The organism is Methylosinus sp. PW1 (assembly GCF_000745215.1).
Classification (GTDB): domain Bacteria; phylum Pseudomonadota; class Alphaproteobacteria; order Rhizobiales; family Beijerinckiaceae; genus Methylosinus.
This window is the reverse complement of record NZ_JQNK01000009.1, coordinates 2,481,241-2,536,598: the sequence shown is the minus strand read 5'-3', so window position 1 is coordinate 2,536,598 and position 55,358 is coordinate 2,481,241. Positions and strand designations below refer to the sequence as shown.

The 55,358-nt window shown below is 66.1% G+C and carries 56 protein-coding genes, 1 other RNA gene and 1 pseudogene (2 of these 58 only partly in view); 37 read left to right on the top strand and 21 right to left on the bottom strand.

Annotated elements, in window-relative coordinates:
• A protein-coding gene (gene mazF, locus K369_RS21625) for an endoribonuclease MazF (protein WP_036294107.1) crosses the window boundary here: on the bottom strand, positions 1-183 show its 5' portion. The gene continues 150 nt to the left of window position 1, outside the view; the window shows 183 of its 333 coding nt (coding positions 1-183); its start codon is at positions 181-183; the stop codon falls past the left edge of the window.
• Positions 183-425, bottom strand: coding sequence for an AbrB/MazE/SpoVT family DNA-binding domain-containing protein (locus K369_RS21620; RefSeq protein WP_036296163.1), 243 nt, complete (start codon positions 423-425; stop codon positions 183-185). The genes mazF and K369_RS21620 overlap by 1 nt, the downstream gene beginning before the upstream one ends.
• Positions 426-626: 201 nt before the next feature.
• Between K369_RS21620 and K369_RS21615 the strand changes: the two genes are divergently transcribed.
• The 4 genes from K369_RS21615 (at position 627) to K369_RS21600 (ending at position 5,412) form a co-directional block, all read left to right on the top strand.
• Positions 627-995, top strand: coding sequence for a hypothetical protein (locus tag K369_RS21615; RefSeq protein ID WP_036294105.1), 369 nt, complete (start codon positions 627-629; stop codon positions 993-995).
• Between the two features lie 85 nt (positions 996-1,080).
• Positions 1,081-3,357, top strand: a complete 2,277-nt coding sequence (locus K369_RS21610) for a TonB-dependent siderophore receptor (RefSeq protein ID WP_245278264.1) — start codon at positions 1,081-1,083, stop codon at positions 3,355-3,357.
• Positions 3,358-3,367: 10 nt separating this feature from the next.
• Positions 3,368-4,915 (top strand): PepSY domain-containing protein, encoded by a 1,548-nt coding sequence (locus K369_RS21605; RefSeq protein WP_036294101.1) that lies wholly within the window; start codon positions 3,368-3,370, stop codon positions 4,913-4,915.
• Positions 4,916-5,058: 143 nt separating this feature from the next.
• On the top strand, positions 5,059-5,412 hold the full coding sequence (locus tag K369_RS21600; protein WP_036294099.1) for a hypothetical protein: 354 nt from the start codon (positions 5,059-5,061) through the stop codon (positions 5,410-5,412).
• Here the strand turns inward: K369_RS21600 and K369_RS21595 are convergent.
• Complete coding sequence (locus K369_RS21595; RefSeq protein WP_036296159.1) at positions 5,390-6,076, bottom strand: pentapeptide repeat-containing protein; 687 nt, start codon at positions 6,074-6,076, stop codon at positions 5,390-5,392. The two genes, K369_RS21600 and K369_RS21595, sit on opposite strands and share 23 nt — an antisense overlap.
• Before the next feature lie 25 nt (positions 6,077-6,101).
• Between K369_RS21595 and K369_RS26715 the strand changes: the two genes are divergently transcribed.
• The 3 genes from K369_RS26715 to K369_RS21585 all read left to right on the top strand — a co-directional run bounded on the left by K369_RS26715 (position 6,102) and on the right by K369_RS21585 (position 7,675).
• Positions 6,102-6,254, top strand: coding sequence for a hypothetical protein (locus K369_RS26715; RefSeq protein ID WP_156968005.1), 153 nt, complete (start codon positions 6,102-6,104; stop codon positions 6,252-6,254).
• Between the two features lie 81 nt (positions 6,255-6,335).
• Entirely contained in the window at positions 6,336-7,193 is an 858-nt protein-coding gene (gene dapD, locus K369_RS21590; protein ID WP_036294097.1) for a 2,3,4,5-tetrahydropyridine-2,6-dicarboxylate N-succinyltransferase, read from the top strand.
• Positions 7,193-7,675 carry a hypothetical protein gene (locus tag K369_RS21585; protein WP_036294095.1) on the top strand — a complete coding sequence of 161 codons (483 nt, stop codon included), beginning with the start codon at positions 7,193-7,195 and terminating at the stop codon, positions 7,673-7,675. Before dapD ends, K369_RS21585 begins: the two co-directional genes overlap by 1 nt.
• Positions 7,676-7,699: 24 nt before the next feature.
• Here K369_RS21585 and K369_RS21580 read toward each other — a convergent pair whose 3' ends face one another.
• Positions 7,700-9,457 carry a glucan ABC transporter ATP-binding protein/ permease gene (locus K369_RS21580; RefSeq protein ID WP_036294093.1) on the bottom strand — a complete coding sequence of 586 codons (1,758 nt, stop codon included), beginning with the start codon at positions 9,455-9,457 and terminating at the stop codon, positions 7,700-7,702.
• Positions 9,458-9,737: 280 nt separating this feature from the next.
• On the opposite strand from K369_RS21580, the gene K369_RS21575 reads away from it, so the two are divergent.
• The 4 genes from K369_RS21575 to lipB all read left to right on the top strand — a co-directional run bounded on the left by K369_RS21575 (position 9,738) and on the right by lipB (position 11,518).
• Complete coding sequence (locus tag K369_RS21575; protein ID WP_018266999.1) at positions 9,738-9,947, top strand: cold-shock protein; 210 nt, start codon at positions 9,738-9,740, stop codon at positions 9,945-9,947.
• A 133-nt stretch (positions 9,948-10,080) separates the two neighbouring features.
• A complete protein-coding gene (locus K369_RS21570; RefSeq protein WP_024878436.1) occupies positions 10,081-10,320 on the top strand; it encodes a hypothetical protein in 240 nt (79 codons plus the stop codon).
• 114 nt (positions 10,321-10,434) lie between these two features.
• Positions 10,435-10,707: a hypothetical protein gene (locus K369_RS21565; protein ID WP_036294091.1), complete on the top strand. Its 273-nt coding sequence runs from the start codon at positions 10,435-10,437 to the stop codon at positions 10,705-10,707.
• 67 nt (positions 10,708-10,774) lie between these two features.
• Entirely contained in the window at positions 10,775-11,518 is a 744-nt protein-coding gene (gene lipB, locus K369_RS21560) for a lipoyl(octanoyl) transferase LipB (protein WP_036294089.1), read from the top strand.
• Here the strand turns inward: lipB and K369_RS21555 are convergent.
• The 4 genes from K369_RS21555 to cutA all read right to left on the bottom strand — a co-directional run bounded on the left by K369_RS21555 (position 11,500) and on the right by cutA (position 19,326).
• Positions 11,500-11,997 carry an RNA pyrophosphohydrolase gene (locus tag K369_RS21555; protein ID WP_051949563.1) on the bottom strand — a complete coding sequence of 166 codons (498 nt, stop codon included), beginning with the start codon at positions 11,995-11,997 and terminating at the stop codon, positions 11,500-11,502. The two genes, lipB and K369_RS21555, sit on opposite strands and share 19 nt — an antisense overlap.
• Complete coding sequence (locus K369_RS21550) at positions 11,994-13,202, bottom strand: divergent polysaccharide deacetylase family protein (protein WP_036294085.1); 1,209 nt, start codon at positions 13,200-13,202, stop codon at positions 11,994-11,996. The genes K369_RS21555 and K369_RS21550 overlap by 4 nt, the downstream gene beginning before the upstream one ends.
• A 62-nt stretch (positions 13,203-13,264) precedes the next feature.
• Complete coding sequence (locus K369_RS21545) at positions 13,265-18,877, bottom strand: hypothetical protein (RefSeq protein WP_036294083.1); 5,613 nt, start codon at positions 18,875-18,877, stop codon at positions 13,265-13,267.
• Between the two features lie 104 nt (positions 18,878-18,981).
• On the bottom strand, positions 18,982-19,326 hold the full coding sequence (cutA, locus tag K369_RS21540) for a divalent-cation tolerance protein CutA (RefSeq protein WP_036294081.1): 345 nt from the start codon (positions 19,324-19,326) through the stop codon (positions 18,982-18,984).
• A gap of 124 nt (positions 19,327-19,450) precedes the next feature.
• Here cutA and K369_RS21535 point away from each other — a divergent pair, with 124 nt between their 5' ends.
• From K369_RS21535 to K369_RS21465, 15 genes and pseudogenes are all read left to right on the top strand, one after another.
• Positions 19,451-19,783, top strand: a complete 333-nt coding sequence (locus tag K369_RS21535; RefSeq protein WP_036296158.1) for a Rieske 2Fe-2S domain-containing protein — start codon at positions 19,451-19,453, stop codon at positions 19,781-19,783.
• A gap of 234 nt (positions 19,784-20,017) precedes the next feature.
• Positions 20,018-20,689: a hypothetical protein gene (locus K369_RS21530; RefSeq protein WP_036294079.1), complete on the top strand. Its 672-nt coding sequence runs from the start codon at positions 20,018-20,020 to the stop codon at positions 20,687-20,689.
• 160 nt (positions 20,690-20,849) lie between these two features.
• The gene (lepA, locus tag K369_RS21525; protein WP_036294077.1) at positions 20,850-22,655 is read left to right on the top strand and encodes a translation elongation factor 4; all 1,806 of its coding nucleotides are present in this window, start codon (positions 20,850-20,852) and stop codon (positions 22,653-22,655) included.
• Between the two features lie 65 nt (positions 22,656-22,720).
• Positions 22,721-22,975 (top strand): type II toxin-antitoxin system HicB family antitoxin, encoded by a 255-nt coding sequence (locus K369_RS21520; RefSeq protein WP_036294075.1) that lies wholly within the window; start codon positions 22,721-22,723, stop codon positions 22,973-22,975.
• 6 nt (positions 22,976-22,981) lie between these two features.
• A complete protein-coding gene (locus tag K369_RS21515; protein ID WP_036294073.1) occupies positions 22,982-23,209 on the top strand; it encodes a type II toxin-antitoxin system HicA family toxin in 228 nt (75 codons plus the stop codon).
• Positions 23,210-23,267: 58 nt separating this feature from the next.
• Positions 23,268-23,507, top strand: a pseudogene (locus K369_RS21510) (type II toxin-antitoxin system Phd/YefM family antitoxin); the annotation flags it as partial.
• Positions 23,504-23,746 (top strand): Txe/YoeB family addiction module toxin, encoded by a 243-nt coding sequence (locus K369_RS21505; RefSeq protein WP_036294069.1) that lies wholly within the window; start codon positions 23,504-23,506, stop codon positions 23,744-23,746. The pseudogene K369_RS21510 and the gene K369_RS21505, both read left to right, overlap by 4 nt.
• 232 nt (positions 23,747-23,978) lie before the next feature.
• Entirely contained in the window at positions 23,979-25,235 is a 1,257-nt protein-coding gene (gene ccrA / locus K369_RS21500) for a crotonyl-CoA carboxylase/reductase (RefSeq protein ID WP_018266983.1), read from the top strand.
• Positions 25,236-25,375: 140 nt separating this feature from the next.
• On the top strand, positions 25,376-26,809 hold the full coding sequence (locus tag K369_RS21495) for a DUF234 domain-containing protein (RefSeq protein WP_198033174.1): 1,434 nt from the start codon (positions 25,376-25,378) through the stop codon (positions 26,807-26,809).
• Between the two features lie 233 nt (positions 26,810-27,042).
• The gene (locus tag K369_RS21490; protein WP_036294064.1) at positions 27,043-27,765 is read left to right on the top strand and encodes an ABC transporter ATP-binding protein; all 723 of its coding nucleotides are present in this window, start codon (positions 27,043-27,045) and stop codon (positions 27,763-27,765) included.
• Positions 27,762-29,243, top strand: coding sequence for a DUF3526 domain-containing protein (locus K369_RS21485; protein WP_036294062.1), 1,482 nt, complete (start codon positions 27,762-27,764; stop codon positions 29,241-29,243). The genes K369_RS21490 and K369_RS21485 overlap by 4 nt, the downstream gene beginning before the upstream one ends.
• 8 nt (positions 29,244-29,251) lie before the next feature.
• Positions 29,252-30,703: a DUF3526 domain-containing protein gene (locus K369_RS21480; RefSeq protein ID WP_036294060.1), complete on the top strand. Its 1,452-nt coding sequence runs from the start codon at positions 29,252-29,254 to the stop codon at positions 30,701-30,703.
• Between the two features lie 91 nt (positions 30,704-30,794).
• Positions 30,795-31,778 (top strand): ABC transporter substrate-binding protein, encoded by a 984-nt coding sequence (locus tag K369_RS21475; protein WP_371033321.1) that lies wholly within the window; start codon positions 30,795-30,797, stop codon positions 31,776-31,778.
• On the top strand, positions 31,775-32,530 hold the full coding sequence (locus K369_RS21470; RefSeq protein WP_036294058.1) for an ABC transporter permease: 756 nt from the start codon (positions 31,775-31,777) through the stop codon (positions 32,528-32,530). The genes K369_RS21475 and K369_RS21470 overlap by 4 nt, the downstream gene beginning before the upstream one ends.
• Complete coding sequence (locus K369_RS21465) at positions 32,481-33,218, top strand: ABC transporter ATP-binding protein (protein WP_036294055.1); 738 nt, start codon at positions 32,481-32,483, stop codon at positions 33,216-33,218. The genes K369_RS21470 and K369_RS21465 overlap by 50 nt, the downstream gene beginning before the upstream one ends.
• A gap of 128 nt (positions 33,219-33,346) precedes the next feature.
• Here K369_RS21465 and K369_RS21460 read toward each other — a convergent pair whose 3' ends face one another.
• A complete protein-coding gene (locus K369_RS21460; RefSeq protein WP_036294054.1) occupies positions 33,347-33,895 on the bottom strand; it encodes an alpha/beta hydrolase in 549 nt (182 codons plus the stop codon).
• 133 nt (positions 33,896-34,028) lie between these two features.
• Positions 34,029-35,723 (bottom strand): lysine--tRNA ligase, encoded by a 1,695-nt coding sequence (locus K369_RS21455; protein ID WP_036294051.1) that lies wholly within the window; start codon positions 35,721-35,723, stop codon positions 34,029-34,031.
• A 190-nt stretch (positions 35,724-35,913) separates the two neighbouring features.
• Between K369_RS21455 and smc the strand changes: the two genes are divergently transcribed.
• Positions 35,914-39,372, top strand: coding sequence for a chromosome segregation protein SMC (gene smc, locus K369_RS21450; protein WP_036294049.1), 3,459 nt, complete (start codon positions 35,914-35,916; stop codon positions 39,370-39,372).
• Positions 39,373-39,394: 22 nt separating this feature from the next.
• Here the strand turns inward: smc and K369_RS21445 are convergent, their stop codons facing one another.
• The 8 genes from K369_RS21445 to K369_RS21410 all read right to left on the bottom strand — a co-directional run bounded on the left by K369_RS21445 (position 39,395) and on the right by K369_RS21410 (position 44,503).
• Positions 39,395-39,940 carry an SRPBCC family protein gene (locus K369_RS21445; protein WP_036294047.1) on the bottom strand — a complete coding sequence of 182 codons (546 nt, stop codon included), beginning with the start codon at positions 39,938-39,940 and terminating at the stop codon, positions 39,395-39,397.
• Between the two features lie 57 nt (positions 39,941-39,997).
• The gene (locus K369_RS21440) at positions 39,998-40,411 is read right to left on the bottom strand and encodes a VOC family protein (protein WP_036294045.1); all 414 of its coding nucleotides are present in this window, start codon (positions 40,409-40,411) and stop codon (positions 39,998-40,000) included.
• 95 nt (positions 40,412-40,506) lie between these two features.
• Positions 40,507-40,920: a VOC family protein gene (locus K369_RS21435; RefSeq protein WP_036294043.1), complete on the bottom strand. Its 414-nt coding sequence runs from the start codon at positions 40,918-40,920 to the stop codon at positions 40,507-40,509.
• Positions 40,921-40,957: 37 nt separating this feature from the next.
• Positions 40,958-41,926 (bottom strand): SRPBCC family protein, encoded by a 969-nt coding sequence (locus K369_RS24960; protein ID WP_198033173.1) that lies wholly within the window; start codon positions 41,924-41,926, stop codon positions 40,958-40,960.
• A gap of 90 nt (positions 41,927-42,016) precedes the next feature.
• The gene (locus K369_RS21425) at positions 42,017-42,679 is read right to left on the bottom strand and encodes a glutathione S-transferase family protein (RefSeq protein ID WP_036294041.1); all 663 of its coding nucleotides are present in this window, start codon (positions 42,677-42,679) and stop codon (positions 42,017-42,019) included.
• A gap of 92 nt (positions 42,680-42,771) precedes the next feature.
• Positions 42,772-43,674: an SRPBCC domain-containing protein gene (locus tag K369_RS21420; RefSeq protein WP_036294039.1), complete on the bottom strand. Its 903-nt coding sequence runs from the start codon at positions 43,672-43,674 to the stop codon at positions 42,772-42,774.
• Positions 43,658-44,002, bottom strand: a complete 345-nt coding sequence (locus K369_RS21415; RefSeq protein WP_036294037.1) for a helix-turn-helix transcriptional regulator — start codon at positions 44,000-44,002, stop codon at positions 43,658-43,660. Before K369_RS21415 ends, K369_RS21420 begins: the two co-directional genes overlap by 17 nt.
• Positions 44,003-44,149: 147 nt before the next feature.
• Complete coding sequence (locus K369_RS21410) at positions 44,150-44,503, bottom strand: DUF2200 domain-containing protein (protein ID WP_036294035.1); 354 nt, start codon at positions 44,501-44,503, stop codon at positions 44,150-44,152.
• A 169-nt stretch (positions 44,504-44,672) separates the two neighbouring features.
• Here K369_RS21410 and K369_RS21405 point away from each other — a divergent pair, with 169 nt between their 5' ends.
• From K369_RS21405 to K369_RS21380, 7 genes are all read left to right on the top strand, one after another.
• Positions 44,673-45,362 carry a 50S ribosomal protein L25/general stress protein Ctc gene (locus K369_RS21405; protein ID WP_036294032.1) on the top strand — a complete coding sequence of 230 codons (690 nt, stop codon included), beginning with the start codon at positions 44,673-44,675 and terminating at the stop codon, positions 45,360-45,362.
• Between the two features lie 60 nt (positions 45,363-45,422).
• Complete coding sequence (pth, locus tag K369_RS21400) at positions 45,423-46,028, top strand: aminoacyl-tRNA hydrolase (RefSeq protein ID WP_036294030.1); 606 nt, start codon at positions 45,423-45,425, stop codon at positions 46,026-46,028.
• Entirely contained in the window at positions 46,025-46,246 is a 222-nt protein-coding gene (locus tag K369_RS21395) for a hypothetical protein (protein WP_051949457.1), read from the top strand. The genes pth and K369_RS21395 overlap by 4 nt, the downstream gene beginning before the upstream one ends.
• A gap of 119 nt (positions 46,247-46,365) precedes the next feature.
• Positions 46,366-46,725: a helix-hairpin-helix domain-containing protein gene (locus K369_RS21390; RefSeq protein ID WP_036294028.1), complete on the top strand. Its 360-nt coding sequence runs from the start codon at positions 46,366-46,368 to the stop codon at positions 46,723-46,725.
• A gap of 204 nt (positions 46,726-46,929) precedes the next feature.
• Positions 46,930-47,307: a transfer-messenger RNA gene (ssrA, locus tag K369_RS25760) on the top strand.
• 45 nt (positions 47,308-47,352) lie between these two features.
• Positions 47,353-47,916: an SspB family protein gene (locus K369_RS21385; RefSeq protein ID WP_036294026.1), complete on the top strand. Its 564-nt coding sequence runs from the start codon at positions 47,353-47,355 to the stop codon at positions 47,914-47,916.
• A gap of 6 nt (positions 47,917-47,922) precedes the next feature.
• Positions 47,923-48,117 (top strand): DUF4169 family protein, encoded by a 195-nt coding sequence (locus K369_RS21380; protein WP_036294024.1) that lies wholly within the window; start codon positions 47,923-47,925, stop codon positions 48,115-48,117.
• A 67-nt stretch (positions 48,118-48,184) separates the two neighbouring features.
• Here the strand turns inward: K369_RS21380 and K369_RS21375 are convergent, their stop codons facing one another.
• Together K369_RS21375 and K369_RS21370 are read right to left on the bottom strand one after the other, a co-directional pair.
• Complete coding sequence (locus K369_RS21375; RefSeq protein WP_051949456.1) at positions 48,185-49,288, bottom strand: DGQHR domain-containing protein; 1,104 nt, start codon at positions 49,286-49,288, stop codon at positions 48,185-48,187.
• Positions 49,289-49,473: 185 nt separating this feature from the next.
• Complete coding sequence (locus K369_RS21370; protein WP_036294022.1) at positions 49,474-51,186, bottom strand: OmpW family outer membrane protein; 1,713 nt, start codon at positions 51,184-51,186, stop codon at positions 49,474-49,476.
• A gap of 363 nt (positions 51,187-51,549) precedes the next feature.
• On the opposite strand from K369_RS21370, the gene purL reads away from it, so the two are divergent.
• From purL to grxD, 3 genes are all read left to right on the top strand, one after another.
• The gene (purL, locus tag K369_RS21365; RefSeq protein ID WP_036294020.1) at positions 51,550-53,754 is read left to right on the top strand and encodes a phosphoribosylformylglycinamidine synthase subunit PurL; all 2,205 of its coding nucleotides are present in this window, start codon (positions 51,550-51,552) and stop codon (positions 53,752-53,754) included.
• A gap of 14 nt (positions 53,755-53,768) precedes the next feature.
• Positions 53,769-53,999: a BolA/IbaG family iron-sulfur metabolism protein gene (locus K369_RS21360; RefSeq protein WP_018267018.1), complete on the top strand. Its 231-nt coding sequence runs from the start codon at positions 53,769-53,771 to the stop codon at positions 53,997-53,999.
• Between the two features lie 78 nt (positions 54,000-54,077).
• Positions 54,078-54,422 carry a Grx4 family monothiol glutaredoxin gene (gene grxD / locus K369_RS21355; RefSeq protein WP_036294017.1) on the top strand — a complete coding sequence of 115 codons (345 nt, stop codon included), beginning with the start codon at positions 54,078-54,080 and terminating at the stop codon, positions 54,420-54,422.
• Between the two features lie 195 nt (positions 54,423-54,617).
• On the opposite strand, the gene K369_RS21350 is transcribed toward grxD, so the two are convergent.
• Positions 54,618-55,358: the 3' portion of an IS4 family transposase gene (locus K369_RS21350; protein ID WP_036289774.1), read on the bottom strand. It continues 435 nt past the right edge of the window; only the last 741 of its 1,176 coding nucleotides appear in the window; the start codon falls outside the window, past its right edge; the stop codon is at positions 54,618-54,620.

Below are 55,358 nucleotides of genomic sequence, written 5' to 3'. Positions count from 1 at the left end.
GACCTCGAAGGGATAGCCCTTGATCTTCGTCGTCATCGGACAGCAGATCATCAGCCCGGTTTTGGCGTTATAGGCTTTCGGGCTCAGCACGAGCGCGGGACGATGCCCCGCTTGCTCATGGCCGGCCTGTGGATCGAAGCTCAGCCATACTATGTCGCCACGCTCGGGCGTATAGGCCGCCATTAGAACGCCTCGCGGCCGACAGGCGGTCCGAAACTTACCTCCTCATGCAGGTTTTCAGGCGTCACACCTGCGAGAAGATCATCGAGAGAGTATTCGGGGGCAGCAAGCGGTTCGATCACCACGCTGCCGCCTTCGACGCGCACCTCGACAGTCTGGTCGATCTCGAGGCGCGCCTGCTCCATGACGGCCGAGGGTATGCGCACCGCCGCGGAGTTGCCCCATTTCTTGACGATCGCTCGCATCATGACCCCCAAAGTATCTACAATGTAGAAACATAAGATTGGAACGCCGCGCCGTCAAGCCATTTCCCATCCCATTCAGAAACTGTCACATTTCCGCAACGGAGCAGCATTCTTTGCAGCGCCGACTTGACTGTATAGCGCACGCTATCTTCAAATGCGGCAATGATGCGAGCGGGGGCACATCGGCGTTTGAGAACGTGCGTGATCGCGCGCGCGCTCGCCTGTCTGCTCATGCTGCAAGGCTTCATTGTCGCGGCGGGGCCGAGTCTCGCCGAGCGAGCGGCCGACGCCGCCGGCTGGAGCGAAGCGCATGCGACCGAGCTCTGCGCTGGCCAGAACAGCGCCGAAAATCCGCTGAGCGACCATTCCTCCTGTGAGCGCTGCATATTCTGCACACTCGGCGCACGCGGCGTCGCGCTGACCCTCGCGGCGCTCTGGCGCTCTACGGCGATCTCGCCGCCGGAACCCGATTCGCGCCTCGCGCCACGCAGCGCCGACGCGGCCGAGCCCATGACGCCGCCCGGCTGGGCCAGCACCTGGTCGTCGCGCGCGCCGCCCTCCTTCTCCTGATCCGAAACGAATCGCGGCTCTCTCGCCGCATCTTTCCATCGGAATCGCGCGCGCCCGCATGGCGTCGCGCCAGGAGCAATTTCGCATGTCTCGCAATTCTCTCATGCGCGGCGCATCCGCCGGCGCGCTGACTTTCGTCGTCTTCTCTCCCGCCCTCGCGCAGGAAGCCCTGCCCGCCATCGACATCTCTGGCGAGCATCGCCCCGTCGCCGGCCCCTCACGCGGAAAGCTGCAGCCGCCGAATGGCAAGCTGCAGCTCGACGTCGCCTCGCAGACCGGCAGCCGCCTCGGCCTGACGCCGCGCGAGACGCCCTCCTCCGTCTCCATTGTCGATCGCGCGACGATCGAGGCGCGCGGCGCGCAGACGACGCAGGAGGTCATTCAGCGCATGCCAGGCGTCATCGCCTCTGATCCGCCGGGCTCGGCAGGGTCGATCAGCCTGCGCGGCTTCGGCACGTCGTCGGTGACGCAAATGTTCAACGGCATCACCGTGCAATATGACGCCATCGCCGGCCGTCCGGTCGACAGCTGGCTCTACGACCGCATCGAGCTTCTCGGCGGCGCCTCCTCCTATCTCTACGGCCAGGGCGCCGTCGGCGGCGCGGTGAATTACGTCAGCAAGGTCGCCACGCGCGGCGAGGAGCGCAATGAGGCGCTGCTGATGGGCGGCATGTGGTTCAATCGCCGCGCGTCCTATGGCTTCAACAAGCAGCTCGACGAGAATAATTGGCTGCAATTCGATCTGAGCTACAAAGGCTCGCAAGGCTGGGTCGAGGATTCCAACCATAATTCCGGCGCCGGCTCCATCTCCTGGCTCACCGATATCGCGCCCGGCCTCTCCAACACTGTCGCGGTGGAGTTTCAGAGCGAGCAGCGCGACTCCTATTGGGGCGCGCCGGTTCCGCGTCCGCTCGGCGGAACGGGCACGATCGCCTGGGGAACTTTCGGCCTGCCGGTGCTCGATCTCAAATTCGATCCCGGCGTGCGCTTCAAAAACTACAACAGCCTGAAGCCGGTCTTCGATCAGCAGGTGCTGTGGGTGCGCGACATAGCGGAATATAAGCTCGACGAGGAGACGAGCTTTAAAAACACCTTCTATCTCTATCGCGCCGACCGGCAATATCAAAACGTCGAATCCTATCGCTACAATGCGACGAACACGCTGCTCGATCGCAGCGGATCTTTCGCCACCCGGCACGTCCAGAGCCTCATCGGCGACAGGCTGGAGGCGACGAATGCGACGACCCTATTCGGCCTCGAGTCGAAAACGGTCGCGGGCATAGATTTTTCGCTCAATCAGCAAACGCGCAACGGAAGCCTCGAATCGGGCTTGGCGGTCGACACGGTCGAGCCCTATGGCTATGCGGCCTATAAGCTCTATCAGGACAATCCGTTGGCGACGAGCTATGTGGGCGACGCGCGCAGCAAGCTCTACACGCTGGCGCTCTTCGCCGAGAACCGGCTGTCGCTGACGCCGCAGCTTCATCTCGTGACCGGCCTGCGCTGGGAGAAGATCAGCCTCGAGCGTTTCAATTACCGCATCCCGACCCTGCCCAGCGCCTCGAACCCCTATGGCAATCCCGCCTATTTCGGCAAAGGATATGAGCCGATCACCTGGCGCGCGGCGCTGATGTACGACGTGACCAAGGAGGCCAATGTCTATGTCTCCTACAGCACGGCAGCCGATCCGCCCTCAGGCATTCTGCTCACCAACAACGCCGGCGGCGTGCGCAATTTCGAGCTCACCACCGGCTGGCAGATCGAGGCGGGAACGAAGCTCGATTTCTGGGAGGGCAGAGGCTCGGCGACTCTCGCCGGCTATTTCATCGAGCGCAACAATCTCACCACTTCCGATCCCGCCAATCCCAACAGCGTCATCAATGTCGGCAAGCAATCGTCGAATGGCATAGAGGCCAATGTCGGCTTGCAGGTGCTGGATAATCTCAGCGTGCAGGGCAACGCGGCCTGGATCAATCCGAAATTCGAGAGCTTCGAGGAGGCGGCGACGATCGCCGGAACCACGCTACGCGTATCGCGCGCCGGCAATCGGCCGACCAATATGGCGCGCTGGATCGCCAATGGCTGGATCACATGGGATTTCCTGCCCGATTGGCAGGCGACCTTCGCGACGCGCTTCGTCGGCGATCGCTTCGCCGACAACGCCAATACGATGCGCATACCGGCCTATACGACTTTCGACGCCGGCCTCTCCTGGCGCATAACGCCCAATGCGAAGCTGACCGCCATGCTGAAGAACATGACCGACGCCGCTTATGTCGAATGGGCGACGGGGGGCTCGGGACCGCTGCTGCGGCTCGGCCAGCCGCGCACTTTCGAATTGTCGCTGAAGATGACCTTCTGAGGAGGCGGAATTGAAGCGATATCTCTATCTCGCTCATCGCTGGCTCGGGATCGCGGCCTGTCTCTTCATGGCCATGTGGTTCTTCTCCGGCGTCGTCATGATGTATGTCGGCTATCCGAAGCTGCTGCCGTCCGAGCGGCTGGCGGCGCTGCCGCCGCTCGATCCGGCGCGCTGCTGCGTCACCCTCTCCCGCGCTTTCGCCGCCGCGGGAGAGAGCGGCGCGCCGCAATCCGTCCGCCTCACCAGCATCGCCGGCGCGCCGACTTTCATCTTCGAGCGCCGCACGAAGGACAGCGGCCCGCAATTCACGGCGGCGCGCGCCAGCGACGGCGCGCGCGTGACCAGCATTTCAGAGCAGGACGCCATCGCCGCCGCGCGCGCCTTCCTCGGCGGCGAGGCGAGCTATGATGGAATCGTCGACGAAGACCAATGGACGCATTCCAAAGGTCTCGACGGTCTGCGCCCGCTGCATCGCGTCTATATGTCCGATGCGGATTCGACGCTGCTCTATGTCTCTTCCGTCACCGGGGAAGTGGTTCGCGACGCGACGCAGACCGAGCGCCTGTGGAACTGGGCCGGCGCCTGGATCCATTGGCTCTATCCGTTCCGCGGCGGCTGGTTCGAGGCCTATTGGCACGATATCATCGTCTATTCCTCGCTCATCGGAACCGTGCTCGCCGTCACCGGCCTCGTCGTCGGCGTCATGCGCTGGCGCTTTCGCGCGCCCTATAGGACCGGCGCGCGCACGCCCTATCGCGACGGCATGATGAAATGGCACCATATCATCGGCCTCATCGGCGGCGCGACGGCGATCACTTTCGTCTTCAGCGGCCTGATGTCGATGAACCCGTGGAAAATCTTCGAGACCAGATCGGCCTTCGACGCCAAGCTCTATTACGGCGGCGCGCTCGCGCCCGAGCGCTTCCATCTGTCGGTCGCCGATGCGCTGACGAAATTCGCCGATGACGGATTCGCGGCGCGCGAGCTCGAGCTGCGCGTCATCGACGGCGCCGGCTATTATGTCGGCTTCGGCGCCGGCGGCGCGACGCGAATCTTGCGCGCCGAGGCCGACGCCGCGCCCGCCTTCACGCTGCCGCTCGAGGAATTGAAGCGTCTCGGCGCGCGGCTCGTCCCCGGCGCGAAAGTCACGGCGGCGACGGTGATGGAGACCTACGATTTCTATTATTTCGCGCGCGCGCCGCACACCATGCATGGCGACGTCGACAAGCGGCTTCCCGTGCTGCGCTTGGAATTCGACGACCCCGCCGGTACCTGGGCGCATATCGACCCGCATACGGGCGCCGTGCTCGGCAAGCTGGACTCTGGACGTCGCATGAGCCGCTGGCTGTTCGCTTTTCTGCACAGCTGGGACGCGCCGGCGCTGCTCACCGCGCGGCCTTTGTGGGATGTCTTCATGCTGGCGCTCAATGGCGCGGGCTTCGCGCTCAGCGTCACCGGAATCGCCATCGGCTGGCGACGGCTGAAGCGCAAATTCGGCGAGCGCAGAGCGCCGGCGCGATCGGCGTCGCCGAGCTTGGCGCGATCGAGCCGCGCATGACCACCGCGCTGGCGGCGCCTGACGCCCGGCCCACCGACCAAGCCCACCGACATGGAACGTCATTTGCGTAATCGGCCAGCGAGGTCGCGCTTCGACGAATTGAAGCCGCCTCGAAGCCTTTTCGATGGTTTGGGGAGCGAGCCATGGTCGATTCGATTGGCGCCGTCGTGGTGGGAACGTTCGGCCTCGCGGCGGAGGCGGCAGCCAAAGGCGCGGCGGGCGCGGCCGTCATCGACGGCTATGACGCCCTGAAGTCTGGCCTTTCCGCTTTCGCCAAGAGGGAGATCGCCGAGCTGGAGCCGCGGCCGCGTTCGATCGGAATGCAAATCGCGGTCGCTGAAATCATCGACGCCCAATCGGAGGAGACGAAAACGGCGCTTTGCGTCCTCGCCGCGACGCTCGTCGCCCGGCTGAGGGACGGCGCTCCGGCCGCCGGACTCGACATCGACCGCCTCGCCGCGCTCGAAGCGCAGCTCAGCGCCCTCGCTCCAAAATAGGGGCCGCCGCCGGCAGCCGCGCGCTGTCGAGATCGGCGCCGTGGAAGCTCGCGCCGGTGACATCCGCGCCGGAGAGATCGGCGTCGCCGAGCTTGGCGTGATCGAGCCGCGCATTGCGCAGGCTCGCGCCGGCGAAGCGCGCCGAGGCCAGCACCGCATGGGTGAGATTGGCGCCGGTCAGATCGGCGCCGTCGAAGATCGCGCCGGTGAGATCGGCGCGCACAGGAACCATGCCCTGATTGGCGGGATCGGCGCCGAGATCGGCCTCGATCAGCTTCGCCTTCACGAAACGCGCGCCGCGCCCGCCGCCGATGATACGGGCGCGCGTCAGATCGGCGCCGGAAAAATCCGCCTCGTCGAGAATGGCGGCATAGAGGATCGCGCCGGAAAGATCGGCGCCCGAGAGATCGGCCTCGCGCAGATCGGCGCGGGTGAGATTGGCCTCGGCGAGCCTGGCTCCCACGAGCTTGGCCCCGGCGAGCCGCGCAGCGAAGAGATCGGCGCGCCGAAGGTCCAGCCCCGAGAGATCGAGGCCGGAGAGATCGAGATCGGTGAGCGCCACGGGCTTTCCGGCGGAGGCGACGATCAGCCTCTCTATATCGGCGCGGCTTCGGTCCGCCGCCGCGGCCGCCAGCGGCGCGAGAATCAGGAGGACGGCGGCCAAAAGGCGTCTCGCTCGGGCCGAGGACATGGTGAAGGCTCCCTCGCTCTGCGTCGCTTCTGTGGCGACGGCGGGCGAGCCTACCCCCGTGACGCCGCCCCGGCTGCGGGAAAGAATGCGCGACGCGCGGGAAAGACGTCCCGCCGCCGGCGCGGCGATCGGCCCCTATTTCCGCGATTGACAGGGCCGCGGCCTTGCCGCCTATAGCCCTGACCCTTTCTGCGGGCCGCCTGCCCGCGACCTCTCGGAGCTGGACGATTTCATGCCGCACACTGGTCTCGAGAATCTCATCACCACCGCCTTCGAAGACAGGGCCAATATCGACGCCTCCACGCAGGGCGACATTCGCCACGCGGTCGAGAGCGCGCTGCGTCTGCTCGACGCCGGCAAGCTGCGCGTCGCCGAGAAGATCGAGGGCGCGACCGGCCCCGGCTCCTGGAAGGTCAATCAATGGCTGAAGAAGGCGGTTCTCCTCTCCTTCCGCCTCAATGATATGAGCGTGATCGAGGGCGGGCCGGGCGGCGCGAGCTGGTGGGACAAGGTTCCCTCCAAATTCGCCGGCTGGGGCGCGGCCGAGCATAGAGCCGCGGGCTTCCGCTCCGTGCCGGGCGCGATCGTGCGTCACTCGGCCTTCGTGGCGCCGGGCGTCATTCTCATGCCCTCCTTCGTCAATCTCGGCGCCCATGTGGACGCCGGCACGATGGTCGACACTTGGGCTACGGTCGGCTCCTGCGCGCAGATCGGCAAGAATGTGCATCTTTCCGGCGGCGTCGGCATTGGCGGCGTGCTGGAGCCGCTGCAGGCCGGCCCCACCATCATAGAGGATGATTGCTTCATCGGCGCGCGCTCGGAGATTGTCGAGGGCGTCGTCGTCGGCCAGGGCTCGGTGATTTCCATGGGCGTCTTCATCGGCGCCTCGACCAAGGTGATCGACCGCGCCACCGGCCAGATTCACATTGGCTATGTGCCGCCCTATTCGGTCGTGGTGTCTGGCAATCTGCCGGGCAAGCCGCTGCCGGACGGCTCGGCCGGGCCGTCGCTCTATTGCGCCGTCATTGTGAAGACCGTCGACGCGCAGACGCGCGGCAAGACGGCGATCAACGAGCTGCTGAGGGACTGATGGCCCTGCCCTCGCGCGAGCGCCTGAGCTTCCTCTATCGCACGGAAGAGGGAACCCTCGACCGCGCCGGCTGGCGCTGCGGCGTCGCGGGCCTTCTGGCGGTCCTCGTCCCGCTGACGCTGATCTGGCTGGCGCTCTTTCCCTATACGGATCACGATCTGTCGAAGGACCCGTTCTTCGTCTGGCAGACGGTGGTCGCCTACGCCTATCTCGCGCTCTATTCGCTCGCGATCTTGTTGATCGCCGTGAGCTTCGTCAATCTCTCGACCAAGCGCTTTCGCGCGCTCGGCTGGCCGGCGCCGCTCGTCTTCGCCGGCCTGCTTCCCTTCGCCCTTCTGGTGGCGGGCGCCATGCACTGGCTGCAGCCGCGCGTCGCCGAGGTGATGCCCTATTGGCCCGTGGCGCTCGTCGATGTCGCGCTCGCCGCGATCGCGCTGTGGACGGGCTATGAGCTGGGGGTGAAAGAAGGCGGAGAGGGATAAAGCGCGGCGAGACAGGGGGACCCCTCACGCCCCCGCCGTGATGAACTGCGCCTTGGCGAGATCGGCGAACAGCCCGCCTTTGGCCACCAGTCCGTCGAAGGTCCCACTCTCGACGATCTCGCCGCGATCCAGCACCAATATGCGATCCGCATGGCGCACTGTCGCCAGACGATGGGCGATGATGAAAGTGGTGCGGCCCGCCGTCGCCGCCTCCAGCGCTTTTTGCAGCTGACGCTCGGTGGTCGCGTCCAGCGCGCTGGTCGCCTCGTCGAAAATCATGATCGGCGGGTCCTTCAGCAGCGCGCGGGCGATGGAGAGACGCTGCCGCTCGCCGCCCGACAATGTGCGGCCGCGCTCGCCGACCAGCGTCGACAGCCCCTCGCTCTGCCGCGCCACGAGATCGCGCGCCTGCGCCAGCTCGACGGCGCGGGCGATCTCCTCCTCGCTGGCGTCCGGCTTGCCGACGCGCAAATTCTCCTCGATCGAGCGGGCGAACAGCATGGGCTCCTGAAACACGACGCCGATGTTGCGGCGGAGCGACGTCAGCGTCATGTCGCGAATGTCGACCCCGTCGATCGTCACCCTTCCCTGCGTGGGATCGAAGACGCGATGCAAGAGGCCGAGCGTCGTCGATTTTCCCGAGCCGGTCGCGCCCACCAGCGCTATGGTCTCGCCCCGCCGCGCCGAGAAGGAGACGTCGCGCAGCGCGAGGCGCTCGCCGCCATAAGAAAAGCTCACCTTCTCGAAGGCGACGGCGCCTTCGAGCCGTCCCATGTCGCGTGCATCCTCGCGATCGGCGACCGTCGGGCGCGTGTCGAGAATGGAGAAGAATTCGGCGATTTTTGGCGCGAGCAGAAACAGCACGTTCAAGAAGCCGACCATCTGCTCGAGCCGGCCGATCAGCATGGTCGCGAAGCTCATGAAGGCGACGATCTCGCCGATGGAGGCGAGGCCCTGCAAATGCAGCCAGGCGCCGAGCAGAAAAATGACGAGCAGGGTGAGCGTCGCCGAGGCGCGGCTCGCCACCGCCGCCAGCGCCCACCAGGAGAGCACGGGAATTTGCGCGGCGAGCAATTCGTCGATGATCCGCCGCAGCGCATTGGTCTCGCTCTCTATGCGCGTGAAGCTCTGCACCACGGCGACATTGCCCAGCGCGTCGGAGGCGTGCTCGGCGAGCGAGGAGTGGTGACGCTCCACCTTGCTCTGCAATTGCTCGGTGCGGCGCAGGACGAAAGAGGTGAGCGCGCCGAAAACGATGACGAGCACGATGAGCGGCAGAGCCAACCGCCAATTGACGAAGAGCGTCGCCGGCAGCAGCACGAAGAGCGCGACGAAGGAGGCGCAATTCTCGCGGAAGAAGGAGAGCCACAGCCCCGCCATGCCGGAGGCGCCCTCGAGCATCACCTTCAGCAGCCGGCCGGAATGCGCGCCGGCGTGAAAGCTCGACGGCAGATCGAGCACATGCTCGAAATAAGCGGCCATGACCGCGAGCCGGCTTCTATGCGCGAGACGGTCGGCGTGCAGCGCGACCAGCACGGAGGCGGCGATGGAGAAAAGGCCGAAGCCGGCCCAGGCCGCCAGCAGCGGCACGAGATCGCCCCAGGCGAGCTTGACGCCCGCCGCCTGCGCGCGCGTGAGCACGTCTATGACGCGGCCGAACAGCATGGGCTCGGCGAATTGCGCGATGGCCACGGCGAGATTGGCGACGACGAGGATCGTCGCGAGACGTTTCTGCGGCTTCAGCTGCGCGAGGACGCGGAGATAGACGGCGAGCACGGACATGAGACAACTAAATGGGAGGGGCGATGGCGCGGTCTATAGCGGGCGGGCCGAGGAGCGCAAGGTCGCGCGAGGCGAGAGCTTCGCGAATTCTCGCCGGCCACGCTTGTATTGTCCGCCCATATGCCCCACATAGGCTCTATCGAGTTTTCGGCCGGTCGACTCCTGCTTCGCGCCTGACGGCGCCCCGGGCATTATGACTTCCTCTCCAGAACATCGATCAAGCGAGGCGTCGCATGTCGCGAACGCCCCAATCCCCCCCTGTTCTTCGAAAGGACAAGTCATGCAGACCGGAATCGTGAAATGGTTCAATGCGCAAAAGGGTTTCGGCTTCATTCAGCCGGAGTCCGGCGGAGCCGACGTCTTCGTTCATATCAGCGCTGTCGAGCGCGCGGGCCTTCATGGCCTCGCGGAGGGCCAGAAGCTCTCCTATGAGATCGTCGTCGACCGGCGCAGCGGCAAATCATCGGCGGATCAGCTGAAGGTCGACTGACCTTTTGAGCGATCAGGCCCTGCGCGCCGACCGCGGATGTACCGGCGGCGAGCGCGGGGCCTTCTCCCCCGGTGGAGGCGCGTCGTTCCTTCGCGGATCGGCGCGTCGCACTCCATCCGAAAGGGCCGACATTGTGAGCGCGCATTCGAATGAGCTCTCCCGCTATCAGCGGCTTCGCAAAGAAGCGCCGACGCATAAGTTTCGTCTCGGCGCGCAAATCTATCATCGCCTCGGCGCGCGAACGGAAAAAGAGACATTCCGGATCATGCGCCTGCTGCCCGACAGCGGCGCCGGATTCCAATATGTCATCAAAGGAGACCGGGACGGTCTCGAACGTGTCGTGACGGAAGCGGGAATGGAATTCGCCTGGTAATTTCTCGCTTCGGAGAGTTGCGCGTCGCTCGCGTTCGTCTCTTCCACGCAGACCGCGCGGCGGCGGCGTGATCGATTTTCGCGCCGAAAAGCGCGGACGACAGGGAGAAGAGCGATGAGCGCATTCGATTACGGCATGGAAGCCGGCCTTTTCTCATCCAAGACGCTCGCCAAGCGGTCGCGATCCTATCAGAGCTCCGTCGAATTCCGGCGTTTCGCCCAGGCCGCGGAGGCGATTCGCTACGCCGTCGAGGATATGCCCGCCGCTTTGCTCGGAACCTGCTCGCTCGAGGTGGCCGAGGCGACCTATACGGGCGCGGCGATCCGCAGCCTGTATGAAAGCGCGGAGTTTCCTCTGCCGCGGCGGATCGACGCGACGAAAAAATAGAATTGTTCAGATAGCGTGACGCGCGCGCCGCTGGAGCGCCGCGGCGCGACGCGATACATTCCCTCGCATGACCGCTCCATTGCTGCGCGACGACTGCGCCCTTTCGCTGCTCCCCCGGCCCGGCTCGCCGCCGGTGGAATGGGTCGCGGCCCCCGGCCTCACGCCCTATGAGGCCGCCGTCGCCGAGATGGAGGCGCTGGTCGAGCGCATCGCCGATGGCGCGGCTACCGAGCGCGTGTGGCTGGTCGAGCATCCGCCCGTCTACACCGCGGGAACCTCGGCCAAGGAGGCCGATCTGCTCGATGCGCGCTTTCCCGTGCATCGCACCGGGCGGGGCGGGCAGTTCACCTATCACGGGCCAGGGCAGCGGGTCGCCTATGTGATGCTGGACCTCACGCGGCGAAGGCGCGATCTGCGCGCCTATGTGGCCGGGCTCGAGGCCTGGCTCATCGCGACGCTCGCTTCGCTCGGCGTCGCCGGCGAGCGGCGGGAGGATCGCGTCGGCGTATGGACGCGCCGGCCGGACAAGCCCGCGGGCCTTTTCGGCGAGCCGGCCGAGGACAAGATCGCGGCGATCGGCGTGCGCGTGCGGCGCTGGACGACGTTCCATGGATTGGCGCTGAATGTCGCGCCTGACCTCACGCATTTTTCCGGCATAGCGCCTTGCGGCGTGCGGCAAGCGCATCTCGGCGTGACGAGCCTCGCCGATCTCGGCAAGGTCTCCGACATGGCCGCGGTGGACGCGGCGTTGCGCCGCGCCTTCGAGCCCATATTCGGCCCGACGACGGCGCCTCAGTCTCCCGAGAGATGAGCGAAATCGCGCACCACGCGCTCATAGACGTCGCGCTTGAAGGGCACGATCAGCTGCGGCAATAGAGCCGCGCGCTCCCAGCGCCAAGCGTCGAATTCTGGCTCGTGCTGGCCGTCGCAGGGACGCTCTATGTCGATCTCCGCCTCCTCGCCCTCGAAGCGGAAAGCGAACCATTTCTGCGTCTGGCCGCGATATTTGCCTTTCCAGCGCTTCGATGCCTCCGGCGGCAGGTCGTAGCTGTACCAATCCTGCGCCTCGGCGAGCACGGAGACGCTGGTCACATTGGTCTCCTCGTGCAATTCGCGCAGCGCGGCGGCGAGCGGCTCCTCGCCCTCGTCTATGCCGCCTTGCGGCATTTGCCATTCATGCTCGATCACCTGCGGATCGGCGCGCTTGGAGAGGCGCCGGCCGAGAAAGACGAGGCCTTTGGCGTTGATCAGCATCACGCCGACGCAGGGTCGATAGGGCAGCTCGCTCATTTCCACTTTCCGGCTCTCGCCTCTTTGTCCTCTATCCGCGACACGAGCGCGCTCAGCGGGACGAGCGCTATTCCCTTGCGCTCGAGCTCGCGCGCGAAACGCGTGAGGCGCGTCATCGTCTGCGGCAGCGCGCCGGCGGCGACGATCGCCTGACCATTGCGGCGCGCGAGCGCCTCGATCTGCGTCAGCGCCTTCTCCAGCGCTTCGCCGGAGGCGCCGGCGTCGATCGCCACATCCGCCCGCGCCGCCGTCAAGGCGAGACGCGGCGCGAGAGAAGAGACGAGCGAGCGCGGCGAGGTGCCGTCGTCGAGATAGAGCAGGCCGCGCCCGGCTATGTCGGTGAGCGTCGGCGTCAGCGCGGTCTCGTCGGCGGTGAATTGCGCGCCGAGATAATTCACCACGCCGATATAGCCGGAAAAGCGGCTCATCAGCCAGTGCAGATCCTCGAGGCCGGCGCCGCGCGTCGTCAGCAGCGTATGCGGCCCGGGATTTTCGCGCGGATAATCATAAGGCTCCATCGGAGCCTGCAGCAAAATCTCATGGCCGCGGTCGCGCGCCTTGGCGGCGACGCTCTCGGGATCGGCGCCATAGGGCGCGAGCGCCAGCGTGACGGCGCCGGGCAATTCGTCGATGGCGCTGGCCGTGAGCTGCGCATTGAGCCCGACGCCGCCGACGACGAGCGCAATGCGCGGCGCGCCGGCGGGCAGGCGCGCGCTGATCGTCGCAGGGCGGGCGTAGACTTCCATCGGCTTCGCGCCATCGGCGCCGATCTTGGGCAGCGGGCCGCTGCGGCCTTTCTCCACCAGGCGCTTGTCCGGCGCCGGCGCGAGCGCCGTATGCTGCTCGTCGAGCCTTATGATGAGCGCGCCGGGCGCCTCTGCGCCGCCGATGCGCGTGACCTTGACGCCAGAGCGCTTCTCTATGTCGGCGATCTCATCGGCGCGCTTGTCCGCTTCCGCGACCGATGTGCGCTCCATTGGAGCGCTCGCCGGCGCGGGCGGCGGCGGCTCGACCATTTCGATGCGCGCGACGGCGACGGGCTGGCCCGCCTGCGGATCGCGCAGGGAAAGGAGAAGCGCGGCGCCGCCCGCTCCGCAGAGCAGCAATGCGGCGACGACGCCTTTCGTCCGCACGCTGCGCGGGCGCGCCGGGCGTGGCTCCAGCGGCTCGTTCAAGCCCAATGGCTCGTTCAATTCGTCGGTCATGCCCGCGGCGGGCTCCCTTTTGCGTCAGGCGCGAATCGGGGCGCCTCCCGGTCATTTTGAAATCACGAGACCGCCAGCGCCAGCGCCGCCTGCTGCTGCGTGGTCATGCCGGCGATCTGCGTCGTGGTGAAGGCGGCGATCTGATTGCCGTTGAGCGCCAGCAGCTCCGTCGTCGTCAAGGCCGCTATGGCGGATGTGGTCAGCGCGGCCACCTGCGTCGTGGTGAGGCCGGTGAGCTGGAGCGCGTTGAAGGAGGCGATGACCGGGCTGTCGAGATTGCCGAGCTGCTGCGTGGTGAGCGCGCCGATCTGCGTCGAGGTCAGCGCGTTGAATTGCGTGGACGAGAGCGCGCCGATCTCGGTGGTGGTGAGATTGACGACCTGCGTCGTCGCCAGCGCCGAAATCTGCGATGTGGTGAGCGCGCCGACCTGCGTCGTCGTCAGCGCGCGCAATTGCGGGCGCAGCAGGCCGCCGAGCTGGGCGTTGGTCAGCGCCGCGATCTCCGTCGTCGTCACCGCCTGCATCTGCGCCGTCGTCAGCGCCGCGAATTGCGTGGATTGGAAGCCGGAGAATTGCGTCGTCGTCAGATCGGCGATCTGCGTCGCCGAGAGGCCGGAGATTCCGTCCGAGGAGACGGCGCCGATCTGCGTCGCGCTCAATGCGGAGAGCTGCGTCGTGGTGAGCGAGGCCGCCTGTGTCGCGGTGAGGCCGCCGAGCTCGGTGGCGGAGAGCAGGGCGATCAGCGTCGAGGTGAGGCTCGAAAATTGCGTCGAGGTCAGCGCTCCGATCGCCGAGGCCGAGAGGCTGGCGAATTGCGTGGAGGTGAGCGAGGCGATTTCGGTCGTGCTGAGGCCAGCGACTGCGCTGGGCGAAAGAGCGGCGATCTGATCCGCCGAGAGCGCGGCCGATTGCGTGTCGGCGAGGGCGGCGATCTGCGTCTGGCTGAGGCCGGCGACGCCGGTCGTCGAGAGATAGGAGATTTGCGCCGCGCTCAGCGCCGTCAGCCGATCCGTCCCCAGCGCGGCGACCTGCGCCGAGGTCAATCCATAGATTTCCTGCGCGGTGAGAGTCTTCAGCTGCGATGTGGTGAGCGTGGCGAGCTGCGTGGTCGAGAGCGCGCCGATCTCGGTGGAGGTGAACCCCTGCAATTGCGTGGTGGTGAGCGCGCCGAGCTCCGTCGTCGTCAGCCCGCCGACGGCGCTGGTCGACAGAGCGGCGATCTGCGCCGCGGACAGCGCGGAGAATTGCGTCGTCGTCAGCGCGCCGACCTGCGTCTGCGTCAGCCCGGCGACGCCCGTCGTCGCCAGCGCGGCGATCTGCGAGGCGACCAGCAGGCCGAGCTGCGTGGCGGTGAGCGCCGCCACTTGCGTCGCCGCTAGGCCGCCGATCTGCGTGCTGGTCAAAAGGCCGATTTGCGCCGTGGTGAGCGCCTGAACCTGCGTCGTCGTCAGCGCGGCGACGCCCGTGGAGGAGAAGCTGCGGAACTGCGTCGTCGTCAACGCGCCGATCTCGTCGCTGCTGAGCCCGGCGATGGCGGTGCTGGACAGCGCGGCGATCTGCGTCGAGCCGACGCTGGCGAGCTGCGTCGTCGTCAGCAGGCCGATCTGCGTGGCTGTGAGGCCGCCGATCGCCGTGCTGGTGAGATATTTGATCGCCGTGGTCGAGAGCGCGCCGATCCGGGTGGCGTCGAGCTGCGAGACTTCGGTGGAGGTCAGCCCGCGCGCCTGCGTCGCGGTGAGCGCGCCCACTTGCGTCGTCGTCAGCGCGGCGAGCTGCGCGCTGCTCAGCGCGGAGATTTGCGTCGCCGCCAGCGCGCCGAATTGCGTCGCGCTCAGTGCCTGCACCTGCGTCGTCGTCAGCCCGCTGATCGCCGAGGTGGAGAGCGCCGCGATCTGCGTGGCGGCGAATGCGTCGAATTGCGTCGCGGCGAGCGCCGCGCCTTGCGTCTCCAGCAGGCCTTGCAGCTCTTGCGTCGTCAGCGCGGCGATCTGCGTCGTCGCCAGCGCGGCGATCTCGCTGGTCGTCAGCGCGCCGATCAGCGCCGCAGTGAGGCCGCGCAGCTGCGTCGTCGTCAACGCCTGCAGCTCGGTGAGCGTGAGGCCGGCGATCGTCGCGGTCGACAGGCCGGACAGCTGCGTCGAGGTCAGCCGCGCCAGCTGATCGAGTCCGAAGGCGGCGATCTGCGTCGCGGAGAGCGCGCCGGCCTGCGTCGATGTGAGGGCGCCGATCTGCGTCGTGCTGAGCGCGGCGACCTCGGTGGTCGTCAGCGCGGCGACGGCGGTGGTGGTGAGCGCGGCGATCTGCGTGCCGGCGAGCGCGCCGAGCTGCGTCGTCGTCAGCGCCGCCGCTTGAATGTCGGTGAGGCCGGCGAGCTCGGTCGTCGTCATGGCGCCGAGCTGCGTCGTGGTGAGCGCGCCCAATTGGCCGAGCGTCAGCGCGCCGAGCTGACGCGCGGTGAAGCCGCGCAGCTGCGTGGTGGCGAGCGCGGCGACGACGCTGGTGGAAAGGCTCGCGACAGCATCCGCTGAAAGGCCCGCGATCTGCGTCGCGGCCAGCGCCGCGATTTGCGTCGCGGTGAGGGCGGCGAGCTGCGTGTCGACGAGCACGCTCATCTGCGCTGTGGTCAGCGCGCCGAGCTGCGTGGTGGTGAGAGCGGAAATGTCGCTGGTCGACAATCCGCCGACGCCGGTCGTCGACAGCGCGGCGAGCTGCGCCTTCTGCAAGGCGGCGAGCTGCGCGATGGAGAAGGCGGCGATCTGCGCATCCGACATGGCGCGCATCTGCGTCGAGGTGAGCGCTGCGACCTGCGTCGTCGTCAGCATGGCGACATCGGCCGTCGACAGCGAGGCCACGGCGCTCGTCGCCAGCGCGGCGATCTGCGTGGTGACGAGCGTCGCGAGCTGCGTCGTCGACATGGCGGCGATCTGCGCCGCGCCGAGGCCGGACATGGCCGCGGCCGAGAGAGCGCCGATCTGCGTCGCGCTCAGCGCCGCGATCTGCGCATCCGACAGCGCGCCCGTCAGCAGCGCGCCGATCGCTCCGATCTGCGTCGTGGTGAGAGCGGCGACAGCCGTGGAAGTGAGGGCGCCGAAGCCGCTGGTCGAGAGCGCAGCGACTTGCGTCGAGGTGAGCGCGCCGAGCTGCGCGGCGGAAAGCGCGCCGACCTGCGTGTCGGCGAGCGCCTTGAACTGCGTGGAGGTGAGCGCCGAGACCTGCGTCGTCGACAGCTCGGCGATCTGGCTCTGCCAGAATCCGCCGATCGACACGGCCGAGAGCGCCGTCACCTGCGTCGTGGTCAGCGTATCGATCTGTGTCAGAGACAGCGCGGCGAGCTGCGTCGAGGTGAGCGCGGCGGCCTCTGTCGTGGTCAAGGCGCCGAGCTGCGTCGCGCTCAGCGTGGCGATCTGCCAATCGGCGAGAGCGCGCGTCTGCGCCGCCGTCAGAGCGGAAATTTGCGTCGTGGCGAGAGAAGCGATCTGCGCGCTGGTCAGCCCCGTGACGGCGCTGGAGGTGAGCGCGCCGATCTGCGTCGTGGCGAAGGCGGCGAGCTGCGTCGTCGTCAGCGCGGCGACTTGCGTGTCGGCGAGGCCGGCGAAGGCGCGCGTCGGCATTGCGGCGATCTGCGTCGCGCTCAGCGCGGCGATCTGCGTCGTCTCGAGCGAATTGACCTCGGTCGCGGTGAGGCCGGCGAGCTGAGTGGTGGTGAAGCCGGCGATCTGCGTGGAGCTGAAAGCGTCGAATTGCGTCGTCGTCAGCGCGGCGATCTGCGCCGAGGTGAGGTTGGAGAGCTGGCTCGTGGAGAGATTGCCGAAGGCGGCGGAGCCGAGACCGGCGATCTGCGCCGCGGACAGCTGCGATATGGTCAGCGACTGAATTTGCGCCGTCGTCATATCGCCGAGCTGCGTCGTCGTCAGCCCGCGCGCCTGCGTCGAGGTGAGCGCGGCGAGCTGCGCGGTCGTCAGCCGGTCGATCGCGTCGGCCGAAAGTCCGCCGATCTGCGCCGAGGTGATCGCCGCGGCCTGCGTGGTGGTGAGGCTCTGCAGCTCCGTCGTGGTCAGCAGATTGAGGAAAGTGGTGGAGAGCGCCGACATTTGCGTCGAGGCGAGCGCGCCGACCTGCGTGACGCTCAATCCGCCGTCGCTGCTGGAGACGAGCGCGGCGATCTGCGCCGCGGTGAGATTGCCGATGACGAGCGACTGGATCGCCATCGTCGTCATGGCGCCGAGCTGCGTCGTCGTCAGGCCGCGCGCCTGCGTCGTGGCGAGCGCGGAAATCTGCGTCGTCGTCAGATTGCCGAGCTGCGTCGTGGTGAGGCCGGCGATCTGCGCGGCGCTCAGCCAATCGACCTGCGTCGTCGTCAGGCTCGCGATCATCGTCGCCGACAGCGCGTTCAGCAGCGTCGTCGTCAGCGCGCGAATCTGCGTCGAGGACAGCGCCGCCGATTGCGTGGCGGAGAGATCGGAGAATGTGGTGGCGTCGATGGCGGTGAATTGCGCCGCCGATAGCTCGGCGACGTCGAGCGATTGCAGTCCCGTCGTCGAGAGATGCGCGAGCTGCGTCGCCGTCAGGCCGCGCGTCTGCGTCGTCGTGAGGTCGGCGAGGCGCGTCGTCGTCAGCTCGGCGAGCGTCGTATCAGATAGGCCGGCGATCTGCGCAGCGGAGAGGCCGGCGAATTGCGTCGCGGTGAGCGCGCCGAGACGCGTCGTCGAGAGACCGTTGAGCGTCGTCGTGGAGAGAGCGGCGATCTGCGTCGGAACCAGCGCCGCCACCTGCGCGTCGGAGAGATTGCCGACGCCGGTCGCATTCAGCCCGGCGATCTGCGCATTGGAGAGATTGGCCACCGAGAGCGCTTGGATCTCGGTCGAGGTCATCGCCGCGAGCTGCGTCGTGGTGAGCGCGCGCGTCTGCGTGAGCGTCAGCGCCGAAAGCTGCGTCGTGGCGAACTCGCCGAGATCGGTCATCGTCAGCGCCGCGATTTGCGTCGCGGCGACGCCGGCGAGCTGCGTCGCCGTCAAATTCTGCACCGCCGTCTGCGAGAGGCTGTCGAAAGCCGTGGTCGTCAGCGAGCCGATCTGCGTCGACGACAGCGAGGCGAGCTGCGTCGTGGTGAGCGCGCCGAGCTCGGTTCCGCTCAGCGTGCGCGCTTGCGCCGCGCTGAGATTGCTCACCTGCAGCGCGATGATCTGATCGAGGCTGAGCGCGTCGAGCTGCGTGGCGGTGAGGCTGCGCACCTGCGTCGAGGAGAGGCTGGCGATCTGCGTCGTGGTGAGGCGCGAGATCTCGGTCGTCGAGAGCGCGGCGATCTGCGCGGCGGTGAGCGCCTGCAGCCGCGTCGTCGTCAGGCTGCCGAGCTCGCTGGCGTCGAGCGCGTTGAGCTCCGTGCTGGTGAGCGCGGAAAGCTGCGTCGTGGTGAAGGAATCGAAATCGCTGGAGGCGAGCGCCGAAAATTGCGACAGATCGAGCCCGATCAGCGCCGCCTTGGACAGAGAGGCGACCTGCGTCGTCACCAGCGCCTGAAGATTGGTGGTCGAGAGATTATTGAGCTGCGTCGCCGTCAGCACGGCGATCTGCGTCGTGTCGAGCGCCTCTATGTCCGAGGTGTCGAGCTGGCGCATGATGGTCGTCGGCAGGCGGGCGATCTGCGCTGTCGACAGCGACGAGTAGACCGACGTCATGACTGGCTCCGCTCCGCGCGCATGCTCTCTCCTGCCGGCGGAGGCGCCGCGGCCGACGATCTTTGCCGAGCGAGGCTTGCGTGGGGCTGGGCGTTTCCCGCCGCTCAGGAGGCTGGGTCGTCCCGCGCCGTGGCGCGCGCCGCCCAGTCGAGATAGGCGGGATCGCCGGCGGCGATGTCGAGGCGGATGATCTCCGGGACCTCGTAAGGATGCGCGGCGCGAATGGCGTCGGCGAGCGCGTCATAATCCTGCGCGCGGGCTTTGGACTGCACCAGAAATTCCGCGTCGGCGCGCGTCTCGCCCTCCCACACGTAGAAGCTGAGGATAGGAAAAATCTGAACGCAGGCGGCGAGCTTGGCGGCGAGCAGCGCGCGGGCGAGCCGCTCGGCCCCCGCCTCGCTGTCGATCGTCGTCTGGACGACGCAGAATTTCGGCTCTTTCGCGCTCACGGGCGGGACTATGGGCGGGCCTTCGGGCGAAATCAACGCGCCGCGGGCGGGGGCGGCGCTTTTCTTGCTGGGCCTCGCGCAGGCGGCCGCGGCGCTGCGGCGGGCATTCGGAGAGGCTAAGGACATGTTCACCAGAGTCTGCAAGGAGGACACTGTTTTCGAAGGGGAAATGCGTCTCGTCATCGCAGATTCCCATTTCATCATCCTGGCCTTCGCCTTCGGCGGGGAGATCAAGGCCTTCCAAGGCGTGTGCCCGCACACCAACGCGCCGCTGGACACGGCCGATTTCGACGGCGAGGTGCTGACCTGCCCGCTCCATAATTGGACGTGGGATCTGCGCACCGGCGATCCGATCCATCCCCAGGAAAGCCGGCTCGCCGAATATCCGGTCAAGATCGAGGACGGCGTCGTCTATATAGATACGGAGGGCGTCAGCCCCCTCTTCGCCGAGCGCTGAGCGCAAGGCGGCGGGATCTCGATCGGCCTCGTATCCGGGAGCGAGCGAGGTGAGTTTCACAAGCGGTTGATCTCATTGCGCCGAACCCTAGGTGCGGTTCGGCGCGGACAGATCGACGAGATCGGCCGTGAGCGGGCGCGGGCGCACGGAGGGAAGATTCGGCTTTTGCCGAATCGACAAAATTCTCTATGTTTCGCGCCGGATGCGTCTCTAGGCCACGAAGAGAGGTAGGAGATGAACCTGTCCGAACAGCCCCCCGTCGCCGAGGAGGCGTCGAACGGCGTCGAAGCCGCGAGCCTGGACGCGCAGCTCGAGGCGGTGACAGCCGAGCGTGATCGCCACGCCAAGGACAAAATCGAGCTCATCACCAAGGCGAGCGCCTTGTCGAAAGAGCTGGAGACCGCCCGCGCCGAGCTGTCCGCCGCTGCGGACGAGAAGGCGAAGGCCGTCGCCGCCGCCATCGCCCGGCATGAGGGAGTCGTCGCGCATCGCGATCGGCTGAGCGCCGAGCTGGACGCCCTGCGCGCCGAGCTCTCCGCCGCCCATGGCGCCAAGGAGAAAGCCGCCGTGCTCGCCGCGCAGGCGAGCGCCGAGATCGCCCATTTGAAGGACCGGCTCGCCGCCGCCGGCTCGCCCGATCCGCTCGTCGTGCTCGCCGATTATGCGCAGGAGAAGCTGAAGCTCGCCGTCGCCTGGACGCGCTCCAAAATCCCGGAAGGCCATGCGGCGCTGCCCTGGTTCGACCGTATCGTCGAGGGCGTCGCCACGGCCGGCCGGCTGAGCGCCGATTTCCTGCGCTGGCTCGCCCCGCGCCTGGTCGAGGCCTATCAATGGGCCAAGCCCCGCGCGCTGGAGCTCTACGCCAAGGCGAAGAGCGAGATCGAGACGCGATTGAAGCAGAGCTGAGCGCTCGGACGAAAAAGAATCCTCAAAAGGCGCGCGCCCTCTCGGCGCGCGCCTTTTTGCGTCGGGTCGCTCCTGCGGTTTCCAGCGCGGCGGAGCAGAGCGCGCCCGCTTCTGTCAAATCCGCTTCCCTTCCCTCCCCGGCGCTGCTATCCCCGCCGCCATGACGACGCGCAAAATCGACAATATCCGCAATTTCTCCATCGTCGCGCATATCGACCACGGCAAGTCCACGCTCGCCGACCGGCTGATCCAGGCGACGGGGACCGTCGCCGCGCGCGATATGGTCGAGCAGGTGCTCGATTCCATGGATATCGAGCGCGAGCGCGGCATCACCATCAAGGCGCAGACGGTGCGCCTCGATTACAAGGCCCAGGACGGCAAGGATTATGTCCTGAACCTCATGGACACGCCCGGCCATGTCGATTTCGCCTATGAGGTCTCGCGCTCGCTGAAGGCCTGCGAAGGCTCGCTGCTCGTCGTCGACGCCAGCCAGGGCGTCGAGGCGCAGACGCTCGCCAATGTCTATCAGGCGCTCGACGCCGGTCACGAGATCGTGCCGGTCTTGAACAAGATCGATCTGCCGGCGGCCGAGCCCGACCGCATCCGGCAACAGATCGAGGACGTCATCGGCCTCGACGCAGCCGACGCCGTGCTGATTTCCGCCAAGACCGGCATCGGCATTCCCGATGTGCTGGAGGCGATCGTCACCCGCCTGCCGCCGCCCCAGGGCGACGAGGAGGCGCCGCTCAAGGCGATGCTGGTCGACAGTTGGTACGACGCCTATCTCGGCGTGGTCGTGCTGGTGCGCGTCATCGACGGGCGCATGCGCAAGGGTCAGAAGATTCTGATGATGGGCACGAACGCCCATTATGAGATCGACAAGATCGGCGTGTTCAAGCCGAAGATGCTGGACGTCGCCTCGCTCGGCCCGGGCGAGGTCGGCTTCATCACCGCGCAGATCAAGCAGGTCGCCGACACGCGCGTCGGCGACACCATCACCGAAGACAAAAAGCAATGCGCTGAGCCGCTGCCGGGCTTCAAGCCGGCGCAGCCGGTGGTGTTCTGTGGCCTCTTTCCGGTGGACGCCGCGGATTTCGAGGATTTGCGCGCCGCCATCGGCAAGCTGCGCCTCAATGACGCGAGCTTTTCTTACGAGATGGAGACCTCCGCCGCGCTCGGCTTCGGCTTCCGCTGCGGCTTTCTGGGCCTCCTGCACCTCGAGATCATTCAAGAGCGCTTGCGTCGCGAATTCGATCTCGATCTCATCGCGACGGCGCCTTCGGTCGTCTATAAGATCAAGCTGACCAATGGCGAGGAGATCGAGCTGCACAATCCGGCCGACATGCCGGATGTGGTGAAGATCGACGAGATTCTCGAGCCCTGGATCCGCGCGACGATCATGACGCCGGACGATTATCTCGGCGCGGTGCTGAAGCTCTGTCAGGATCGGCGCGGCGTGCAGGTCGATCTCAATTATGTCGGCAAGCGCGCCATGGCGGTCTATGACCTGCCGCTCAACGAAGTCGTGTTCGACTTCTACGATCGCTTGAAGTCGATCTCCAAGGGCTACGCCAGCTTCGATTATCACATCACCGATTATCGCGTCGGCGATCTCGTCAAGATGAGCATATTGGTGAACGCCGAGCCCGTGGACGCGCTCTCCATGCTGGTGCATCGCACGCGCGCCGATTCGCGCGGGCGGCAAATGTGCGAGAAGCTCAAGGAGCTGATCCCGCCGCATATGTTCCAAGTGCCGATTCAGGCGGCGATCGGCGGCAAGATCATCGCCCGCGAGACGGTGCGCGCCTTCCGCAAGGATGTGACCGCGAAGTGCTATGGCGGCGACGCCACGCGCAAGCGCAAGCTGCTCGAGAAGCAGAAGGAAGGCAAGAAGAAGATGCGCCAGTTCGGCCGCGTGGAGATTCCGCAGGAAGCCTTCATCGCCGCGCTGAAGATGGAGGATTGAGGGGGCGGCGACGCGACGCGCCGCCTCATCTGGACGACATCCTCGATCCTGCTACACTATACGCCATGCTCAGAGTTCTCACCTATCCGCTCGCCGTCGAACGCCACGATGAGGATGGCGGATATCTCGCCTATTTTCCGTCGCTCCCGGGTTGTCAGACCTGGGGCGAGACTTATGAGGCGGCCGTTCACAACGCCGAGGAAGCTCTGGCGGTCTATATCGAGACGCTGACCGCGAACGGCGATCCGATTCCGGAGCCGAATATAATCGAAGGGCCGGTCTCTCTCTGCGTCATGGTGCGCGCCGATATCGCGGCTTGAGGGCGAATGCCTCCCCGACTGCCAAACGTTTCCGCCAAAGATCTCGTCCGCGCTTTGGAAAAGGGCGGCTTCGTCTTTCAGCGGCAGAAGGGCAGTCATGCGACTTTTCGCCATCCCGAGACAAAGCGCACGACCGTCGTGCCCCTCCATGGCGGCGATGTGAAGCGGCCTCTCCTCAAAATGATCCTCGTCCAGGCGGGACTGACGGAAGAAGAGTTTTTGACGTTGTTGTGATGGCTGCCCTTGATCAGGTACGCATTCGCGTACATGTTCTCCCCAGCGCACCACCTCCTTCAGCGACCTCCGCAAGAATCTCGCCGCGGCGCTCGACCGCTTGACCGAGGATCACGAGCCCGTGGTCATCACCCGTGATCGCGGCAAGCCGGCCGCCGTGCTCATCTCGCTCGAGGATTTTGCCTCCTATGAGGAGACCGCGCATCTGTTGAAGAGCCCCCACAACGCCGAGCGGCTGCGCGCGGCGATCGAGCAACTCGACGCCGGCGAGGGCAAAGAGCATAAGCTCTCGGAATGAAGCTCGTCTTCGCGGAGCAGGCCTGGGACGATTACCTCTATTGGCAGGCGCAGAACGCAAAAATTCTCGAACGGCTGAACGGGCTTCTCAGGGCGCGCCAGCGCACGCCATTCGTGGGGACGGGAAAGCGGGAGCCTCTGCGCGGCTGGCGCTCCAGGCGCATCACGCTCGAGCATAGGCTCGTCTATCGCGTCGAGGACGAGAGCTTGTCGATCGCCCAGCGCCGTTATCATTACTAGAGTCATTCCGCTTCAATCTGAACCGGAATGACTCTATATCTCCTTGTTTGGTCGTGTTTTCTTCACGCGAACCGGTTCCCACCTCGCTCAAAAACACTCTAACGGCGGGAGCGCCGATCGCCCTCCTTCGTCCCAGCTGAATATCCCTCTGTTCAGGCGAAAGCGGGCCGTATATCAATGGCGCCCTCGGCCCCGCCGCCGGCCCGATAAGAGTTCCCCGAGGAGCCAGACGTTGACCGAACTGAAAGACCTCTACGACATCGGCGAGATTCCGCCGCTCGGCCATGTTCCCGCCAAGATGCACGCCTGGGTCGTCCGCAAGGAGCGGCACGGACCGCCCGAGGAGTCGATGCAGCTCGAGGTGGTTCCCACCTGGGAGCTCGACAGCCATGACGTGCTCGTGCTGGTGATGGCGGCGGGCGTCAATTACAATGGCGTCTGGGCCGCGCTCGGCCAGCCGATCTCCGTGCTCGACGTCCACAAGCTCCCCTATCACATCGCCGGCTCCGACGCCGCCGGCATCGTCTGGGCGGTCGGCTCCAAGGTGAAGCGCTGGAAGGTCGGCGACGAGGTCGTCGTCCACTGCAACCAGGACGATGGCGACGACGAGGAGTGCAATGGCGGCGACCCGATGTTCTCCGCCTCGCAGCGCATTTGGGGCTATGAGACGCCGGACGGCTCCTTCGCCCAATTCTGCCGCGTGCAGGACCGCCAGCTCATGGAGCGCCCCAAGCATCTCACTTGGGAAGAATCCGCCTCCTACACGCTGACGCTGGCCACCGCCTATCGCATGCTGTTCGGCCATGAGCCGCACCGGCTGAAGCCCAGCGACAATGTCCTCATCTGGGGCGCCTCAGGCGGTCTCGGCGTGTTCGGCGTGCAGCTCTGCGCGGCGGCCGGCGCCAACGCCATCGGCGTGATCTCGGACGAGAGCAAGCGCGACTATGTGCTCTCGCTGGGCGCCAAGGGCGTCATCAACCGCAAGGACTTCAAGGGCTGCTGGGGCCAGCTGCCGACGGTCAACACGCCGGAGTTCAACGACTGGTCCAAGGCCGCCCGCAATTTCGGCAAGGCGATCTGGGACATCACCGGCAAGAAGGACGTCGACATCGTCTTCGAGCATCCGGGCGAGCAGACCTTCCCACTCTCCTGCATGGTGGTGAAGCGCGGCGGCATGGTGGTGTTCTGCGCCGGCACGACCGGCTTCAACCTCACCTTCGACGCCCGCTATGTGTGGATGCGCCAAAAGCGCATTCAGGGTTCGCATTTCGCGCATCTGAAGCAGGCGGCCGCCGCCAATCGCTTCGTCGTGGACCGCCGCGTCGATCCATGCCTGTCGGAAGTCTTCACCTGGGCGAAGATCCCGCACGCCCACACCAAAATGTGGAAGAACGAGCACGCCCCCGGCAATATGGCCGTGCTGGTCAACGCCCCGACCACCGGCCTGCGCAGCCTCGAGGATGTGGTCGCGGCTGCGGGTAAGAAGTGAGCCTCGTGCTATAACGCATTGTCAAAAAGGCGCTATTGGCCCTATATAGGCTAACATAAAAATTTTTATGTTAGCGAGAGCCGATGGCGGAATGGGGCTTCTACGGAAGACGCGTCGAGCTCGCCGAGATCGATAAGATCTTGGCGCGCCGACGCTTTTTCTTTTGCGCGATCTCCGGGCGGCGACGGATCGGCAAGACGTCGCTGATTCAGGAGGCGATCCGGCGGCGGGGGCTGACAGACAAGACTTTGTATATTCAAGTTCCCGACAGCGATGAGCGAGGGGTCGCTCAGGCTTTCGAAGATGCGATTGAAGACAGCGGCAATCCATTCGCTCGGGAAGCGAGCGCGAATTTTTTAGCAATTGCGATATATCTCCGAGCGTTTTGGTGGGTCGGCGGCATCTCTATAATTGATGAATTCCAATATTTTCATCGAAAAGCGCTCTCATCTTTTCAATCACTTCTGCAGTCTCGTATCGACGAGGCTCGAGCTGGCGATCTGCATGGCGGTTTGTTTACGCTGGGTTCGATCCATACGGAGATGACCGCGATTTTGGAGGATCGGGCATCTCCTTTATTCAATCGTGTGACGGACAGGTTAGAAGTCTGTCATTGGGATTTCGAAACCCTCTTCGAAATGTTTCGCGCCCATGCGGTTAACGATCCTCGTCATCGCCTGTTTTTATGGTCGCTCTTTGAAGGCGTCCCGAAGTTCTATCGGGATTGCTTCGATCACGGCGCGCTTATTCCGTCGTCCGACTATCGAAAGAGCACCTTGCGAAAAATGTTTTTCGAAGGCTCCAGCCCCCTCAAAGACGAAGCTGACAACTGGTTCCTGAGAGAACTGCGCGGGCGATACGACACTGTCCTGACCTTGCTGGCGCGTCTCGGGCCTTTGTCACATGGCCAGCTGAAAGCGGAATATGACCGCGCCGGTCCTGCGCAGGAAAATCAGCTCGCTGGCTATCTGAAGGTGCTCATCGAAAAATACGGCATGGTCGAGAAGCTCCAGCCGATCCTCTCGGCGGACAGGCAGCGAAACGCGCGTTACGCCATAGCAGACAATTTTCTGAGCGCATGGCTCGCCGCGATACAACGCAATGTGCGGCTCGCTCGAATTCGCCCGATCGAGGAGACCGTCGCCAAAGCCGACGTTTCTCTGCAAACCCACGAGGGTTACGCTTTCGAAAAGCTCGTGCGCCAGATCACCGAGGAATGCTCCCGCAAAGGCGTCGGCGATTTTCCGCTGACAGAACTCGTCGCCGGCTATTGGAACAAGGCCGACGGCAGCGACATCGAGATCGATATGATCGCGCTGGATGAAACCAATCGTCGTATTCGGTTCGGCTCCTGCAAGCGTTCGGCCAGCGCGCATGACACGCAAGCGCTCGCGAGCTTCGAGGAACATGTCGCTCGGTTTCTGGCGACCAAGACCGGCGCGCCCTATCGCGACTGGAGAATCGAAAAAGCAGTGTATGCGCCGATTTTCTCGTCCTTCGAGCGTGAGGCGCTGGGGCGCGCTGGGATGCTCTGCGTCGACATGGATGATTTCGAGCGGTGGCTCACTTTCTGATCGCGCTATTCCGCTCGATGCGCATTGACACGGAAGGCGCGAGCATGAAAAGCTCGCACGAATTGCATACGACAGCACAGAGGCCAGCACAGCCGATCGGGCGTGACTGCGCTGTCGTATCGTTCGAGCGCGCGCCGATGTGATGCCGGGTCGGACGGGCGCTTCGAGACGACTTCCCACGCTCTGCGCGGAAAGCTGCGAGAACGGCCCTCGGCGTCGGGAGGCGATTTCGCATGTTGGAAGCGCGCGAGCTGACCAAGAGATATGAGGGCAAGGCGGATCGTCCCGCCCTCGACCGGCTGAATCTGCATATTCCCGGCGGCGAGGCCTTCTGCCTGCTCGGCCCCAATGGCGCCGGCAAGACGACCACCGTCAATCTCTTCCTCAATTTCATCGCGCCGACCTCCGGCCAGGCGCTGGTCGGCGGCGTCGATTCGGCGCGCGAGCCGCTCGAGGCGCGCCGCCGCCTCGCCTATATCCCTGAGACGGTGATGCTCTATGGCGCGCTAACCGGGCTCGAGAATCTCGAATATTTCACCGAGATTTCCGGCGGCCGCCGCCTCGCGCGGGCGGAATTGCTCGCGCTGCTCGGCGAGGCCGGGCTCGCGGAGGAGGCGGCCTTCCGGCGCGTCTCCGGCTATTCCAAGGGCATGCGGCAGAAGGTCGGCGTCGCCGTCGCTCTGGCGCGGCGCGCTCAGGCGCTGCTGCTCGACGAGCCGACCTCCGGCCTCGATCCGCTCGCCGCCAATGAGTTCGCCGCTCTGGTCGAGAAGCTGCGCAAGCAGGGCATGGCGATATTGATGGTCACCCACGACCTCTTCCTCGCCAAGCAATGCGGCACGCGCATCGGCGTGATGCAGGCGGGCCGGCTCGTGTCCGTCTTCGGCGCCGACGACGTCGATCATCTCGGCCTCGAGCGCGGCTATCTCGAGCAGTTCAGAGGAGCGGCCGCATGAGCGAGATCGTCATCGCGAAAGCGCCCGCGACGCAGGCGCCCGCCGGCCGTTGGCGCGTCGCTCGCGCCGTGGCCCTCAAGGAATGGGCGGAGCTGCGCCGCGACAGCCGGCTCGCCTGGCTGTTCGGCCTCGTCTTTCTGCTGATGCTCGGCGCGCTCGCTTTCAGCGCCGCGCAGCATATGCGACTGGATCGCGAACGCGCCGCCGCCGCCGCGACAGACCGCGCGCTGTGGACAGGACAGGGCGCGAAGAACCCGCACGCCGCCGCGCATTTCGGCCAATACGCCTTCAAGCCGCAGAGCCCGCTGGCGCTCGCCGATCCGGGCGTCGACGCCTATGTCGGCGAGGCCGTCTGGCTGGAGGCGCATAAGCAGAACGAGGCGCAATTTCGCGCGGCGCGCGACGCCGGCGTCGGCGCGCGGCTCGGCGGATTGTCATTCGCCTTTGTGCTGCAGACGGTCATGCCGCTCGTCGCCGTGCTGCTCGGCTTCGCCGGCTTTGCGGGCGAGCGCGAGCGCGGCACATTGCGGCAGCTGATGAGCCTCGGCGCCTCGCCCCTCGATATTCTCGCCGGCAAGGCGCTCGCCGCGCTCGGCGCTCTTTCCGTCCTGCTTATTCCCGCTTTCGCCGCGGCCGTGCTGGCGACGCTCTTCCTCGCCGATCATGATTTCTCCGTCGCCGATCAGCTCGAGCGGCTGCTCGCGCTCTCCTTCGGCTACGGCCTCTATCTCGCGGGCTTCGTCTTTCTCGCGCTCGGCGTGTCGGCTTTTTCGAAGTCCACGCGCACGGCGCTGGTGCTCCTGCTCGCTTTCTGGCTCGCCAATTGTTTTCTCGCCCCGCGCGTGATGACCGATGTCGCCAAGCGCGTCGCGCCGCTGCCCACCGCGCTCGAATTCCGCAACGCCATCGCCGAGGACAAGAACAAGACCTTCGGCCATGACGAGACGCATCCGAGCTTCATCGCCTTTCGCGACAGCGTGCTGGCGCAATATGGCGTCTCGCGCATAGAGGATCTGCCGGTCAATTTCCGCGGTCTTGCGCTGCGCAAGGACGACGAGAACGGCTTCGTCATTTTCGACAAGCATTTCGGCGCGCTGCAGGCCGGTTTCGACGCGCAGGACAGGCTGCGCGCGGCGCCGGGCTTTCTCTTTCCCGCGCTCGCCATGCAGCCTTTCTCGACGAGCTTCTCGGGAACGGATTCCTGGCACCAATATGATTTCGCCACAGCGGCGGAGGCGCATCGGCGCCGCATTCAGACGGCGGCGAGCGAGGACCTCATCCATAACGCCCGCTATGGCGACGCCTCCTATGTCGCTTCGCGCGATATGTGGGAGCGCATTCCCTCTTTCGATTACGTCGCGCCGGCCGTTTCCTTCGCGCTCTCCCATGCGCGCGGCGATCTCGTCGCGCTCGCGCTCTGGGCCGTGCTGACCGCGGCGCTCGCCGGCTTCGCCGCGCGGCGCCTCAGACCATTGTGAGGCCCGCCATGATCTTCTCTGCATTTCTCGCCGCATGGCGGTTCGAATGGCGGCTTCTGCGGCGCGACGCCGCCGCATGGGCCGTGCTCGCGGCGATCACGACGATGAGTGCGCTCGCCTTTTTCGACGGCGCCGAGCGCATCGCCGCGCAAAAAGCGGCGATAGAGGATGCGCGGCGCGACGAGACGCTGCGTCTCGATTCGCTGCGCAAGGCGCTCGCCGATCTGGACGCCGGCCGCGTGAAGGGCGAAACGCCGCCCTATCGCGATCCGCGCAATGCGGCCTTTGTCGGCGGCGGCTCTGCGGCGGCGGTGGCGGCGCTGGAGCCGACCCCGCTCGCGATCGTCGCCACGGGGCAGAGCGATCTTTTTCCCGCCGCGCTGAAAGTGACGAGCGGGACCAAGGACAGTTTCTTCTTCGCCGATGAGATCGAGAATCCGGCGCATCTCGCCAGCGGCTCGATCGATCTCGCCTTCGTCCTCGTCTTCGTGTTTCCGCTGACGATTCTCGCGCTCTGCTTCGATCTTTCGGCCGGCGAGCGCGAGAAGGGTACGCTCGCCCTCACCCTCGCCAGCGCGGAGAGCCCGACCGCCGTTCTGCTGGGCAAGCTGGCGGCGCGGGCGGGCCTGCCGATATTGGCGATGACCGCGGCGACCTGCGCCGGCGTCTATCTTCTGCGCGGCGCCGAGCCGCTCGGCTCCGGCGCTTTCGCGCTGCTCATCGCGGCGATCCTCGCCTATGGCGCCTTTTGGGCGCTGCTCGCGGCCGTCGTCGACAGTTTCGGCAAAAGCTCCGCCTATAATGCGCTGGCGCTCATCGCCGTCTGGGCCGGCCTCACCATGATCGCGCCCGCCGCCGTCAACACGCTCGCCGACGCGCTCTATCCGGCGCCTTCGCGCTCGGAGATGACGCTGGCCGCACGCGCCGCCACGACCGACGCCGATCGCGAGCGCGACGCCGCTCTCGCCCGCTACGCCGAGGAGCACCCCGACGCTGCAGCGGCGGAGATGAAGCTGGGCGACGCCAAGGAACGCACGATCCGCCGCCTCGCCGTGCTGGAGACGGCCAATGCGCGCGTCGAGGAAGTGATGGCGCGTCACGAGGCGCAGCTCGCCCGCCAGCGCGCGCTCGCCGACCAATTGTCCTTTCTCTCTCCGGCGCTGCTGATGTATCGCTCGGTCGCCGATATCGCCGGCTCGGGCGACCGCCGCTATGCGGAATTCTCCGCCCGGCTCGACGACTTCCATAAGCGCTGGCGCGATTTCTTCTGGTCGCGCGCCCATGCGGGCGAGGCGCTGACGCAGGCCGATTACGCCGCCCTGCCGCGCTTCGCCGCGAGCGCGGATGCGGCGAGCGCCTCGGCCGGCGTCGCCTCCGCGCTCGCCGCTGGCGTGGGGCTGCCGGCTCTGCTGCTGGCCGTGCTGGCGTGGCGGGGACTGCGGCGCTGCAAGGCGGCGTGAGCGACGCAGCGTCGCGGGCGTTTTGCGCGCCCGCTCCGCGAATTGTGCTATCCTGCCGCGTGAGGGAATAACCAAACAGGCGGGATTCATCTTGCGACCGATCTTCCAAAAGCTCCTGCTCGCGGCGCTGGTCGCGCTTCTCGCCAGCGCGCCGGCGCACGCGGCCGACAGGCTCCGCCTCGGGCTGCAGAAGACCGGCTCGGGCGTCTGGGAGCTCGCCGTCATTTCCGCCTTCGGGCTCGATAAGGAGTCGGGGCTCGAGCTGACGGTCACAGAGCTCGCCAACACGGACGCCGCCAAGATCGCCATTCAGAGCGGCTCCGTCGATATCGTGGTCTCCGACTGGCTGTGGGTGGCGCGCCAGCGCTCCGAGGGCGCCAAGCTCACCTTCTATCCGCATTCCACCGCCATAGGCGCGCTGATGGCGCGCGACAAAGCGGTGAAGAGCGTCGCCGATCTCTCCGGCAAGAAGCTCGGCGTCGCCGGCGGCCCACTCGACAAGAGCTGGCTGCTGCTGCGCGCTTATGCGCAGCGGCAGGGCGTCGATCTCACCAAATCGGCGACCATCGTCTACGGCGCGCCGCCGCTCATCGCCGAGAAGGCCGCCGAGGGCGAACTGGACGCCGCGCTCGAATTCTGGAATTTCGCCGCCGATCTCGAGGCGCGCGGCCTCTCCCGCGTCATCGATCTGCGCAAGGTGGAGACGGCGCTCGGCGCCAAGGGCGCGCCGGTCGTCACCGGCTATGTGTTCGACGAGGGCTTCGCCGCGAAGAGCCCCGCGCCGCTGGCCCGCTTCTTCGCCATGATCGACAAGGCGCGCCATCTGATCGCGACCTCCGACGCCGCCTGGCGCGCCGCCATGCAACGCATTCCGGCCAAGGACCCCGCCGTGCTCGCGCTCTATCGCAAGAGCTATGTGGAGGGCATTCCCGCCCGCAGCGTCGCGGAGGAGCGGGAGGACGCCGCCGGGCTCTACGCCACTCTCGCCGAGATCGGCGGCCCGGCGCTGGTCGGCTCGGCGAAGACCCTGCCCGCGGGCACTTTCTACGAGCCCGCGGCGAGCGCGGTGCGGTGATCCGCCTCCTGTCGCTGGCGCTGCTGCTGGCGTTCTGGCAGGGCGCGGCGCTGTTTTCCGATCCGCGCCGCCTGCCGGGGCCGCTCCCCGTCTTCGAGGCGATCGTCCATGAGGCCGAGAGCGGCGCGCTGTTCACCAATCTCGCGGCGACGCTGGCGCGCGTCGCCGCCGCTTTTCTGCTGGCCATGAGTCTCGGCGCCGCGCTCGGCTACGCCATGGGCCGGCGGCCGGCGCTGGATCGGCTGTTCGATCCCTGGCTGGTCATTCTCCTCAATCTGCCGGCGCTGGTCGTCATCGTGCTGGCCTATCTCTGGGCCGGCCTCACCGAGGCGGCGGCGGTGGGCGCCGTGGCGCTCAACAAGCTGCCCAACGCCATTGTCGTGATGCGGGAGGGCGTCCGCGCGCTCGATCACGAGCTGGACGAGATGGCCGAGGTCTTCCGCCTGCGCCCGGCCGCGCGGCTGCGGCATATCGTCCTGCCGCAGCTCGCGCCCTATATCGCCGCGGCGACGCGCTCGGGGCTTTCGCTGGTGTGGAAGATCGTGCTGGTGGTGGAGCTGATCGGCCGCTCCAATGGCGTCGGCTTCGAGATCAATATGGCGTTTCAGCTTTTCGACGTGCGTTTGCTGCTCGCCTATGCGATTCCCTTCGTCCTGCTGATGCTCGCCGTCGAAACTCTCCTGGTGCAGCCCTTTGAACGACATGTCTCGCGATGGCGCCGCCGCCCTGCTCGAGGTCAGGGTCTCGCATAAGGATTATCTGTCCGCCGGCGGCCGGCCGCAGCGGGCGCTGGAAAACTTCGCGCTTTCGCTTCCCGTCGGCCGCGCCGGCGCCGTCGTCGGCCCGTCCGGCTGCGGCAAGACCACACTGCTGCGCATCATCGCCGGGCTCGATACGGAGTTTTCCGGCGCGGTGACGCTTCCCGCCGGCGGGCGGCTGGGCATGGTGTTTCAGGAGCCGCGGCTGCTGCCCTGGCGCAGCGTCATCGACAATCTGCGCATCGCGGCGCCGCTGGCGAACGAGCAGGCGCTCGCCACTCTGCTCGCCGCGCTGGAGCTCGAGGAGCATGCGCAGCATTTTCCCGGCGAATTGTCGCTCGGCCTGGCGCGCCGCGTCGCCATTGCGCGGGCGCTGGCGATCGAGCCCGATCTTCTGCTGCTGGACGAGCCCTTCGTCTCGCTCGACGATGCGCTGGCGCGCGATCTGCGCGCGCGCATCGCGGCGCTCATCGACGAGCGCCATGTGACGACGCTGATCGTCACCCATGATCTGCGCGAGGCGATCGAGCTGGCCGATGTTATTTTTCTTCTGTCGCCGCGCCCCTCGCATGTCGGCGCGACGCTCGACGTGACGACGCCGCGCAAGCTGATGACGCGAGAGGCCGCGGATGCGCTGGAGGCGCGGGCGCGCAGGGAAATAGAGGCGATGCGTGGGCGCTGAGGCCCCCTCCCCAGCCCTCCCCCGCTTCGCGGGAGAGGGGGCAGTTTCCGCGCTTCATCGAAATTTCGCGCAACAATTGCCGCCTTCCCTCTCCCGCGAGAGCGGGGGAGGGTGAGGGAGGGGGCGCGCTACAGCTTCGACAAAAACCCCGCGAAACGCAGCGAGCCCTCGGGCCAAGGGCCATGTCCGCTATCGGCGTTGATGTGCCCGGCCGCGCCGGCGTCGACCAGCTCCGCGCCTATGTCCTGCGCCAAGGCCCGCGAGAAATCCGCCTCCGCATAAGGATCGTCGGAGCTGGCGACGAGCAGGGCGGGAAAGCGCAGCCGCTCGCGCGGAATCGGCAGAAAGGCGGGGTCGATCGCTGTGAGCTCGTTGATCGCGCGCTCCGAGGGCGGCGCGACGAGGAAGCCCGCGGCGATCTTGTCGTTCCCCCGCGCGGCGACATGCAGCGCCGCTATGCCGCCGAGCGAATGCGTGACCAGCACCACGGGACGCGTCGCAGCGGCGATCTCGCGCTCTATGCTCTCGATCCATTCGGGAAATCGCGGCGCGTCGAAATCCGCCTGCGCCACGCAACGCGCGGTGGAGAGCTTCTTCGCCCAGCGCGTCTGCCAATGCTCGAGGCCGGAGCCGCCGAGCCCCGGCAGGATCAGAATATCCGCATCCGCAGCGCGCATGTTTCCTCCGACAAACTCACTCCCTCATCCTGAGGCGCTTTTTGCGGAACGCAAAAAGCCTCGAAGGATGCTCCAGGGGGCGATCCTTCGCGCCTCCCCGCGGCGACCCTTCGAGACGGCCCTTCGGGCCTCCTCAGGGTGAGGGGACTGTAGATCCGAGCAATTCCCCGGCAAGCGCCTTGGCGATGAGGCCGCGCGTCTCTTCGACGCCGAACAGCGCGACGAAGGAGCCGAAGCGTGGGCCGCGGCTCTCGCCGAGCAGAACCTCATAGAGCATGTTGAAGAAATCGTTCGACACGCCCGGACGCTCCGGCGTCGCGCCCTTGGCCTTCAAATCCTGATAGCGCGGCACGGCGCGCGCGACGTCATAGAGCGCGGTCTGAATATCTTCGGCGCTGGCGTCCTTCGGCAGCGACGCCAGCGTCTGCGAAAGAGTCGTCAGCACGCCGCGCTCCACATCGTCGGCGGCGCGATATTTTTTCGCGGGCCGCACGAAGTCGCGAAAGTAAGCGACCGCATAGCCGACGAGCTTGTCGAGGCGCGGATGATTCTGCGGCGACACATTCGGCGCATAGCGGCGCAGAAAGCCCCACAGCACCGAAGGGTCTTCCGCATTGGCGACGGTCGCGAGATTGAGCAGCATGGAGAAGGAGATCGCCGTTCCCTTGGCCTCGCCGTCATGGGCGAGCGTCTCCGGCTCCGGCGGCGCGCCGAAGTGGATGTGCCAGGCCGGATTGCCGAGCCGCTCCTTCCACGCCTGCCGCTGATAGGCCTCGAGGAAGGAGAGGTAATCGTCGACATTGCGCGGAATGACGTCGAAATAGAGCTTCTTCGCCGCGCTCGGCTTTTGAAACATGAATTGCGCGAGGCTCTCCGGGCTGGCGTAGGTCAGCCACTCCTCGATGGTGAGGCCATTGCCCTTGGACTTCGAGATCTTCTGGCCCTTCTCGTCGAGGAAGAGCTCGTAATTGAAGCCCTCGGGCGGGCGGCCGCCGAGCGCGCGCACGATCGCCGAGGACAGCTTCACCGAATCGATGAGGTCCTTGCCGGCCATTTCGTAATCGACGGAGAGCGCATACCAGCGCATCGCCCAATCCGGCTTCCATTGGAGCTTACAGTGGCCGCCGGTGACGGGCGTGACGAAGGCCTCGCCGCTCTCGGGATCGCGCCAGGAGATGGTCCCCGCTGTGGCGTCGATGGCGTCGAGCGGAACCTGCATGACGATTCCCGTAACGGGGTGAATCGGCAGGAAGGGAGAATATGTCGCCGCGCGCTCCTCGCGGAACGTCGGCAGCATGATCTTCATCACCTCCTCATAGCGCGCCAGCATATGCAGCAGCGCGGCGTCGAAACGGCCGGAGGTGTAATAGTCCGTCGAGGAGGCGAATTCGTAAGTGAAGCCGAAAGCGTCGAGAAAGGCGCGCAGACGAGCGTTGTTGTGCGCGCCGAAGCTCTCATGCGTGCCGAAAGGATCCGGCACTTTGGTCAGCGGCTTGCCGAGATGGGCGCGGACCAGCTCCTTATTGGGGATATTGTCGGGCACTTTGCGCAGCCCGTCCATATCGTCCGAGAAGGCGAGCAGGCGCGTCTCGATCTTTCCCTCGGTCAGCACCTCGAAGGCGTGGCGCACCATGGAGGTGCGCGCCACCTCGCCGAAAGTGCCGATGTGCGGCAGGCCCGAGGGGCCGTAGCCGGTCTCGAACAGCACTTTGGTCTGGCCGGTCTCGGCCACGCGTTTGACGAGCTTGCGCGCCTCTTCGAACGGCCAGGCCGGCGAGACGCGGGCGGCTTCGAGGAGATCGGCGGGCAAAGGCTCGGACGTGGGCATGATGCGGCTTTTGTTGCGGTTGCGAAGAGGGGCGCACACTATGGGCGCCGGGCGGCAGCGTCAACGCATGGGGCCGATCGGCGCGCTCGGTCGCGGCGGCTCCTAGGTCGTCCTCGCGGGAAACCAGCCTCCACAACATATCGCGGCTACATTCTTGCCTTCCCCGCTATTTTGTGGCGCTCTTGCCGCCATGAAATTCCAGCGGCTCCGACTTCTCGGCTTCAAGAGCTTCTGCGAGGCCACAGATTTTCTGATCGAGCCGGGCCTGACCGGCGTCGTCGGGCCGAACGGCTGCGGCAAGTCCAATCTCGTCGAGGCCCTGCGCTGGGTCATGGGCGAGAGCTCCTACAAAAACATGCGCGGCTCGGGGATGGATGACGTCATCTTCTCCGGCGGCGGCTCGCGCCCGGCCCGCAATGTGGCCGAGGTCGGCCTCGTGCTCGACAATAGCTCCCGCACCGCCCCCGCCGCCTTCAATGACGCCGAGACTTTGGAAGTCACCCGCCGCATCGAGCGCGAGGCGGGCTCCACCTATAGGATCAATGGCCGCGAGGTGCGCGCCAAGGATGTGCAGCTGCTGTTCGCCGACGCCGCCACCGGCGCGCGCTCGCCGGCGCTGGTGCGCCAGGGGCAGATCGGCGAGATCATCTCGGCCAAGCCGCAGGCGCGCCGCCGCATTTTGGAGGACGCCGCCGGCGTCGCCGGCCTGCATTCCCGCCGGCACGAGGCCGAGCTGCGGCTGACCGCGGCCGCCGAAAATCTCACCCGCCTCGAGGATGTGCTGAAACAGGTCGACGGCCAGACCGAGAGCCTGCGCCGTCAGGCGCGGCAGGCGCAGCGCTATCGCGCCGTGGCGGCGGAAATCCGCAAGAATGAGGCGCTCGCCGCCTATATCGCGCATCGCCAGGCCAGCGAGCAGCTGAAGCTCGCCGAGCGCAAGCTGGAAGAAGATGTAAAGCTCGTCGAGGAGCGCACGCTGCAGCAGGCGGAGGCCGCGCGTCTGCAGGCGCTCGCCGCCTTCGAGCTGCCCAAGCTCCGCGACAAGGAGGCCGAGACCGGCGCGGCGCTGCATCGGCTGATCATGGCCCGCGACGCGCTGGACGGGGAGGAGAAGCGCGCCAAGGAGCGCATCGCCGAGCTGACCCGCCACGCCGAGCAATTCGCCCGCGACGTCGAGCGCGAGCGTGCGCTGATCGACGACGCCGCGGAGGTGACGCAGCGGCTCGAGGACGAGCGCGGCGAGCTGGCCGAGCAGGACGCCATCGGCGCCGAGCGCGAGGAGGCCGCCCGCGAGCGTCTCGCCGAAATAGAGGAGGCGCTGGCCCACACCGAGGCCGAGCTCTCCGAGGCGCAGCAATCGCTGGCCGGCGTCAACGCCCAGCGCGGCGCGCTGGAGGCGGCGCTGCGCGAGGAGACGCAGCGCGTCTCCCGTTTCGAGGCCGAGCTGACCCGCGTCGAGACCGAATTCGCGCTGATCGCCGGCCAGGGCGGCGCGGCGGAAGAGGTGGAGCGCCTCGCCGAATCGCTGGAAATGGCCAATGAAGCCGCCCGCGAGGCCGATGAGACGGCGCTGATGGCCGAGGAAGCGGCGATCGAGGCGCGCGAGGCCGAGAGCCAGTCGCGCCAGCCGCTCGCCGAGGCCGAGAAGCGCGCCGGACGTCTCGAGACCGAGGCGCGCACGCTGGAGAAGCTGCTGGAATCGGGCGGCGGCGATCTCTGGGCGCCGATCGTCGAGAGCGTCACGGTCGAGAAGGGCTATGAGACCGCGCTCGGCGCCGCGCTCGGCGACGATCTCGACGCCTCCATCGAGACCTCCGCCCCCGCCCATTGGGCGCTCACCTCCGGCGCCGGCGATCCCGCTCTGCCGCCGGGCGTGCGCACGCTCGCCGAGATGGTCGAGGCGCCGCCGGCGCTCGCCCGGCGCCTCGCGCAGATCGGCGTCGTGCTGCGCAGCGAGGGCGCAGCATTGCGCTCTATGCTGAAGCCCGGCCAGCGCCTCGTCTCCAAGGAGGGCGACCTCTGGCGCTGGGACGGATTCACCCAGGCCGCCGAGGCGCCGACGCCGGCCGCCCGCCGCCTCGCCGAGAAGAACCGCCTCGCCGATTTGCGCCTCGAGGCCGCCGCCGCCCGCGAGGCCGCCGACGCGCTCGCCGATGAGGCGCAGACGGCGCAGGAGCAGGCCCGCGCCGCCGCCCTCGCCGAGAGCGCCGCCCGCGAGGGGCAGCGCCGCGCCCGCGCCGCGCTGGAAGAAGCGCGCGAGCGCCATGTGGTGGCGGAGCGCCGGCTCGGCCAGATCGCCCAGCGTCTCTCGGCGCTGCAGGAGGCCAAGGCGCAAATCCTCGCCAATCGCGACGAGGCGGCGATGAAGCGCGAGAGCGCCGCAGAGGCGCTGGACGCTCTGGACGAGCCCGCCTCGCTCGCCGGCACGGTGGAGAATGTGCGGTCCCGCGCCGCCGCCGAACGCGCCCAAGCCGGCGAGGCGCGCGCCGCGCTCACCTCGCTGCGCCATCAAGCGGAGACGCGCGCCGCCCGCAAATCCGCGATCCTGCGCGAGAACGCCTCCTGGATGGAGCGGCGCGACCGCGCGCAGGATCGCATCGCCGAATTGGAGCGCCGCCTCGAGGACTCCCGCGAGGAGCAGGAGCGGCTATTCGATTCGCCGGAGACCTTCCTGCTCCAGCGCCGCAATCTCCTTTCGGCGATCGAGGAGGCCGAGGCCGCCCGCCGCGCGGCCGCCGATGCGCGCACGACCGGCGAGACCGCGCAGGCGGAATCCGATCGCGCCGCCCGCATGGCGCTGGAGGCGATGAGCGCCGCGCGCGAGGAGAAGGCCCGCAGCGAGGCGCAGCTGGAGGCCGCGCGCCGCCGCTCCTCCGATGTCGAGCACGCCATCGCCATGGAATTGGAGAGCGAGGAGCATTCGCTCGCCGAGCTGGCCGGCGTCACCGGCGAGGAGACGCAGCTTCCCTCCATCCCCGATATCGAGCGCAAGTTGGAAGGGCTGAAGGCCGATCGCGAAAGATTGGGCGCGGTGAATCTGCGCGCCGAGGAGGAGCTCGGCGAGATCGAGACGCAGCGCGACAAGATGATGGCCGAGCGCGAGGATCTCGCCGAGGCGATCAAGAAATTGCGCGGCGCCATCGCCAGCCTCAACAAGGAAGGCCGCGAGCGCCTGCTCGTCGCCTTCGAGCAGGTGAACGCGCATTTCAAGGAGCTGTTCAGCCTGCTGTTCGGCGGCGGCACGGCGGAACTGCAGCTCATAGAGAGCGACGATCCGCTGGAGGCCGGGCTCGACATTCTCGCCCGCCCGCCGGGCAAGAAGCCGCAGACGATGACGCTGCTCTCCGGCGGCGAGCAGGCGCTCACCGCAATGTCGCTGATCTTCGCGGTCTTCCTCACCAATCCGTCGCCGATCTGCGTCCTCGACGAGGTGGACGCGCCGCTCGACGATTACAATGTCGAGCGCTTCTGCGCCCTGCTCGAGGATATGCGCAAGAAGACCGACACGCGCTTCGTCGCCATCACGCATAATCCCATTACGATGGCGCGCATGGATCGTCTGTTCGGCGTGACGCAGGCGGAGCGCGGCATTTCGCAGCTCGTCTCCGTCGATCTCGAGCAGGCCGAGAGATATGCGCAGGCGAGCTGAAGGCTCGCCGTCGCATATCGCATCATTCCGCCGCCTCCTCGCGCGCCGTCTCGACGAGGCGCTTAAGATCGGAGAGGCCCTGCTCGAAGGCGCCGCCGACCATCTTCTCCGGCTTCATGACGAGGCTGAACAGCTTGCCGATGAAAGGCTGGCGGCCCTTCATGTCCCAGGTGACGAGCGAGCCGCCATCCTGCGGCGCAATGGTGAATTCGACGCGATTGCTGCATTTCATCGGCCGATCCAAGCGCAAGGCGACGACCACTTTCGACGGCGCGACGGATTCGACGATTTCGACGCGTCCGGCGCCGACTTTTGCATCGCCCTCGAAATCGCAGGCCGCGCCGACGCCGCGCTCCGGGCCGGCATAGGAGAGCTTCACGCTCTCGTCCTTCACGAAAGGACTCCATTCATTGGTGGCGCGCGGATCGTCGACGAGCGGGAAAACGCGCTCCGGCGGCGCGGCGACGAAGATGGAGCGCGCAATGTGGCAGACGTCCGGCTGGCGCGCCGCCAGCACGAGAATGACGGCGATGATGAGGGCGACGCCGGCGCCGATGATTTCCAACATTTGCAACCTCGTGAAGGGGCGGAGCGGCGCCTGCTGTCCCGCAGGCGCCGCGCGCCGTCATTGCGGCACGACCACCATCCAGGGAACGCCGAAGCGATCGGTGAGTATGCCGAAAGCGGGTGAGAAAAAGGTCTTGGTCAAACGCATCTGCGTCTCGCCGCCATCGGCGAGCGCCGCGAAGACGCGTTCGGCCTCCTCGAGGGTCTTGGCGCTGTAGGAGAGCGAGAAGCCTTTGAAGCCGCCGCTCTCGGCGCCGTCGCCGTCCGAGCCGAAGACGACGGCGTCGCCGATCTTCAGCGCCATATGCATAACCTTGGCGTTCCAGCCCGGCGGCATCATGTCCGCCGGCGGCGCCAGAGGCGAATCCTTGTAGCGCATCAGCATCTGAACCTGCGCCCCGAGCGCTTTCTCATAAAAGGCGGCGGCTTCCTCGGCGCGGCCGTCGAAGATGAGATAGGGTTGAATAGTCATCACATGTCTCCCCGCGAGCGCCGCGGAAGGGCGCTCGTTTCGTGGGGGGAGATCATGTCCGCGCGGGGCGCTTCGTCAACCGTCATCGTCGACCGCTATTTGGGAACCACGACCATCCACAGCACGCCGAAGCGATCGACCGCCATGCCGAAGCTCGTCGCGAAGAAGGTCTCGCCGAGCGGCACGCGCGCTTCGCCGCCATCCACGAGCGCGCCGTAGAAGCTTTCGGCCTCGGCCGCGCTCTTGGCCTCTATGGAGACGCCGAAGCCGTTGAAGCCGGGAGAGAGATTGCCGCAGCCATCCGACAAGAACACTTCCGAATCGCCGATCTTCAGGCACGAATGCATGATCTTGTGCTCCCAGCCCGGAGCGAGCACGCCCGGCGGCGGCGGCTCGGGGCTTTCGTCGTAGCGCAGGAGAAACAGAATCTCGGCGCCGAGCGCTTGCTGGTAGAAGGCAATGGCCTCGTCGGCTCGGCCCGAGAAGAAGAGATAAGGCTTAATCGTCATTGGATGCTCCCTTGCTTTAAAAAAATGACGGGCGCGTTCAGCCCTGGACGAGATAGTTCCCGAGCTGCTCGAATGTTCCGGCCCAGCCATTGCGCATGGCGTCGAGCGCGCCGGCGAAAGTGGCGATCTCCTCGGCGCTAGCCTCGAAGGGCCGCGCACGCAGCGTCAGCTCGCTGGCGCCGTCGCTGTCCGTGAATCGATAGGTCGTCTCGACCTTCAGCGGCCAAGTCTCGCTCAGCGGATGCCGCGCCAGCCCGCGATTCGCGTCGGAGAAGGAGGCGATGAGCGTGAAGCGCGCGGGCGCCTCGATCTCGCGATATTCGAAGAGGCCCCATATGGCGCCGCCGTCCGGCGTCCGCAGCCCATAGTGATAGGAGCCGCCGGGACGAAAATCCATTTGCGACGCGACGACGGGAATCCCTTTCGGCCCGAACCATTGCGCCATGCGCTCCGGCTCCGCGAACGCCTTCCACAAGAGCTCGCGCGAGGCGGCGAAGCGGCGTGACGCGACGAAGACGGGACCTGCCGATTCCTCGACGAAATCGCCGAGTCGTCCGAGATTTTCGGAAAGGCCGATGGCGGCGCCATAGTCGCGCGCGACGCGATCGCGCTCGGCGAGAGAGGGAAAGCGCATTCGCCAATCGATGCGCGTCTTCTCGCCTTCCTGCGACAGCGTGATGATCGTCTCCATCCGAACAGGCTCGACAGTCTCGTCATCGCCGGGATGAAAATAGGCGATGCGCTCCGGCCGCAGGATTTCGCGAAAGACGATCTTATTCTCATAATCGCGCCCGTCCGGGCCGTGCATGACGAAGCGCCAGACGCCGCCGGGCGCGAATTCGAAGGCTTGCGTCGTGAGCGAAAAACCCTTCGGCCCGAACCATCGCGCCAGCCGATCCGGCGCGGCGAAAGCGTCGAAAACCAGCGCGCGCGGCGCATCGAAGAGACGCGTCCCGGAAATCTCGGGCGCGTCCGGTGGAACCGAAATTCGTAAGTCCTCGGACATGATATTTCCTCGATGATCGTTTGCGGTCGGCTCCCGCGAATTCTTCCGCTTCGCTGATCGCTTCGCGGCTCGACGGCCGACCCATTCCATCTACGCTTCCGATTGGGTCGGCATGTTCTCGCTATAATCTTTCAGCTGCGCATCGATTGCCCGCGCGAAGGCCGGGCGCGCTTCGCACCGGGCGCGATAGGATGCGAGGGTCGGGAATTCGGACAAAATAGCGGCGTCGTCGAGGTCACGAAGCACAGTGCTCATGACGATATCGGCGGCCGTGAACCGGTCTTCGAGATATTCGCGATACGTCAGCCAGCGCTGCAAATCGGCGAGACGTCGCTTCAAACGGTCTTCGGCGATAGGGCGATAGGCTTCGACCCAGCTCTGGCCCGCATAGAAGGCGTCGAGATGAGCATAGGCGGCCACAGCGGGCTCGATCGTGTTCAGCGCCGCAAAAATCCATGTCGCCACCCGAGCGTATCCGCGAGCGTCAGCCGGAGCGAGAATCGCCGATGACTTGGCGATATGCAGGACGATCGCGCCGGATTCGAATATCTCGACCTCGCGGTCACGATAGGCCGGGATCTGCCCGAAAGGCTGCCAACTCCGATATTCCTCCGTATCCATGCTGCTGCGGTCGACCAGGACGACCTCATACGCAATGGCGGCCTCCTCGAGCGCCCAGCGCACGCGGTGATCATGGGCGTATCCCTGAGCGATTGGAGGGACCCAACGAAGGGCCGTGAGCTTCGGCTTCATTGGACCGTCCCACTTGTGCATGGCGAGATGGAGCGCAGCGGAAGACACATGCTCGATCGTCGGGAAGCGAGCGCATCGGACATGCCGTCTCCTCAATGACCGCTCATCGCCAGCTCGCGCGCGAGCTCGGCGAGATAATCGAAGGCGCCAGTCCAGCCATGGCCATGCGAGACGGCGGACTCGGCGGTGGCGAGGCCGCTCTGCACGAAGATCATGTCTGTCTTGCCGCCCTGCTCCGTGAGCTCCACCTCGATCGTCGTCAGCGCTTTCGGCTCGAGGTGGTTGCGCTCCCATTGATGCGTCAGCACGAGACGCGAAGGCGCGTCGATCTCGAGATATTCGCCGTGATGGATGAACTCCTCGCCCTCCGGCGAGCGCATGCCGCCGCGCCATTTGCCGCCGACGCGCAGATCATTCTCGACGAACAGCACCTCGAATGTCGAAGGGCAGAGCCAGCGCATCATATGCTGCGGCTCCGTCCAGCATTTGAAGACGAGCGCGCGCGGCGCCTCGAATGTGCGCAGCAGAATGAGCCGATGCGGCGCATCCGCTTCGCCCGTCTGGCGTGCGAGGCCTTCGAGAATTCCGGTCCAGCCGGCGCGGAAAGCGAAGGTTTTCGTCGCCGCTTCCGGCGTCAGATAATGCGTCAGCGTCAACAGGCTTCCGGCGCCGTCGGGGCGAATGTCGATCTCGATTCGCGTCGATGCGCCGTCGCGCTGCATTCCCAGAGTGAAGACGAGACGGCTCGGGCGTTCGATCTCGATATATTTGCCGAAATGCGTCGCGAGGATTTCGCCGCGCTGCTCGTGAATGGCGAAGCCGCCGCCGACGCGCGCGTCGATCTCGACATGCGCGGACTGTCCCGAGGGCGTGCGGAACAGCCAGCCGCCGACCGCCTTTGGATCGAGCCAGGCGTCGAAGAGCAGCGCCGGCGGCGCGGCGAAGCGCCGCGTGATCTCGAGCGGCGGGATGGCGTCGTCAATTCTTTGGAGCATCGGGGTCGCCCTTTTGCAATTGCGCGAGATAGGCGTCGAGCCGATCGAAGCTCTCCTCCCAGAAACGCCGATAGGTCTCGAGCCAATCGGAAACTTCGCGCAGCCGCGCCGCGTCCAGCTTGCAGGGACGCGATTGGGCGGCGCGGGTGCGGGTGATGAGGCCGGCCTGCTCGAGCACCTTCAAATGCTTCGAGACCGCCGGCTGGCTGATGGAAAAAGGCGCTGCGAGCTCGCCTACCGAGGCTTCGCCCTGCGCGAGCCGGGCGAGGATCGCGCGTCGCGTCGGGTCCGCGAGAGCGGCGAATGTGGCGCTGAGGGGGTCCGGCATCTATTACCTGTTAGGTATTTAACTTAGTAGTTATATAACTGATATGGAAATAGGCTGTCAAGCTTCCCACTTCGAAAAACGCGGCTAGGTTCGGGCTTGCAGGGCGGCGGGCGCCGCATGGCGCGGGGAGCGCAGACGATCGATTGCTCAGCTCTTGCGAAGGATCTTGTCGAGCGCCTTCCCCCGCGCCAGCTCGTCGATCAATTTGTCCAAATATCTTATTTCCCGCATGATCGGCTCCGCGATGTCCTCCACTCGAACGCCGCAGACGGCGCCCTTGATGGAGGCGCGCAATGGATTGAGCTTTGGAGCGAGCGCGAAAAATGTCTCGAAGTCGGTCTGCTCGTCCAGCCGAGACTGAAGCCCCGCTCGATCATAGCCGGTCAGCCAAGAGATGATCTGATCGACCTCTTCCTTCGTGCGCCCCTTCTTCTCGGCTTTTGCGACATAGAGAGGATAGACGCTCGCAAAGCTCGTCGTATAAATTCGGTGTTTCGTCATGGGTTTGGTCTCCGAAAACCATTCACGGCTCGCGGCGCGACGGCCATTCGACGCCCGCCCCGAGCCTTGCCTCCGAATTTGGCCTCGCCTATAAGCCGCAGCAGCGCGCCGGCATCCGACACCCCTGGAGGCGAAAGGCGCGCTTTCTCTTTGAAAAAAGGACACCGAAATGGCCGAGATCAAGAAGCTCGCGGCCACGGTGCGCAGCGGGACAGGCAAGGGGGCCGCCCGCAGCGTTCGCCGTGAGGGCCGTATACCAGGAGTCATCTATGGCGGCGGCGAGGCGCCGACGCCGCTGTCGCTCGACAAGAAAGAGCTGACCAAGCTCATCTACGCCGGGCATTTCCTCACGACGATCTTCGAGCTCGACATCGACGGCAAGCCCGAGCGCGTCATTCCGCGCGACTATCAGCTCGATGTCGTGAAGGACTTCCCGCTGCATGTCGACTTCCTGCGGCTGAAGGCCGGCTCGCGCCTGCGCGTCGACGTGCCGGTGCATTTCGTCAATCACGAAGCGGCGCCCGGCATCAAGCGCGGCGGCTCGCTCAACATCGTCTTCCACGCGATCGAGATGTGGGTGCCGGCGGACAATATCCCCGACGCCATCACCGCCGATCTCACCGGCCTCGACTTCAACGATTCGCTGCAGATCTCGGCGCTCACCCTGCCGGCGAACTGCAAGCCGACCAATCCCGACAAGAACTTCACCGTGGCGTCGCTCGCGCCGCCGGTGATCACGGCCGAGGAGATCGCGGCCGCTGCGGCCGCCGCCGCGGCTCCGGTCAAGGGCAAGGGCGGCAAGGCCGCTCCGGCCGCCAAGGCCGCCCCGGCCGCCAAGGCTCCCGAGAAAAAGAAGTAAGGCGACGGGCGATCGGTGCGCGCCGCCGATCGCCCTCCTTCGGCTCGGAGCCAAAAGGCCATGCTGCTCTTCGTCGGCCTCGGCAATCCCGGCCGCGAATATGCCGGGAACCGGCACAATATCGGCTTCATGGCGGTCGAGAAGATCGCCGACGCCCATGGCTTCTCTGCGCCGCGCGCGCGCTTCCAGGGCCTCGTCCGCGAAGGGACTATCGCCGGCGAGCGCGTGCTCGCGCTGCTGCCGCAGACCTACATGAACGAATCGGGCCGCTCGGTCGGCGAGGCGCTGCGCTTTCACAAGATCGCGCTGTCGGACGTCGTCGTCTTCCATGACGAGCTCGATCTCGCCCCCGCCAAATGCCGCGTGAAGATCGGCGGCGGCGCGGCCGGACACAATGGCCTGCGCTCCATCGGCGCCCATATCGGGCAGGATTTCAAGCGTATGCGGCTCGGCATCGGCCATCCGGGCGACAAGGCGCGCGTGCATTCTTACGTTTTGGGCGATTTCGCCAAGAGCGAGGAGCCCTGGGTGAAGGCGCTCTGCGGCGCGCTGGCCGACAATGCCGCGCTGATCGTCAAAGGCGACGACCCCGGCCTGCAGAACAAGATTCATCTCGCCATGGACGCCGCCGGCTTCGCCGCGCCCAAGCGCGTGGGCGAGGCGTGATCGCGCGCGCGGCCTTCGCCCTCGCGCTCGTCTGCGCGAGCATGGCCCTCGCCGCGGAGGAAAAGCCGGCCCAGGCCTATGGCGAGGACCACCCCTCCTGCCTCGAATGGACCGACGGCTGCCTGGTCTGCGCCCGCCTCGAGGATGGCTCGGCCGGCTGCTCCATCGTGGGCGCGGCATGCCTTCCGGCCGCCGTCTCCTGCCTGAAGAGCAAATGAAGCCCGGGCTCGGCGGCTGAATTTCAGCTGAACGCCGCATTCAAAGCGGGTTCAGCGCGAGCCCGGCATGATGCGCAAGTCGATCGGGGAAATGTCCCGGTCCCAAGGAGACAGCCATCATGAAGACCAACGCCATTCTCGCCATCGCCCTTTTCGCTTCCGCTCCGGCTTTCGCCCAGACCGCGACCATCCCCGGCGCGAAGCCCCCGGCCGGCCCCGCCGCCGCCGCGACCACCGCGACCGCGCCGGTCAAGCAGGTCGTCGCCGTCTCCCAGCCGCTCGACATCAATTCCGCGACGGTGGAGCAGCTCTCCGGCGTGAAAGGCCTCACCCACACTCTGGCCGAGGCGATCGTGAAGGGCCGGCCCTATAAGGCCACGGACGAGCTGGTGAAGAACCGCATTCTCACCGACGCGCTGTTCGCCCAGGTCAAGGACGGGCTGACCGTCAAGGACGCGCAGGCCGTCAAGCACAACTGATCGGCACAACTGAACCGAAGCCGGCCGCTCCTCCCCGCAGGCCGCTCGCGAAACGCCCGTCGATCCTCGGCGGGCGTTTTCGCGCGTTTTAGAAAAAGAATTCGTAAATTCAAATCGTTATAGTGCTCGCGCGGATGCGGTTCATCCGCATGCGCTCAATCTGCGCGAGAAAGTCGGGGAGATCGGCGCAGCTTTGCGCCGCAACCCCTTTCCGCATCGGCCCTTAATGCGTATATTGTGAGCTGCCGACCTTCGGGACGGCTATGGCGATAAACGAACTCCGTAATAAACCTATCGGACCCGGGGGCGGTACCCGGCGCCTCCACCAGAGGCCGTCACGCGGACATGCATGTTTGGCGCAGCGGCTTGTGGCGGGGGCGAAATAGGATCGACGAGGGCGTAAAGGGTGCTTTTTCGCTCGGCATGATACCGCCGTTATCGGGTCAAACCTTATAGTTGCCAACGACAACTATGCTCCGGTGGCCGTCGCTGCGTAATGCAGTGAAGGTACTGGGATTCAAGCCCTAGAGGGTAGCACTTCTAGGCGGGGCTCGGAGGCGCCTGGCAACAGAAGCCTCCACTTTCGTCCCGGCGGGGCAGAGCGAACAGGGGTTCTCGGCGAGAGTCATGTCCACCGACCTCATCAGATACGATCTTCTCGTCCAGGACGCGCTTCGTGGCGTCATGCGCAAGGTTCTCGCCGATGCATCGGCGGCGGGCCGTCTGCCGGGCGATCATCATTTCACCATAAGCTTCCGCACAAAGGCGCCGGGGGTCAGAATCTCCAAGCGTCTCGCCGAGCAATGGCCGCAGGAGATGACGATCATCCTGCAGCATCAATATTCCAATCTCGTGGTCGATGAGCGCGGCTTCTCGGTGGGCCTGTCCTTCCGCAGCATTCCCGAGCAGCTCTATGTGCCCTTCGAGGCGGTGACGGTCTTCTCCGACCCTTCCGTCGATTTCGGCCTCAAATGGGAGGTGGACGAGCTCGCCCCCGCCCGTGAGGAGGAGCAGGAGCCGGCCCGTTTCCCGACGCGGCCGCAGCCCGCCGGCGAGGCGCCGCCCGCCCGGCCCGGCCCGCGCCCCGCTCGCAGCGAGAAGCGCCCGGATTCCGCGCCTCCCGCAACAGAGGAGAGCGGCGGCGAGGCCGCCAAGATCGTCTCCATCGACGCCTTCCGCAAGAAGACCTGATTCGCCATGGGCGAGATCGTCAATCTGCGACGCGCCCGCAAGGTCAGGGACAAGCGAGCCAAAGAGGCGGAGGCGGACGCCAATCGCATCGCCCATGGCCGCACCAAGGCCGAGCGGGAGCTCGGCGAAGCGACCGCGCGTCTCGAGAAAGAAAAGCTCGACGCGCATCGGATAGAGACGCCGCAATCCGATTCGGAGTGACAAAAGCGAGCCTGAAGGCTCGCGATCCAATGTGCGGCCTGGGCCGCGAGCCTTCAGGCTCGCTCCTTCAGGCGAACAGCCATTGCTTGAGCGAGAAGCCCGAGCTCAGCGCTTTCCGATAATGCTCATAGAGCGCCAAATGGCCGGTCGCGGGCTTGGGCAGTTCGCTCTTCTTCAGCTTGCGGAAGAAGGGTCCGAGAATATCCTCGAAATTCTGCGTGGTGTAGCGCCCGCCATAGCGGTCGGAGACGCGCTCGGCGACATTGGCGAAGAGAAGGACCAGCGCCTTGAACAGCGCCGGATTGGCGATGTTCGCCTCCGCGCCATGATAGCGCAGCCCGTTGAGGCAGGCGCGCAGATAGGCGTTGAGCACCTGATAGACGTCCTGCGCCGAGGCGTCGACGAAAGCCCCGTCGATGGATTTCAGCGCGGCGTTGAAGGTCACGCGCGAGATCTTGCCTTTGCGCCGCTCCGAGGGGCTCAGCAGGCCGGAGAGCACGCTCTTCTCGTCATTGGAGAAGAGGTCGAAGACATTGTGCAGCAGCGCCTCGGCCTCGGTCTCCGATTCGGAGAGACGGCGAATGTCCAGCAGCAGCTCCGGCGGCACCGGACGCTGCTTGGTGTTGATGTCCATGAACAGCTGACATTCCTGCGAGCGCGTCAGCCTATTGTAGACGACGACCGGCACTTTCACGCTCTTGGCCGCCAGATTGAAGCCATAGACGCGATGCTGCCCATCGATGATGAGAAAGGAGCGCGGGTCCTTGCGGAAGGTCAGCTCGCCGCTCTTGCGGTCGAATTGCAGCTGCGCGTGCGGCTGCGCGGAGAGAATGATCGCGCTCGGCACGCTGCCGAAGCCGCTGTCGATATAATCGGCGATCTCGCGCGCGCGTTTTTTGTCGAGCAGGCGCTGGAAGCCGTCGATCGGATTGTCCAGCCGCGCCTCCACCGTGCAAGTGGCGGCCAGCAGATCGCTCGGTAGAACCAGCGTGTAGAAACGATGCTTGCCCTGAGTGACGAGCAGAGCCGGGGCATTGGCGAAGCCGGCGCCGGTCCGCCGCGGCGCATCCGACATCTCGTCCGGCTCGCAAGGAAGCGCGGCTTCGAGCGCAGGCTCGACCTCGCTCGGCTCGGCATGATCGGAAGGCGGCGCGTCGATCGGATTTTCCATGTTCAGATCCTTCGGGAAAGCGCGCCGGAAGGGCCGGCGAATCGTCGCATTGAACCGAATCGAACACGTAACCGGCCGAATCCTAGCGGCGAGGCGGCAAAGAACAAGGCGAATCGCAATCGGGCCGACAAAAAAACCGGCCCCTTTCGGAGCCGGCTTGTTTTTCTTTCAGCTTTGCGCGCCGCTCAATATTTGGCGAGCACGGGCTGCAGCAGGTCGCCGCCGAAGCGATAGGTGACGCCCGCCGAGACGACGATCGGATTGATCGGCAGCGACACTTTGACCGGAACGAAGATCGGGCCGAGCGCAGCCGCCCCCGGCACGAAAGCGACGGCCGTCGCGTGAACCATCGGATGAATGCCGATATATTTGACGTCGACGTTCACGCCCCAATGCTCGTTGAACATATAGTCGAAGCCGGCTTGGCCGACCACGCCCCAAGAGGGAGCGACGGTCGCCCATTGGAAGGTGGCGAGCGCTCCGGGCAGGCCGAGACCGGCCAGCGCCGAGCCCGCCGCGAAGGGGATGCCCCAGACGTCATTGTTGACGCGCGTGCCCCAGAAGGCCGTGAAATTCGCGCCGACGCCGAGATAGGGCTGGAACTGGCCGAAATTGGTGAAGTGATACTGCGCCATCAGGGACGGCGGGAACACCCAGGAGCGCGCGAAGTCGCTGGCGATGGTGCCGGTGCCCTGAATGTGATGCGGCGCGATGCAGCAGATCGCCTCGATCGCCCAGTTCTTGGTCAGGTAATAGGCCACGTCGAGCATGGGAACGATCGACGTCGACGTATTGGTGCTGGCGCCGGAAATCACGCCATTCGCGCCGGTAAGGCCCGAGAGGCGGCCGATGGAGCCGAGCGCCGGATGGCCGATGCCCTGGTCATAGACAGTGCCATGGCCGTCCAGCGGAATGACGCTGCCGACCTTCAGGCGAACCTGGAAGGGCTGATAGCTGTCGACGAAGGCCGGCGGCGGCGGCTCCTTAAGCGACGACAGGCCGTCGGCGCGCGCGACGAGGCCGGGCGCGAAGGGGTCGAAGTGCCAGTTGAGGCCGACGCGGACATTGTGGAAACGGGTCGGCGAATTCTGCGTCGCGGCGAAGACGGGCGTCGTCGTGCCGAGGATCGCCGCCGTGCCGCCGTTCAGAGAGACGGAATTGGCGTTGGTGGAGCCGAGATCGACATAGAGATATTCGGCCTTGACCGACCAGTTCGGGATGGGCGACCACTCGACGCCGCCGCCCGCCGTCCAGCCGGTGCGCGTGTCGTCCGAATAGCCATGGCCGACGGCGCCTCCGCCGAAGCCCGCTGCGGCGGCGGCGGCGAAATTATCCGCGAAGCCGACATTGTGGATCACCTGGCCATAGGCGAAGCCGCCCGTGCCATAGATCAGCAGATTGGGAATGGACGGCAGAGTGAAGCCGACTCGGGCGCGGACAGTGCCGAACCAGTCGACCGCCTTGGTCGAATCGGCGGTCTGCAGATGCGCGCCGGTGGCGTCGAAGACGCCGATCCCGGATTTCGCCTTGCTCTCCACATCTGTGGCCTGAATATCGGCCTCGAGGCCGAGAACGAGCCAGGGCGAGATCTGGTGATTATAGCCGACCTGTCCGCCGCCGATGACGCCGTGCAAATCCTGCGAGGCGCCCCAGGCGGAGCCCAGCGGCACGGCGGGAGCCAGAGCGCCCGCCGAAATATAGCCGAGACCGCCCGTCTCCCGGCTGGAATCGCCGAAGCCATAGCCGATGTTGATGCCGCCGTAGAGACCGGTCCAAGTGAAGGCTGGGGGCGGCGGCGGAACTGGCGCGCCTTTCAGCGAGGGAAGATCGGCCGCCTGAACCGCGCTCGCTGCGGTCAACACGGATGCGGCGAGCGCGCCGCGCAAAACACTTCTCATCAGGCTCCCCCGTCGATTGCTCTTAGGACGGCGCGCAACGCGCCTGTCCGAGTCGGCGCTCAAATTGCTCCGATTTTCGACGGGAGGACTTGATCTAGATCAAAGACTGCCTCGTCTCACAATTCTTTCTCTACAGCTGTGACTCTTTGGCAACAGGTCGCGACAGTTGCCATTGCGCGGCGATCCTATTAATCGGGGGGCGAACCGCCGGATTCTGCGGCCTTTCTGGGGCGAAACGGCAGAATCGCGGCAGATTCGTCGGCGCCGCCCGCTCAGTAAGCTCGGTCGCGGCTGCGACAATTCGACTTACCCGAAACACGAGCCGAAGTCCGCGGCGAGGCCGCGTCCGGCGGGGGAGACACAATGCTCGAAGCGGCCTTGGCGCATGGGCTGAAGCAAGACGAATATGAGCGCATTGTCGCGCTGATCGGCCGTGCGCCGAGCCTCACAGAGCTCGGAATCTTCTCGGCCATGTGGAACGAGCATTGTTCCTACAAGTCTTCGCGCATTCATCTGCGCAAGCTGCCGACCAAAGCGCCCTGGGTCATCAAGGGGCCGGGCGAGAACGCCGGCGTCATCGACATCGGCGGGGGCGACGCCTGCGTCTTCAAGATGGAGAGCCACAACCACCCGTCCTTCATCGAGCCTTATCAAGGCGCGGCGACCGGCGTGGGCGGCATTTTGCGCGATGTCTTCACAATGGGCGCGCGGCCGATCGCCTGCTTGAATCTCCTGCGCTTCGGCAAGCCGGCGCATCCAAAGACGCGGCGGCTGGTCGCCGGCGTGGTCGCGGGCGTCGGCGGCTATGGCAATTCCTTCGGCGTGCCGACAGTGGGCGGGTCGACCGAATTCGACGAATCCTATGACGGCAATATTCTCGTCAACGCCATGGCGGTCGGCCTCGCCCGCACGGATTCGATCTTCTATTCGGCGGCGGCGGGCGTCGGCAATCCGATCGTCTATCTCGGCTCCAAGACCGGCCGCGACGGCATTCACGGAGCCAGCATGGCCTCCGCCTCCTTCGAGGCCGACGCCGAGGAGAAGCGCCCGACCGTGCAGGTCGGCGACCCCTTCTCGGAGAAGCTTCTGCTCGAAGCCTGTCTCGAGCTGATGGCCTCGGGCGCCGTCATCGCCATCCAGGACATGGGCGCGGCCGGCCTCACTTCTTCCGCCGTGGAAATGGGCGCCAAGGGCAATCTCGGCATAGAGCTCGACCTCGACGCCCTGCCCTGCCGCGAAGAAGGCATGACCGCCTATGAGATGATGCTCTCGGAGAGCCAGGAGCGGATGCTCATGGTGCTGAAGCCCGAGCAGGAGAAAGAGGCCGAGGCCATTTTCGTGAAATGGGGCCTCGATTTCGCGATCATCGGCAAGACCACCGACAATCTGCGCTTCGTGGTCAAGCACAAGGGCGTCGTCGAGGCCGATCTGCCGATCAAGGAGCTGGGCGACGAGGCGCCGGTCTATGACCGTCCCCATGTCCCGACGCCGAAGCCGCCGGTTCTCGATGCGGCTTCGATCGCGCCGATCGGCTCCAACGCGCAAGCGCTGCTCGCTCTTCTGGCGACGCCGGATCTCTGCTCCAAGCGCTGGGTGTGGGAGCAATACGATCACCTCATCCTCGGCAATACCGTGCGCGCGCCGGGCGGCGACGCCGCCGTTGTGCGCGTCCGCGACGGGCGCAAGGGACTGGTGCTGACCACCGACGTGACGGCGCGCTATTGCGCCGCCGATCCGGCCGAGGGCGGCCGCCAAGCCGTCGCGGAGGCCTGGCGCAATATTTCCGCGCGCGGCGGCCAGCCTTTGGCGCTCACCGACAATCTCAATTTCGGCAATCCCGAAAAGCCCGAGATCATGGGCCAGTTCGTCGGTTGCCTGCAAGGCATTGGCGAGGCGGCGCGTGCGCTCGACTTCCCGATCGTCTCCGGAAATGTCTCGCTCTACAATGAGACGCAGGGTACGGGCATTCTGCCGACCCCGGCGATCGGCGGCGTCGGCGTGATATCGGATGTCGCGCTCGCCTCCACCATTGCTCTGCCCGAGGGCGGCAAGACGATCCTGCTCATCGGCGAGACCAAAGGCTGGCTCGGCCAGTCGCTCTATTTGCGCGATCTCGCCGGTCGCCGCGACGGCGCGCCGCCGCCGGTCGATCTCGAGGCCGAGAAGCGCAATGGCGATTTCGTGCGCGCGCTCGTGCTCGAGCAGCGGGCGCTCGCCGTCCATGATCTCTCTGACGGCGGCCTCGCTGTGGCGCTCGCCGAAATGGCGATCGCCGGCGGCGTCGGCGCGACCCTGGACCGCCTGCCGGAAGGCCCCGCCCATGCGACCCTCTTCGGCGAGGATCAGGCGCGCTATCTGGTCGTGACCGAGCCGGCGGAAGCGGCGGCGATCGAGGCGGATGCGAAGGCCGCGGGCGTGGCGGTTCTCGCTCTCGGCGCGACCGGCGGAAACGAGTTGCATCTGCCCGGCGAGGCGCCGATATTGCTTTGCGACGTGCAACATGCGCAGCAGGCGCCGTTGCCGGCCTATATGGCCGGGGACGACAGCGTCTTCGCTCTAGGCTTTTAGGAGGTCGAAGCGCAATGGCGATGGAAAGAAGTGAAATCGAGCGTCTCATCAAGGTGGCCATACCGGACGCCGTGATCGAGATCACCGCGCTCGCCGACGACGGCGATCATTGGGCCGCCTCGGTGAAGTCGGAGTCCTTCCGCGGCAAGAGCCGCGTGCAGCAGCATCAGATGGTCAACAAGGCTTTCGGCGAGCGCCTCGGCGGCGAGCTGCATGCTCTGGCGCTGACCACGATCGCGCTCTAAGAATCGTTTCCACGCCCGGCGGCGCTCGCCGGGCCGCCTGCAACGGAACCTTGAATTCCGCTAGACGAGGTAATCCCCATGTCCGACTCCACCACTACCGCGATCAAGAACGAGATCGACAGCGCCGACGTCGTGCTGTTCATGAAGGGCACGCCCGCCGCGCCGCAATGCGGCTTCTCCATGCAGGTCTGCCAGATTCTCGGCCATGTCGGCGTTCCCTTCAAGAGCGTCAATGTGCTGGCCGATCCCTTCATTCGCGACGGCATCAAGGCCTATTCGCAATGGCCGACCATTCCCCAGCTCTATGTGAAGGGCGAGTTCATCGGCGGCTGCGACATCACCCGCGAGATGTTCCAGTCCGGCGAGTTGACCGCGCTCTTCGACAAGGAAGGCATCGCCCACGCGCAGACGGCCAAGGCGTAATCGGGCGGAATCTCAGCGTTCTCCCTTCTCCCGCTTCGCGGGAGAAGGTGGCCCTCGCGTCAGCGAGGGTCGGATGAGGGTCCGGGACGCCGCCGGGCTCTCATTTCGAAGCAGCGCTAATTCGTATGGACCCTCATCCGACCCGGCTACGCCGGGCCGCCTTCTCCCACAAGTGGCACGGCTGTCCGGGGAAACTCAGGCATAGATCATCTCGATCTGGCAGTCGGACTTCCACCGGCTCGGCACGCGATATTTGGGCGGCGGCTCGTCGATCGATGCGACGGGCCGGCGCGCGAACAGGAAGCGGCCAGCCAGCTCGGCGAAGCGCAGCGGCGGCAGAGTGACGCCGTGGCTGTGCGCGGCGATGCGCAGCAGCAGGAAGGCGATCATCGCCGCCAGCAGCTGAAGCTTGATGGCGTTCTCGTTCTTGCCCAAGAACTTGCGGATCGAGAGATGCTGCTTCAGCCAGCGGAACAGCAGCTCGATCGCCCAGCGCGCCTTGTAGAGCGCGGCGATCTCCACCGCATCGCGGGTCATGTCGTTGGTGATCACCTCGATGATCGGCGATTTCGTCCGGCTCGCCGCGTCGCGCTCGATGCGGATGCGGCGCAGGCGCATCCGCAGCTTGGAATCGCCCTTGCTGGCCAGCGCGACCTCGCTGTCCGCGAGCACGGTGAAGCCGTCGCCGCGGGTCTTATCGAGCGGCCGTTCGGCGACGACCTTCAAGCGCGTGTTGGTCTTTGGCCGCGTGACGAAGAGCGCCCCGGCGTCGTGAATGCCCTTCCACCATTTGAAATCATAATAGCCCTTGTCGAAGACATAGGTGGCGCCCGCCTCGATCGGCGTCTTCTTGCCGATGGTGACATCATTGACATTGGCGAGCGTCACCTCGACGCGATAGGGACGGTCGGCCCCGCGATCATAGGCGACATGCAT

Bases quoted from the DNA above. Each gene is read 5' to 3' on its own strand.
- K369_RS21505 (WP_036294069.1), top strand. From the start codon at position 23,504: ATGAAGCTCGTCTTCGCGGAGCAGGCCTGGGACGATTACCTCTATTGG.
- K369_RS21535 (WP_036296158.1), top strand. From the start codon at position 19,451: ATGTTCACCAGAGTCTGCAAGGAGGACACTGTTTTCGAAGGGGAAATG.
- K369_RS21575 (WP_018266999.1), top strand. From the start codon at position 9,738: ATGCAGACCGGAATCGTGAAATGGTTCAATGCGCAAAAGGGTTTCGGC.
- smc (WP_036294049.1), top strand. From the start codon at position 35,914: ATGAAATTCCAGCGGCTCCGACTTCTCGGCTTCAAGAGCTTCTGCGAG.
- K369_RS21550 (WP_036294085.1), bottom strand. From the start codon at position 13,202: ATGACCGACGAATTGAACGAGCCATTGGGCTTGAACGAGCCGCTGGAG.
- pth (WP_036294030.1), top strand. From the start codon at position 45,423: ATGCTGCTCTTCGTCGGCCTCGGCAATCCCGGCCGCGAATATGCCGGG.
- K369_RS21390 (WP_036294028.1), top strand. From the start codon at position 46,366: ATGAAGACCAACGCCATTCTCGCCATCGCCCTTTTCGCTTCCGCTCCG.
- K369_RS21440 (WP_036294045.1), bottom strand. From the start codon at position 40,411: ATGACTATTCAACCCTATCTCATCTTCGACGGCCGCGCCGAGGAAGCC.
- K369_RS21455 (WP_036294051.1), bottom strand. From the start codon at position 35,723: ATGCCCACGTCCGAGCCTTTGCCCGCCGATCTCCTCGAAGCCGCCCGC.
- dapD (WP_036294097.1), top strand. From the start codon at position 6,336: ATGCCGCACACTGGTCTCGAGAATCTCATCACCACCGCCTTCGAAGAC.
- K369_RS21530 (WP_036294079.1), top strand. From the start codon at position 20,018: ATGAACCTGTCCGAACAGCCCCCCGTCGCCGAGGAGGCGTCGAACGGC.
- lepA (WP_036294077.1), top strand. From the start codon at position 20,850: ATGACGACGCGCAAAATCGACAATATCCGCAATTTCTCCATCGTCGCG.
- K369_RS21380 (WP_036294024.1), top strand. From the start codon at position 47,923: ATGGGCGAGATCGTCAATCTGCGACGCGCCCGCAAGGTCAGGGACAAG.
- K369_RS21620 (WP_036296163.1), bottom strand. From the start codon at position 425: ATGCGAGCGATCGTCAAGAAATGGGGCAACTCCGCGGCGGTGCGCATA.
- K369_RS21360 (WP_018267018.1), top strand. From the start codon at position 53,769: ATGGCGATGGAAAGAAGTGAAATCGAGCGTCTCATCAAGGTGGCCATA.
- lipB (WP_036294089.1), top strand. From the start codon at position 10,775: ATGACCGCTCCATTGCTGCGCGACGACTGCGCCCTTTCGCTGCTCCCC.
- K369_RS24960 (WP_198033173.1), bottom strand. From the start codon at position 41,926: ATGTCCGAGGACTTACGAATTTCGGTTCCACCGGACGCGCCCGAGATT.
- K369_RS21410 (WP_036294035.1), bottom strand. From the start codon at position 44,503: ATGACGAAACACCGAATTTATACGACGAGCTTTGCGAGCGTCTATCCT.
- K369_RS21520 (WP_036294075.1), top strand. From the start codon at position 22,721: ATGCTCAGAGTTCTCACCTATCCGCTCGCCGTCGAACGCCACGATGAG.
- K369_RS21480 (WP_036294060.1), top strand. From the start codon at position 29,252: ATGATCTTCTCTGCATTTCTCGCCGCATGGCGGTTCGAATGGCGGCTT.
- K369_RS21420 (WP_036294039.1), bottom strand. From the start codon at position 43,674: ATGCTCCAAAGAATTGACGACGCCATCCCGCCGCTCGAGATCACGCGG.
- K369_RS21435 (WP_036294043.1), bottom strand. From the start codon at position 40,920: ATGACGATTAAGCCTTATCTCTTCTTCTCGGGCCGAGCCGACGAGGCC.
- K369_RS21460 (WP_036294054.1), bottom strand. From the start codon at position 33,895: ATGCGCGCTGCGGATGCGGATATTCTGATCCTGCCGGGGCTCGGCGGC.
- K369_RS21425 (WP_036294041.1), bottom strand. From the start codon at position 42,679: ATGAAGCCGAAGCTCACGGCCCTTCGTTGGGTCCCTCCAATCGCTCAG.
- K369_RS21580 (WP_036294093.1), bottom strand. From the start codon at position 9,457: ATGTCCGTGCTCGCCGTCTATCTCCGCGTCCTCGCGCAGCTGAAGCCG.
- K369_RS21565 (WP_036294091.1), top strand. From the start codon at position 10,435: ATGAGCGCATTCGATTACGGCATGGAAGCCGGCCTTTTCTCATCCAAG.
- K369_RS26715 (WP_156968005.1), top strand. From the start codon at position 6,102: ATGGTGAAGGCTCCCTCGCTCTGCGTCGCTTCTGTGGCGACGGCGGGC.
- K369_RS21375 (WP_051949456.1), bottom strand. From the start codon at position 49,288: ATGGAAAATCCGATCGACGCGCCGCCTTCCGATCATGCCGAGCCGAGC.
- K369_RS21445 (WP_036294047.1), bottom strand. From the start codon at position 39,940: ATGTTGGAAATCATCGGCGCCGGCGTCGCCCTCATCATCGCCGTCATT.
- K369_RS21465 (WP_036294055.1), top strand. From the start codon at position 32,481: ATGTCTCGCGATGGCGCCGCCGCCCTGCTCGAGGTCAGGGTCTCGCAT.
- grxD (WP_036294017.1), top strand. From the start codon at position 54,078: ATGTCCGACTCCACCACTACCGCGATCAAGAACGAGATCGACAGCGCC.
- K369_RS21600 (WP_036294099.1), top strand. From the start codon at position 5,059: ATGGTCGATTCGATTGGCGCCGTCGTGGTGGGAACGTTCGGCCTCGCG.
- K369_RS21545 (WP_036294083.1), bottom strand. From the start codon at position 18,877: ATGACGTCGGTCTACTCGTCGCTGTCGACAGCGCAGATCGCCCGCCTG.
- purL (WP_036294020.1), top strand. From the start codon at position 51,550: ATGCTCGAAGCGGCCTTGGCGCATGGGCTGAAGCAAGACGAATATGAG.
- K369_RS21555 (WP_051949563.1), bottom strand. From the start codon at position 11,997: ATGAGCGAGCTGCCCTATCGACCCTGCGTCGGCGTGATGCTGATCAAC.
- K369_RS21405 (WP_036294032.1), top strand. From the start codon at position 44,673: ATGGCCGAGATCAAGAAGCTCGCGGCCACGGTGCGCAGCGGGACAGGC.
- K369_RS21490 (WP_036294064.1), top strand. From the start codon at position 27,043: ATGTTGGAAGCGCGCGAGCTGACCAAGAGATATGAGGGCAAGGCGGAT.
- K369_RS21610 (WP_245278264.1), top strand. From the start codon at position 1,081: ATGTCTCGCAATTCTCTCATGCGCGGCGCATCCGCCGGCGCGCTGACT.
- K369_RS21385 (WP_036294026.1), top strand. From the start codon at position 47,353: ATGTCCACCGACCTCATCAGATACGATCTTCTCGTCCAGGACGCGCTT.
- K369_RS21585 (WP_036294095.1), top strand. From the start codon at position 7,193: ATGGCCCTGCCCTCGCGCGAGCGCCTGAGCTTCCTCTATCGCACGGAA.
- K369_RS21415 (WP_036294037.1), bottom strand. From the start codon at position 44,002: ATGCCGGACCCCCTCAGCGCCACATTCGCCGCTCTCGCGGACCCGACG.
- K369_RS21485 (WP_036294062.1), top strand. From the start codon at position 27,762: ATGAGCGAGATCGTCATCGCGAAAGCGCCCGCGACGCAGGCGCCCGCC.
- K369_RS21515 (WP_036294073.1), top strand. From the start codon at position 22,982: ATGCCTCCCCGACTGCCAAACGTTTCCGCCAAAGATCTCGTCCGCGCT.
- K369_RS21370 (WP_036294022.1), bottom strand. From the start codon at position 51,186: ATGAGAAGTGTTTTGCGCGGCGCGCTCGCCGCATCCGTGTTGACCGCA.